General features: G+C 66.1%; 49 protein-coding genes and 1 pseudogene (1 of these 50 running past the window's edge). 22 read left to right on the forward strand and 28 right to left on the reverse strand.

Translation table 11 applies throughout. The features are described 5' to 3' along the window. Window positions 1–463: 463 nt before the first annotated feature. The gene (locus tag BLT68_RS03525; RefSeq protein ID WP_074632856.1) at window positions 464–1,156 is read left to right on the forward strand and encodes a type 1 glutamine amidotransferase; all 693 of its coding nucleotides are present in this window, start codon (window positions 464–466) and stop codon (window positions 1,154–1,156) included. A gap of 208 nt (window positions 1,157–1,364) precedes the next feature. On the opposite strand, the gene manA is transcribed toward BLT68_RS03525, so the two are convergent. The 4 genes and pseudogenes from manA to BLT68_RS03545 form a co-directional block, all read right to left on the reverse strand. After that, window positions 1,365–2,582: a mannose-6-phosphate isomerase, class I gene (gene manA, locus BLT68_RS03530; protein ID WP_074632857.1), complete on the reverse strand. Its 1,218-nt coding sequence runs from the start codon at window positions 2,580–2,582 to the stop codon at window positions 1,365–1,367. A 68-nt stretch (window positions 2,583–2,650) separates the two neighbouring features. Further along, window positions 2,651–4,414 carry a thiol reductant ABC exporter subunit CydC gene (cydC, locus tag BLT68_RS03535; protein WP_074632859.1) on the reverse strand — a complete coding sequence of 588 codons (1,764 nt, stop codon included), beginning with the start codon at window positions 4,412–4,414 and terminating at the stop codon, window positions 2,651–2,653. Further along, window positions 4,411–6,011: pseudogene (locus BLT68_RS09515) on the reverse strand (ABC transporter ATP-binding protein/permease). The gene cydC and the pseudogene BLT68_RS09515 overlap by 4 nt, the downstream one beginning before the upstream one ends. A gap of 159 nt (window positions 6,012–6,170) precedes the next feature. Then, window positions 6,171–7,319 (reverse strand): branched-chain amino acid aminotransferase, encoded by a 1,149-nt coding sequence (locus tag BLT68_RS03545; protein WP_074632860.1) that lies wholly within the window; start codon window positions 7,317–7,319, stop codon window positions 6,171–6,173. A 318-nt stretch (window positions 7,320–7,637) separates the two neighbouring features. Here BLT68_RS03545 and BLT68_RS03550 point away from each other — a divergent pair, with 318 nt between their 5' ends. Further along, window positions 7,638–8,153, forward strand: coding sequence for a hypothetical protein (locus tag BLT68_RS03550; protein ID WP_074632964.1), 516 nt, complete (start codon window positions 7,638–7,640; stop codon window positions 8,151–8,153). Window positions 8,154–8,219: 66 nt separating this feature from the next. Here BLT68_RS03550 and BLT68_RS03555 read toward each other — a convergent pair whose 3' ends face one another. From BLT68_RS03555 to BLT68_RS03570, 4 genes are all read right to left on the reverse strand, one after another. Beyond that, window positions 8,220–9,008 (reverse strand): TraX family protein, encoded by a 789-nt coding sequence (locus tag BLT68_RS03555; RefSeq protein ID WP_074632862.1) that lies wholly within the window; start codon window positions 9,006–9,008, stop codon window positions 8,220–8,222. Window positions 9,009–9,146: 138 nt separating this feature from the next. Beyond that, a complete protein-coding gene (locus BLT68_RS03560) occupies window positions 9,147–9,626 on the reverse strand; it encodes an S-ribosylhomocysteine lyase (protein ID WP_050695000.1) in 480 nt (159 codons plus the stop codon). 3 nt (window positions 9,627–9,629) lie between these two features. Continuing rightward, complete coding sequence (dnaG, locus tag BLT68_RS03565) at window positions 9,630–11,600, reverse strand: DNA primase (protein WP_050695001.1); 1,971 nt, start codon at window positions 11,598–11,600, stop codon at window positions 9,630–9,632. A 47-nt stretch (window positions 11,601–11,647) separates the two neighbouring features. Beyond that, on the reverse strand, window positions 11,648–12,952 hold the full coding sequence (locus BLT68_RS03570; protein ID WP_050695002.1) for a deoxyguanosinetriphosphate triphosphohydrolase: 1,305 nt from the start codon (window positions 12,950–12,952) through the stop codon (window positions 11,648–11,650). 167 nt (window positions 12,953–13,119) lie between these two features. Between BLT68_RS03570 and BLT68_RS03575 the strand changes: the two genes are divergently transcribed. Beyond that, a complete protein-coding gene (locus tag BLT68_RS03575; protein ID WP_070778173.1) occupies window positions 13,120–15,168 on the forward strand; it encodes a glucose PTS transporter subunit IIA in 2,049 nt (682 codons plus the stop codon). 219 nt (window positions 15,169–15,387) lie between these two features. Here BLT68_RS03575 and BLT68_RS03580 read toward each other — a convergent pair whose 3' ends face one another. From BLT68_RS03580 to BLT68_RS03620, 9 genes are all read right to left on the reverse strand, one after another. Further along, on the reverse strand, window positions 15,388–16,218 hold the full coding sequence (locus BLT68_RS03580; protein WP_074632863.1) for a type I 3-dehydroquinate dehydratase: 831 nt from the start codon (window positions 16,216–16,218) through the stop codon (window positions 15,388–15,390). A 12-nt stretch (window positions 16,219–16,230) separates the two neighbouring features. Next, entirely contained in the window at window positions 16,231–17,460 is a 1,230-nt protein-coding gene (gene dusB, locus BLT68_RS03585) for a tRNA dihydrouridine synthase DusB (protein ID WP_074632966.1), read from the reverse strand. A gap of 82 nt (window positions 17,461–17,542) precedes the next feature. Continuing rightward, the gene (locus BLT68_RS03590) at window positions 17,543–18,931 is read right to left on the reverse strand and encodes a glycine--tRNA ligase (RefSeq protein ID WP_074632865.1); all 1,389 of its coding nucleotides are present in this window, start codon (window positions 18,929–18,931) and stop codon (window positions 17,543–17,545) included. A gap of 218 nt (window positions 18,932–19,149) precedes the next feature. After that, window positions 19,150–19,872 carry a hypothetical protein gene (locus BLT68_RS03595; RefSeq protein ID WP_074632866.1) on the reverse strand — a complete coding sequence of 241 codons (723 nt, stop codon included), beginning with the start codon at window positions 19,870–19,872 and terminating at the stop codon, window positions 19,150–19,152. After that, on the reverse strand, window positions 19,869–20,765 hold the full coding sequence (locus tag BLT68_RS03600) for an ATP-binding cassette domain-containing protein (RefSeq protein WP_070778169.1): 897 nt from the start codon (window positions 20,763–20,765) through the stop codon (window positions 19,869–19,871). Before BLT68_RS03600 ends, BLT68_RS03595 begins: the two co-directional genes overlap by 4 nt. Then, on the reverse strand, window positions 20,762–21,151 hold the full coding sequence (locus tag BLT68_RS03605) for a GntR family transcriptional regulator (RefSeq protein WP_050695007.1): 390 nt from the start codon (window positions 21,149–21,151) through the stop codon (window positions 20,762–20,764). Before BLT68_RS03605 ends, BLT68_RS03600 begins: the two co-directional genes overlap by 4 nt. A 269-nt stretch (window positions 21,152–21,420) precedes the next feature. Further along, a complete protein-coding gene (locus BLT68_RS03610; RefSeq protein ID WP_074632868.1) occupies window positions 21,421–22,320 on the reverse strand; it encodes a sugar ABC transporter permease in 900 nt (299 codons plus the stop codon). After that, window positions 22,320–23,912: an ABC transporter permease subunit gene (locus tag BLT68_RS03615; RefSeq protein ID WP_050695009.1), complete on the reverse strand. Its 1,593-nt coding sequence runs from the start codon at window positions 23,910–23,912 to the stop codon at window positions 22,320–22,322. The genes BLT68_RS03610 and BLT68_RS03615 overlap by 1 nt, the downstream gene beginning before the upstream one ends. 211 nt (window positions 23,913–24,123) lie before the next feature. Beyond that, window positions 24,124–25,353, reverse strand: coding sequence for a sugar ABC transporter substrate-binding protein (locus BLT68_RS03620; protein ID WP_050695010.1), 1,230 nt, complete (start codon window positions 25,351–25,353; stop codon window positions 24,124–24,126). A gap of 166 nt (window positions 25,354–25,519) precedes the next feature. Between BLT68_RS03620 and BLT68_RS03625 the strand changes: the two genes are divergently transcribed. From BLT68_RS03625 to BLT68_RS03650, 6 genes are all read left to right on the forward strand, one after another. Next, window positions 25,520–26,536, forward strand: a complete 1,017-nt coding sequence (locus BLT68_RS03625; protein WP_050695011.1) for a LacI family DNA-binding transcriptional regulator — start codon at window positions 25,520–25,522, stop codon at window positions 26,534–26,536. 73 nt (window positions 26,537–26,609) lie between these two features. Then, window positions 26,610–27,626 (forward strand): metal ABC transporter substrate-binding protein, encoded by a 1,017-nt coding sequence (locus BLT68_RS03630; RefSeq protein ID WP_074632869.1) that lies wholly within the window; start codon window positions 26,610–26,612, stop codon window positions 27,624–27,626. Further along, on the forward strand, window positions 27,623–28,465 hold the full coding sequence (locus BLT68_RS03635) for a metal ABC transporter ATP-binding protein (protein WP_074632871.1): 843 nt from the start codon (window positions 27,623–27,625) through the stop codon (window positions 28,463–28,465). Before BLT68_RS03630 ends, BLT68_RS03635 begins: the two co-directional genes overlap by 4 nt. Further along, the gene (locus tag BLT68_RS03640) at window positions 28,458–29,375 is read left to right on the forward strand and encodes a metal ABC transporter permease (RefSeq protein WP_074632872.1); all 918 of its coding nucleotides are present in this window, start codon (window positions 28,458–28,460) and stop codon (window positions 29,373–29,375) included. Before BLT68_RS03635 ends, BLT68_RS03640 begins: the two co-directional genes overlap by 8 nt. A gap of 25 nt (window positions 29,376–29,400) precedes the next feature. Then, window positions 29,401–29,799, forward strand: a complete 399-nt coding sequence (locus BLT68_RS03645; protein ID WP_050695015.1) for a Fur family transcriptional regulator — start codon at window positions 29,401–29,403, stop codon at window positions 29,797–29,799. Between the two features lie 83 nt (window positions 29,800–29,882). Further along, the gene (locus BLT68_RS03650; protein ID WP_074632874.1) at window positions 29,883–30,425 is read left to right on the forward strand and encodes a DedA family protein; all 543 of its coding nucleotides are present in this window, start codon (window positions 29,883–29,885) and stop codon (window positions 30,423–30,425) included. Here the strand turns inward: BLT68_RS03650 and uppS are convergent. Together uppS and recO are read right to left on the reverse strand one after the other, a co-directional pair. Beyond that, on the reverse strand, window positions 30,422–31,246 hold the full coding sequence (gene uppS, locus BLT68_RS03655; protein WP_074632875.1) for a polyprenyl diphosphate synthase: 825 nt from the start codon (window positions 31,244–31,246) through the stop codon (window positions 30,422–30,424). The two genes, BLT68_RS03650 and uppS, sit on opposite strands and share 4 nt — an antisense overlap. Continuing rightward, window positions 31,243–31,980, reverse strand: coding sequence for a DNA repair protein RecO (recO, locus tag BLT68_RS03660; protein ID WP_070778165.1), 738 nt, complete (start codon window positions 31,978–31,980; stop codon window positions 31,243–31,245). The genes uppS and recO overlap by 4 nt, the downstream gene beginning before the upstream one ends. A 242-nt stretch (window positions 31,981–32,222) precedes the next feature. Here recO and BLT68_RS03665 point away from each other — a divergent pair, with 242 nt between their 5' ends. Together BLT68_RS03665 and BLT68_RS03670 are read left to right on the forward strand one after the other, a co-directional pair. Then, window positions 32,223–32,762 (forward strand): TetR family transcriptional regulator, encoded by a 540-nt coding sequence (locus BLT68_RS03665; RefSeq protein WP_050695019.1) that lies wholly within the window; start codon window positions 32,223–32,225, stop codon window positions 32,760–32,762. 320 nt (window positions 32,763–33,082) lie between these two features. Next, window positions 33,083–33,667, forward strand: coding sequence for a TetR/AcrR family transcriptional regulator (locus tag BLT68_RS03670; protein ID WP_050695020.1), 585 nt, complete (start codon window positions 33,083–33,085; stop codon window positions 33,665–33,667). Window positions 33,668–33,694: 27 nt separating this feature from the next. Here the strand turns inward: BLT68_RS03670 and leuA are convergent, their stop codons facing one another. Further along, a complete protein-coding gene (gene leuA, locus BLT68_RS03675) occupies window positions 33,695–35,449 on the reverse strand; it encodes a 2-isopropylmalate synthase (protein WP_074632877.1) in 1,755 nt (584 codons plus the stop codon). Between the two features lie 187 nt (window positions 35,450–35,636). On the opposite strand from leuA, the gene BLT68_RS03680 reads away from it, so the two are divergent. From BLT68_RS03680 to BLT68_RS03705, 6 genes are all read left to right on the forward strand, one after another. Further along, window positions 35,637–37,307, forward strand: a complete 1,671-nt coding sequence (locus BLT68_RS03680; RefSeq protein ID WP_074632879.1) for an L-lactate permease — start codon at window positions 35,637–35,639, stop codon at window positions 37,305–37,307. An 81-nt stretch (window positions 37,308–37,388) separates the two neighbouring features. Next, window positions 37,389–37,670 carry a hypothetical protein gene (locus BLT68_RS03685; protein WP_074632880.1) on the forward strand — a complete coding sequence of 94 codons (282 nt, stop codon included), beginning with the start codon at window positions 37,389–37,391 and terminating at the stop codon, window positions 37,668–37,670. An 8-nt stretch (window positions 37,671–37,678) separates the two neighbouring features. Then, the gene (locus BLT68_RS03690; RefSeq protein ID WP_131800064.1) at window positions 37,679–38,704 is read left to right on the forward strand and encodes a hypothetical protein; all 1,026 of its coding nucleotides are present in this window, start codon (window positions 37,679–37,681) and stop codon (window positions 38,702–38,704) included. An 89-nt stretch (window positions 38,705–38,793) separates the two neighbouring features. Continuing rightward, window positions 38,794–39,261 (forward strand): hypothetical protein, encoded by a 468-nt coding sequence (locus BLT68_RS03695; protein ID WP_232618773.1) that lies wholly within the window; start codon window positions 38,794–38,796, stop codon window positions 39,259–39,261. Between the two features lie 49 nt (window positions 39,262–39,310). After that, window positions 39,311–39,868, forward strand: a complete 558-nt coding sequence (locus BLT68_RS03700; RefSeq protein WP_050695025.1) for a hypothetical protein — start codon at window positions 39,311–39,313, stop codon at window positions 39,866–39,868. A 201-nt stretch (window positions 39,869–40,069) separates the two neighbouring features. Then, window positions 40,070–40,462 carry a hypothetical protein gene (locus tag BLT68_RS03705; protein WP_050695026.1) on the forward strand — a complete coding sequence of 131 codons (393 nt, stop codon included), beginning with the start codon at window positions 40,070–40,072 and terminating at the stop codon, window positions 40,460–40,462. A 4-nt stretch (window positions 40,463–40,466) separates the two neighbouring features. Here the strand turns inward: BLT68_RS03705 and BLT68_RS09080 are convergent, their stop codons facing one another. Continuing rightward, window positions 40,467–40,664, reverse strand: a complete 198-nt coding sequence (locus BLT68_RS09080; RefSeq protein WP_131800065.1) for a hypothetical protein — start codon at window positions 40,662–40,664, stop codon at window positions 40,467–40,469. Between the two features lie 96 nt (window positions 40,665–40,760). Here BLT68_RS09080 and BLT68_RS03710 point away from each other — a divergent pair, with 96 nt between their 5' ends. From BLT68_RS03710 to BLT68_RS03720, 3 genes are read left to right on the forward strand one after another with little or no spacing between them, the layout of a single operon-like run. After that, a complete protein-coding gene (locus tag BLT68_RS03710) occupies window positions 40,761–41,558 on the forward strand; it encodes a (Fe-S)-binding protein (protein WP_050695027.1) in 798 nt (265 codons plus the stop codon). Between the two features lies 1 nt (window position 41,559). Continuing rightward, the gene (locus BLT68_RS03715; RefSeq protein WP_074632883.1) at window positions 41,560–43,164 is read left to right on the forward strand and encodes a LutB/LldF family L-lactate oxidation iron-sulfur protein; all 1,605 of its coding nucleotides are present in this window, start codon (window positions 41,560–41,562) and stop codon (window positions 43,162–43,164) included. Between the two features lies 1 nt (window position 43,165). Beyond that, complete coding sequence (locus tag BLT68_RS03720; protein WP_050695029.1) at window positions 43,166–43,840, forward strand: LutC/YkgG family protein; 675 nt, start codon at window positions 43,166–43,168, stop codon at window positions 43,838–43,840. A gap of 159 nt (window positions 43,841–43,999) precedes the next feature. On the opposite strand, the gene BLT68_RS03725 is transcribed toward BLT68_RS03720, so the two are convergent. The 5 genes from BLT68_RS03725 to BLT68_RS03745 are packed head-to-tail and all read right to left on the reverse strand — an operon-like array spanning window position 44,000 to window position 50,605. After that, on the reverse strand, window positions 44,000–46,489 hold the full coding sequence (locus BLT68_RS03725; RefSeq protein WP_074632884.1) for an excinuclease ABC subunit UvrA: 2,490 nt from the start codon (window positions 46,487–46,489) through the stop codon (window positions 44,000–44,002). Window position 46,490: 1 nt separating this feature from the next. Then, window positions 46,491–47,747, reverse strand: a complete 1,257-nt coding sequence (era, locus tag BLT68_RS03730) for a GTPase Era (RefSeq protein WP_074632885.1) — start codon at window positions 47,745–47,747, stop codon at window positions 46,491–46,493. A 1-nt stretch (window position 47,748) separates the two neighbouring features. Next, window positions 47,749–49,110, reverse strand: coding sequence for a hemolysin family protein (locus BLT68_RS03735; protein WP_074632886.1), 1,362 nt, complete (start codon window positions 49,108–49,110; stop codon window positions 47,749–47,751). Next, the gene (gene ybeY, locus BLT68_RS03740) at window positions 49,107–49,556 is read right to left on the reverse strand and encodes an rRNA maturation RNase YbeY (RefSeq protein ID WP_074632890.1); all 450 of its coding nucleotides are present in this window, start codon (window positions 49,554–49,556) and stop codon (window positions 49,107–49,109) included. The genes BLT68_RS03735 and ybeY overlap by 4 nt, the downstream gene beginning before the upstream one ends. Continuing rightward, complete coding sequence (locus tag BLT68_RS03745; protein WP_074632892.1) at window positions 49,553–50,605, reverse strand: PhoH family protein; 1,053 nt, start codon at window positions 50,603–50,605, stop codon at window positions 49,553–49,555. Before BLT68_RS03745 ends, ybeY begins: the two co-directional genes overlap by 4 nt. Before the next feature lie 138 nt (window positions 50,606–50,743). Here BLT68_RS03745 and hrpB point away from each other — a divergent pair, with 138 nt between their 5' ends. Further along, window positions 50,744–53,362 carry an ATP-dependent helicase HrpB gene (gene hrpB, locus BLT68_RS03750; protein WP_074632893.1) on the forward strand — a complete coding sequence of 873 codons (2,619 nt, stop codon included), beginning with the start codon at window positions 50,744–50,746 and terminating at the stop codon, window positions 53,360–53,362. Window positions 53,363–53,395: 33 nt separating this feature from the next. Here hrpB and BLT68_RS03755 read toward each other — a convergent pair whose 3' ends face one another. Then, entirely contained in the window at window positions 53,396–53,650 is a 255-nt protein-coding gene (locus BLT68_RS03755) for a type II toxin-antitoxin system Phd/YefM family antitoxin (protein WP_050695036.1), read from the reverse strand. A 200-nt stretch (window positions 53,651–53,850) separates the two neighbouring features. Between BLT68_RS03755 and BLT68_RS03760 the strand changes: the two genes are divergently transcribed. Then, window positions 53,851–55,251 (forward strand): dihydrolipoyl dehydrogenase family protein, encoded by a 1,401-nt coding sequence (locus tag BLT68_RS03760; RefSeq protein WP_074632895.1) that lies wholly within the window; start codon window positions 53,851–53,853, stop codon window positions 55,249–55,251. A gap of 120 nt (window positions 55,252–55,371) precedes the next feature. Here BLT68_RS03760 and BLT68_RS03765 read toward each other — a convergent pair whose 3' ends face one another. After that, a protein-coding gene (locus BLT68_RS03765; RefSeq protein WP_074632970.1) for a S8 family serine peptidase crosses the window boundary here: on the reverse strand, window positions 55,372–57,671 show its 3' portion. The gene runs 70 nt beyond the window's last position; the window shows 2,300 of its 2,370 coding nt (coding positions 71–2,370); the start codon falls outside the window, past its right edge — the gene reads right to left on this strand; the stop codon is at window positions 55,372–55,374.

Below are 57,671 nucleotides of genomic sequence, written 5' to 3' on the forward strand. Positions count from 1 at the left end.
CGACGGGTGGCGTGCGCGTACCAGCGCGTGGACGCGCACGGCCGCAAAAAGCTGAAAACGCAAGGGCGGGTGCGTGAAATAGGGGTCGGCGGCCCATCGATCGACGGCTCGTGAATACGCCTGCCGGATTCGTTCTCGCCCCGGTGGTCTCCCGCGTGCATAGGTTCAGCGTGTCGACGCGTGTCCCCTGAAATTGGCGGCGCTGGCTGCCCGGCCGCTGCCATTCTCAGGGGTTTCTCAGGTGACCCCCGTTGATTTTTGAGCTTTGCTTTTCACAATGGGAGCGTGTTGCAGCCCCTCGTCTCGGGCTGGCCGAGCGCGGTGGGGATCGCACGCCGCGTCAGGTCCCGGGACCGGGGGCTGCGGTACGTCCGGATCCGGGTACGTCCAGTTTTGGTGCGCGACTGCCCCGTTCTCCGCCGAACTATCGGTGTGCGTACGTGAACACGCTTACAATTGACGCATGGGTATCCTCGTGATTCAGAACGACCCGATCGTCCCGGCGGGTCAACTATCCGCCTTCCTGGGCGGCCACGAGGTGGTGCGCGCCTGGGAGGATCCGGCGCACATCCGCGAACTGTCCCGCGCGCCCCTGCCCGGCGCGCTGGTCCTATTGGGCGGCCGCGCGAATTGCTACGACGACGCCGGCTGCCCCTGGTTGGAAGACGAGCGAAAGCTGATGCGCCGCTGCGTGTGCGCGGGCGTACGGGTCCTCGGCATCTGCCTGGGCGCTCAGCTGATCGCCCAGACCTTCGGCGGGCGCGTGAGCGTGGGGGATATGGCGGGACCGGAGTACGGAGCCTTGCCCCTGATGTGGGGCACGAACGACCAAGCGGGTGGCGGGGGCGCCGTCCCGCTGCGCATGGCCCTGGCCTCCACGCATGTCGTCTTCGCGGATCACGAGGACGCGATCGTCGCGCTCCCCCCGGGCGCGCGCGAGTGGGCCCGGTCGGACAAATACACGCAGATCTTTTCCTTCGGCACCGCGCTGGGCGTCCAGTTCCACCCCGAGGTCACGCGCGAGATCGCGATCGTCTGGGCGTCGAATAACGACGTCGTTGACACGGAGGATATCGTCGCCGGCTATGACGCCCACGAGGGTGAGCTGGCCTCGACGTGTAAGACGCTGGCTGAATGGGTGTCGGGGGTCTTCTAAACACTCAAGAATCGTGGTGCGGGCACCCCCACGCGGTACCCGCACCACGACCAACCATCGGGCCTCGTCGCAGCGATGGAGATGAGGTCCGACCCTCATTCTAGGGCATACGCCACGAATAACAAGACTTTTTCACCAACCACTCCCGTCGTGCGGGAGACCGTGACAGCCCTGGCATCCACGGCACCGTTGCACCGGAAAAGGGCGTTCAGGGGGCCGCGACCTGCACAAAGGATCCGGTGCCCTGCGCCCAGACGCGCCGCTCGGCCGCCGAGATAAACGCCGCCTGGCCGCGGGTCAACTCGATGCTGTCGCCCCCCTGTTCCTCGCTCACGTGCAGACACACCGCACCCGACGTTGCGATCACGATGCGCGGCCCCTCGCCCGGCACCACGACCTCGTCACCGCGGGAAGCGTGCGCGCCCGGGGCCAGCGTCGTCACGGACAGCTCGAACTCCTGGGCGGGAGCCAGGAAACGGTCCGTGGTCTGCGAGGGGTGCTCGGGGGCCACGCGCACGGGCGGCAGCGCCGAGAACTCGGTGATCTCCACGAGCTGCGCGGAATCCACGTACTTGCGGGTCAGACCCGCGCGCACCACGTTATCCGAGGAGGCCATGACTTCGATGCCCAGACCCGACTGGTAGGCGTGGATCTGGCGCGGAGGAATGTACACAGCCTCGCCGGGTCGCAGCGACACGGGGTTCATGAGGAAGGCGACGATGATGCCCGGGTCCCCCGGGTGCTTCTCCCACAGGACGCTCACCAGCTCGTCCGTGCGCGGTGACGGCGAGGCGCCCGACGCCAGGCGCACGCGGCAGGCTGCGACGAACTCCGCGACGCGCTCGGGGGTCGCCGGGGAATCCTCGTCGAAGAGCCAGGTGGCCAGCGACCGCAGGCCACCGCGCACGGTCGACAGCTTCAGGCGGTGGCGCAGCCGTTCCGCTAGGTCCCCGTCCAAACCCACCAGCAGCTGTCGGGCTTTGCGCGGCACGCGGAATCCGACCAGCGCATGAAATTCGGTGAGCGCGTAGATCATCTCCGGCTTGTGGTTCATGTCCCGGTAGACGCGGCGCGTGTCCGTGCGTTCGATACCCAGGACTTCCTCACGCAGGTATCCCTCGCGCGCGATTTCCTTCGTCGGGTGCACCTGCAGCGAGAGGGTCTGGGCGGGGGCGATAATCTTCGCCAGGTAGGGCAGAGTGGGCCCAAAGGCGTACAGCAGCCCCCCGCCGAGCGCGCGCTTCGGGTCACGCCCGATGTGCTCCGAGAGGGTCTGCCCGTCCGCCAGCAGCGTTGGCCCGTCGGGGTGGGCTCCAAACCACACCTCGGACACCGGGTTGTCCCCGGCGGCAGCGCCCAGAAACTCGGGGATAGCGTTCGTGGATCCCCACGCGTCAGCTTTCGTCCAGCCGATCAGTCTTTCCATAGGTGGAATCCTATCGGGTTAGCGGCGCGGGGGACCAGGCCGGTCCCCTTCCCCGCTTCGCGGCGGTCTCAGGCGCCGGGCCGGGTAATGTTCTCGCGCGCCTCAAGGGCCGCGAAAGCGCCCGGAATCGCGTGCAGCTCGACGTACGTGCCGGACTGGACAATGCGGCCGGAGTCCATGACGATAATCAGGTCCGCGTCGCGCACGGCGCTGATGCGATGCGCGATCTCCACGATGGTCCGCCCGGCGCACAGGCGCGCGATCCCCTCACGCACTCGTTTCTCCGTGTCGGGGTCTACCTGGCTGGTGGCCTCGTCGAACACGTAGATCGCCGCGTCGCGGGCGAGCGCGCGGGCCAGGGCCAGTCGCTGGCGCTGTCCGCCCGAGAGGCGTTCGCCCATGTCGCCGACCACCGTGTCCAGGCCGTCCTTTTCGGTGGCGATCCAGTCCGTGAGATCGACGGCGGCCAGGACGCGGTCCAGGTCCTCTCCGGACGCGTCCGGCGCCGCGAGGAGGAGGTTGGCGCGCAGCGTGTCGTTGAACAGGTAGGGGCGTTGGGAGGCGGAGGCGACGGTGGATCGCAGGTCGTGCAGCGCCACGTCGGCGACGCTGGTGCCCCCGATTTTTACCTTCCCGCCAGCGGGATCCCAGGTGCGCGTGATGAGCGCGGCGAGGGTCGATTTGCCGGATCCGGACGCGCCGACGATGGCTGTTCGCTTGCCCGCGGGGATGCGGATGTTAACGCCGTCCAGGGCGACGGGGCCCGCAGCGGCCCGGTCCCCCTCGGCCGGGTAGGAGAAACTGACGTCCTCGAAGAGGATGTCGCCGGGGGTGAGGGGCAGGGGACGCCTCGGCTCCGCAACGGCGGGAACGCGGTCGGTGATCGTAAAGACCCGGGCGGCCGAAGCGAAGGCCTGGTCGAGGTCGGCGGCGAACTCCTCGACGGCCAGAACCGGCCCGAACGAACCCATCGCGATGCCCAGGGCCACCCCGGCCTGGGGCAGGGTCAGGGACTCGGCGATGACGTCGGAGCCTGCGACCAGGGCCACGGTTACGACACCCAGGGCCACGGCGGCCTGGTTGAGGCCTCGGCGCAAGGCGATCCACCGGCCCTGCGTGCCCATCGCCTCGCTGACGCGCTCCTCGATGGCTCTCATCTCGGCCTCACGGTGCTCCTGCGCCCCAAAGCTGAGGACCTCACGCACGCCCTGCACGGAGTCGGTGACGTGGGCCGCGAGAGCCCCGCGTCCCTCGCGCACTTCGCGCGCGGCGCGGGCGGTCGAGGCCGACCCGAGGAAGGGGACGACGGCTCCGACGACGAGGAGGAAGGGTGCCAGCACCGCAGCGAGCGTCCAGGAGGTGGCGGCACCCATCCACGCGAGGGAGAGAATCGGAACGATCAGGGCGGTGGTGGCGGGGCCCAGCGTGTGAGCGAAGAAGACCTCTACTCGATCGATGTCCTTCGTCACCCGGTTCATGATGTCGCCCGAATCCAGGCGATCCGTGCCCGCGGGGGCCTGCGGTTCAAGCCGATCGTAGAAGTAGTTGCGCAGCATCGCCAGGGAGTGAAAGGCCACGAAATGCCCGGCGAACTGCTCCAGGTAGCGGGCCAGGCCTTTCAGGAGGCTAAGAGCCACGGCGCACGCGATGACCGGGTCGATGCGCCACGTCTGCTCCCCCGACGCCAGGCCTGCGACAGCCCAACCGCCCAGGGCAAACAGCGCGACGCCGAGCATGAGGAAGACGATGCGCGCCGCGATGGAGGCCGCCAGCGGGAGCAGGACGCGCCGCGTGATCGAAAGGAGACGGAGGGCAAGTTGCCTGCGGTTCATCGGATCTTTCCCTCCTGCAGTCGAACGGTGCGCTCGGCGCCCTTGATCGTCGCCTCCCTGTGAGAGATCGTCAGGGTGGTGCGACCGGCACACACGGTATCCAGGGATGCCAGGATCTCGCGTTCGGAGGCCAGGTCCACGTGCGCGGTCGGCTCGTCCAGGATCATGATCGACGCGTTCTTTAAAATCGCGCGGGCGATCGCGATGCGCTGGGCCTCCCCGCCGGATACGGCCAGGCCTCGCGCGCCCACGCGGGCGTTCAGCCCGCCGGGCAGGCGTTCAATGAACTCACCCAGGTGCGCGGCGCGCAGGGCGTTGATGAGCTGAGGATCGGTCGCCGTGGGGGAAGCCAGGAGGAGGTTGTCACGCAGGGTCCCGGAAAAGAGGTAGGTGCTCTGTTCGACGACCGCCACCTGGGCGCGCGCCCAGGACAGGGGCGCGTCGGCGAGGTCGACGCCGTTGAGGCTCACGCTTCCGCGCGCGGGCCGCAGGAATCCCTGCAACAGGGCCGAGATGGTGGACTTACCGGCGCCCGAGGGGCCGGCCAGTGCGACGTGTTCGCCAGGGGAGACGGTCAGGTCGGCGCCCCGCAGGACGGGGGTGTTGGACCGGTAGGCGAAGCACACGTCCCGCAGGCGGATCTGGCCGGGCGCGGGCGGGATCGCGGGAGCAGAGGCCCCCGGGGATCGCTGACGGGCGGGGGCTGCGACGTGAACTTCTTGATTTCCTTGGTCGCGGCGATGCCGCCCATGCCGATGTAAAAAAATTGTCCGATGCGGTCCAGGGGGTCCAGCATGATGGACGAGAGTAGGACCAGGGATACGCCCTGTCCGACGGTGATGGCGCCCTGTTCCTGGCGGATGAGCGCCAGCGACATGGCGCCGGTGATCATGCCGAGCGAGAAAACGGAGTCGATGACCAGCAGGATCAGCTGGTTTCCGGCCAGGTACCGCATGACTTTGGAGCGCACCTCTTCGGCGGCATCGGCGAGGCGGCTGCCCATCTCGCGCCCCGCGTTCATCAGGGCCAGGTCGCCCAGGCCCTGTATGGCGTCGAGTTCCTTCGCTGCCAGCTGGCGCGAGGCTCCGCGGTAGCGCGCGGAGACCGGCTTGAAGGCCTTGCGGAATCCCAAGACGGCGGCGGGGACCAGGGGGATGGCGACGGCCAGGAAGGCACCGGAGATGGGGTCGAGGGTGAGCGCGACGAAGACGACGACCAGGATGGGTGTGGTCAGCGAGGCGATCATGGGCATCAGGAAGATTCCCTTGTACGCGGCGGACCGTTCCACGCCGTCGGTCGCGGAATTGACGATGCGCCCGGCGCGCTCGCTGGTGCGTTGCGAGGGACCCAGGGCAAAGACCTGGCGGATCATCGAGTGGCGCAGGGTGGGTTCCAGTTGGGTCATCTGGGCGCCGCCCAGGGCGCTCACCGCCCAGGCGAAGAAGCCGGAGCAGGCGGCTCCGGCGAGGGCGAGCCACCACGACGACCAGGCATGGCCCCGGACCGCCTCGTCGATGCCCCAGCCGACTGACAGGTAGGCGAGGGCCAGGGCGAGGGCCGTAGCCCAGGAGCTCAGGACGACGATCACGGGTTTCATCGTTCTCCCATCATGAGGATGCACACGACCACACTGCGAAGGATACCCTTAGTTGCGTTCTGACACGCTGTCACCAACGTGTGATGTTACCTGTTTCCATACACAAAACGGGTGCCTGTGCCCCATGAACGAGGCACAGGCGCCCACGTGCGCATCCGCTCAGGCCAGGCGGTACGTCCACCCGTAGGGGTCGGCCGCGCGCCCCCACTGGATGTCAGTCAGCCGACGGTGAATCTGGCGGGTCTTGTCCCCCACGGGAAGCTCCACGTCGAAGTCATCGCTGCCCAGGCGCGTGATCGGCGTAACCATGGCGGCCGTGCCGCACGCGAAGACCTCGGCGACAGCGCCCGAGCAAATGCCCTCGATGACATCGGCGAGGACGATCTTTTCTTCGCGGACATCACCGCCCTCCTCACGAAGCATCCGCAAGATGGCACTGCGCGTGCAGCCTTCGAGGATGACGCCGGAAAGCTCGGGCGTGCGAACCGTGCCGTCAGCCATGACGACGAACATGTTCATGCCGCCCAGCTCCTCCAGGTACCTCCCCTCCCAGGTATCCAGGAAGCAAACCTGGGAAAATCCTCTCGCCTCTGCCCGGATCTGCGGGAGCAGGGACGCGGCGTAGTTGCCGCCCGTCTTGGCGCTGCCCGTGCCGCCGGGACCGGCGCGGTGGTACTCGTGTTCTACCCAGATCGCCACGCCCGACAGTCCGTTCTTAAAGTAGCGTCCGGAAGGAGACCCGATGACGTAGTAGTCGACGACGCCGGCGGGGTGAATGCCCACGAACTCCTCCGAGGCGAACATGAAGGGACGCAGGTACAGGGAGGCCCCCTCGGCCTCGGGCACCCACTTCAGGTCCGCGCGCACGTAATCCACCAGGGAGGCCACGAAATCCTCGCGGCGCATCTCGGGCAGGGCCAGGCGGCGCGCCGAGTGGTTGATGCGGGCCGCGTTGTAGCCGGGGCGAAAGGTCCACACGGAACCGTCCGCGCGCTTGTAGGCCTTGATGCCCTCAAAGACGGATTGGCTGTAGTGGAACACGGAGGCGCCGGGCACCAGGTTCAGCGGGCCGTAGGCGATGACGCCGTGATCGGTCCAGCCGACCTCGCGGGTCCAACGCATGTGGGCCATGTGGTCCGTGAACTTCCTACCAAAGGCCAGCGTCGACATGATGTCCTCGTAGGTTTCTGGCGAGGCGGGGGCCGGGTTGGGGGTCAGCGGGAAACGACCGGCCAGCTCGTCGGCTGCGGGCAGCGCCAGGTCCGCGGACGCCTCAAGCTCCGTGGGAATATGCTGGATTGATGCCATGAGACCTCCTGTGGTGGTGCGACGCACATGTGAGGACAGGATATGCCCGCGGTGAGCGTCGCGGCCGCCACATTTCGGCATGTGGCCGACGCGCGCTCGTGTGGAAGTTTTCACGCCCGATTTGGCTCACGAAAGCCGCCCATTTTCTGTGGTCCATTCCCGCCTTCGCGCGCCGCGTCCGCCACGCTCCCAGCGAGTTTGCATCCGAAGGACGCGCACGAAGTGGTCCTCTCCGAATGCCTCGTCGGGCGATACGTGCCGGGTGTTGATCCTGCGATCGCGCCCGTGCCTCCCACGGCAACCGGATACGATCGACGTATGACGACACTACCCGACTCCCTGATCACAGCCCTGCCCGCCCGCGAGCGCCGCTCCCCCGGCCTGGCTCTGGCCGACGGGCGCTGGCTCGCCGCCGCGCAGGCGGGACTCTACGTGTTCCCCTCCCCCGCGGCCGCCGAGGAGGGATCAGGCGGGAGTACAGGCAAGAACGAGCCCGCGCGTTTCCCGTGGTACGACGTGGCGCGGGCGCGCTGGGAGGCCGATGGGCAGCTCTTCGCACTGGAATGGGTGGATCCCTCCAGGCGGCCCCTGACGGGGAAAACCGAGGGAGACCCCGCTCAGTTCATGCGTCACGCGAGCGAGTACGTGAACCACTCGATCGTGCTGCACACCCAGGTGGAGGCCCCGGGCGGGACGACCATCACCGCGTGGGTGCGCCGCGGCGAGGAGGGGCTCTTCTCGGTCCTCACGGCCGACGGTTCGCTGGACGCCGCAGGCCGCCGAGCGGCGGACGCGCTCGAGACGAGCGTGCGCGAGGCGGTCGGCCTCGACTGAGCGAGGCGCCCCCGCAACCCGCTTGGTGCAGCGGGACGCGGGGGCGCCGGTTGGGGCACGGAAACTTCAGGCGGCCTGGAAATAGGCGATGAGTGCCAGCAGCCACAGGTGCGCGGGGTAGAACACGTAGAAGAAGTACTTCGAGAAGCGCGTGTGGGGGCCGTGCTCGCCGTTGTACAGGTGCAGGACCGGGATCACCAGGACCAGCATGAAGTCCGAATTCTCCGCGAGCATGGACACCGTGGCCTGCCACGTGTCGTAGGGCTGCCACACCAGGGCGAACATCCCCGCGGCGAGAGCCAGGTAGGCCAGGTCGCGCCACACGACACGGGAGTAGAGCGCGTAAGTGATGACCATGAAGGGCAGGATCGGCAGGCCGCCCTCAATGGGCAAAATGGACAGGACGATGGAGCCCAGCAGCGCGCCGACGGTGGCGGCCCTGTGCCGCTTCGTGCCGGCGGCCCGCTTCACGAGGGCAAGAAGCGCTGTGCCCACGGCCAAGGTGAGGAAGATGTTGTTGTCGTACATGTGCACGTCGCGGGTGGCCAGCAGCTGGCCGAGCGCCAGGTTACCGACGGCCATGATGGCCGCGGCACCCCACAGACGCGTTAAGTATTTGCGCATGTTCGAGGTGTAGAGCACCCCCTCGACCGCTCCGTAGGCGAACCAGACTCCCACGCACCTGGTGACGACGTGGAAGATATCCGCCCAGATGACCGGAACCAGGCCGGGTACGTGCGGGAGATGGTCGAGGACCATGAGCGCCGCCATCGCCAGCTTGATCCAGTACTGGTTGACGCCCAGTCGCGAACGGGGAGCGACGTGAGCGGGGGCGGACAGTGCGTGTGCGGACATTGGAGTGCTTTCTCGTTGCTCAATAAGGACACTCCCAGTGTCGCCGAACACGCCGGTCCGGTTCCATCGGGGGCCACCCTGGTGTATCCCCGTCCCTCCCCGGGGAAAGTACCGGGGGACTGCCCCCATGCCGGGGCGCTACTGCGGCAGCAGTCGACGGTCGAAGGGGTCGATAGAGACGCCCTGGTCGAGGATCGTCCGACTCCATTCGCGGGCGCTGAACAGAGAGTGGTCGCGGTAGTTGCCGCAGGAATACACGTCCGTTCCGGGCACGTCCTCCCACGTCACGTCCTCGGCGATTGCTCGCAGGGAGGAGACCAGCGCGGCGGCTACCTCCTCAACCGTGGGGGTGCCCCACATGATGAGGTGGAAGCCCGTGCGGCATCCGAAGGGCGAGCAGTCGATGACGCCGTCGATACGGTCGCGCAGCAAAGAGGCCAGCAGGTGCTCGATCGTGTGCAGGCCCGAGGTTGGGATCGTGCCGCTGTTTGGCTGGACCAGGCGCACGTCGAAATTTGAAATCTGGTCCCCCCGCGGGCCCATCTCCACGTTAATGAGGCGCACGTAGGGCGCCTTGACGGCGGTGTGATCCAGGGTGAAACTCTCCACTTCGGCCATCGGTCAGTGCCTTTCTGTGTAGTTTTGCCTGCGTTGCTCCAGGCGCATGAGCGACCGGAAGGTCTCGGAATATTGGGGATCTTCCTCGCTCATGCGAGCGAGGTTTGCGCGGGCTTCCCCCAGCTTGCGGGTCAGGTCCATGCGCACCATTGCGGCTACCACGCCGCGGCAGTAGGAGCGCAGGTCTGCTTCGCCCGCGACGGGCAGCGGCGCCACGGCGAGCTCCGTCACTTCCGGGGCGAGGAACTCGCCGGCGGTCTCCAGGATGACCTGCACGAAGTGGCGGGACGCGGCCCGGGTGGCGTCCTCGCCCGGGCCGAAGTGGGCCTCGGCCTGGCGCATCATCTGGGTGAACGCGTCCAGTCCTCCGGCCGCTCGAATCACGTCGTGGACCGCCCGGTGCGTGGGAACCGTGAACGATTGGCCGTCCAGTTCCTCAAACCCGGAGCCGACGACGGCGAGCGGGTTCTGGAGCACCGCCTCCAGCGCCTGCCGTTCCACACGGCTAACCGGGTCCTCGTTCCCCCTGCGCTCGGGGACGGGACCGGGGCGACCCGCGCCCGCCATCTCGACGGTGCCGGGGCGCGCCTCGCGTTCGCTCACCTGCGCGCGGGCAGCGGCGCGGATCGCCTGCTCGACCGTGCGCGTGTCCATGCCCAGCCACCCGGCGAGCGCCCGCGTGTACTCCGTGCGCAGCGCCCGGTCCTTGATGTGGGCGACGATTCCGGCGGAGGCGCGCAAGCCCGCCACTCGCCCCTCGGCGCTGCGCAGGTCCATCTGAGACAGGACGGAACGAATCGCGAACTCAAACAGCGGGATGCGCGAGTCCACCAGGTCGATAACCGCCTGGTCCCCCGCCGACAGGCGCAGCTCGCACGGGTCCTGCCCGCCCGGTGCGACCGCCACGAAGGTCTGCGCCGCGAAGTTCTGGTCCTCGCCGTAGGCGCGCAGCGCGGCCTTGCGCCCAGCGCTGTCACCGTCGAAGGTGAAGATCACCTCGGAGCCGTGCGCGCGACCACTGGACAAGACGACTCCTGCGGCGGGGTCCGCGTGATCGCCCAGGAGACGGCGAATCACCCTGACGTGCTCGGAACCGAACGCCGTGCCGCACGTGGCCACGGCGTTGGTCACGCCCGCGACGTGGGCGGCCATGACGTCGGTGTAGCCTTCGACGATGACCACCCTGTGATCCGTCGCGATCGATTTCTTCGCCAGGTCCAGGCCGTACAGGAGCTGCGACTTCTTATAGATGGGGGTCTCGGGGGTGTTCAGGTACTTCGGTGAATCCTTCTCCGTCTCGTCCAGCCTGCGCGCGCCGAAACCGACCGTCGCCCCCGTGATGTCTCGGATCGGCCACACCAGGCGGCCTCGGAAACGGTCATAGATACCGCGGCTGCCCTGCGACCCCAGGCCGGCGACCTGGATCTCCTGGTCCGTGAAGCCCTTGGACCGCAGGTGGCGTGTCAGCGCGTCCCACGAGGCCGGGGCATAGCCGACCCCGAAGTGCGCGCACATCGCCTGGGTGAAGCCTCGATCCGCGAGAAATTGGCGCCCTCTGTGTGCATCCGGGGTGGCCAGCTGCGCCTGATAGAACTCTTCAGCCACGCGGTGCGCGTCCAGCAGGCGCTGGCGTTTACCCGGCTCCTCGGTGCGCACCCGCGCGCCGCCCTCCTCGTAGTGCAGGGTGATCCCGGCTTTGGCGGCCAGTATCTCCACGGCCTCGGTAAAAGGCAGGTGGTCGATCTTTTGCACGAAGGAGATGACGTCGCCACTCTCTCCGCACCCGAAGCAATGGAACATGCCCAGGTGGGGGCGAACATTGAACGAGGGGGTTCGCTCGTCGTGGAAGGGACACAGGCCTTTGAGGGAACCGACGCCCGCGGGACGCAGCGTTACGTGTTCGCCGATGATCTCGTCGATCTTCAGCGCGTTACGTACCGCTTCGATGTCGTCCTTGCGAATCAGACCCGCCATGATCTTCAGTCTACCGACGCGTGCCTTCGGATGCGGAGCAACCGCACTCAGAGCTGCGAGGACAGCATGCCGCACCAGCGGGCGTGCCAGGTGGAGGCCGACACGTCGGTGAGCGAGGCAACCTGGTCGATAACCGCGCGCAGGCGCACACCGTCATCGGAGGCGGCCCGCCACTGCGCCGCGAACACGGGTTCCAGGGCGCGTTCCCCGGCCTCGTACAGGGCGTCAACCAGGTCGGCGAGAAGCGTGCGCTGCTGGTAGTACACCGGCTCGGTCTCTCGCGGGCTCATCACATAGTGAACGGCCATGCCTTTGAGGATCTGTATCTCGGCACGAATCCGTCGCGGCACCACCAGATCCGCGCGGTATCGGCCCACTGGTTCGGCGCCGAAGGCCTCGCGCGTGGCCAGAACCGTCGCCGAACTAAAACGCCCGATCAGCTCGCTTGTCGCGTCCTTGAGGTGCGCCAGTGACGAGTAGGAGCCGTCGAAGGAACGCAGCCACACCGGCATGGACACGATCCTCTCCAGGGCCTCCTCCAGGTCCGCACGCGCCACCGACGCGCCGTACCAGTCGAGCGTGGAGGCGATGACGGCCTCCGCGTGCGCGTCGTCGTACAGATCCGCGGGATCCAGCTTCCGCGTGGCCACCGCGTCCTCCACGTCGTGCACAGAGTAGGCGATGTCATCCGACAGGTCCATGATCTGGGCCTCCAGGCAGCGTCTGGAGGCGGGGGCTCCCAGACGCATCCACGCAAACACCGGGGCATCGTCGGGGTACACCGAGTACTTGCGCGCCGACTTCACCGGGTCTGGGCCGCCCGACTTCACCCACGGGTACTTGCAGATCGCGTCCAACGTCGCGCGCGTCAGGTTCAGTCCCGCGGGCACGCCGCCCGCGCCGATCACTTTCGGTTCCAGGCGCGTCACGACGCGCAGGGTCTGCGCATTGCCCTCGAATCCGCCAATCGCAGCCGCGGCCGCGTCCAGTGCGCGCTCGCCGTTGTGGCCAAACGGCGGGTGCCCCAGGTCGTGCGACAGGCACGCCGCGTCCACCACGTCCGGGTCCGCACCCAGCTCCTTTCCCAGTTCGCGCCCCACCTGCGCGACCTCGAGGGAGTGGGTCAGGCGCGTGCGGATGAAATCGTCCGAGATCGGCCCCAAGACCTGCGTCTTTTCGCCCAGCCTGCGCAGGGCGGAGGAGTGCAGGATGCGAGCGCGATCGCGCTCGAACTGCGTGCGTTCGGAGGACTTGTGGTCCTCCGGCACCCAGCGCTGTGAATCAGCTGCCGCGTAGGGCAGCCGCGCGTCGCCGCCGTCGACTCCCGGGATGGCCACAGAAAACTCATTCACGCGACCATCTTACGATGGGCGCGCCCCGGGCGGCCGCTCCCCGAGGGGCCTACGGCGACGGACGCCTCACTGTGAGATAGTGCGATGCCCCTTTAACGACCTATACGGACATGCTATTTCTCAAGTGTCGCATTCAGCGTTGAATCCCATCACGGAAGGAGTCTCCCGTGTCCGACACGGCACAGGCAATCCTCGATGCGGTCGGAGGACCCGACAACATCACCCACTTCACCCACTGCGCAACGCGTCTGCGCTTCGAACTGCGCGACGCCTCCGTCATCGACAAGGACACGGTCGAATCCATCGACGGCGTCCTCGGGGCCGTCCCGCAGTCGGGCGATCGCTACCAGATCGTCATCGGCGGAGCTGTCCAGTCCGTCTACAACGACATCATGAACCTGCCCTCCATGTCATCCGGCGCATCGGCGTCCAACGAGGACGTCAAGGCGGCGGCCCGCGCGAAGGCGCGCGGTAAGAACGCCATCGTCGATGCGTTCTTTGAATACCTCTCCGATTCCTTCCGCCCCCTGCTGCCCGTGCTGCTGGGTGCGTCCCTGATCCTGGCGTTCTTGGCGGTCCTGGACGCCCGCGGATTGGTCGACACGCGCGCGGAGACCATCCCCGCGTGGCTGGGCTACGTCAACTCCATGTGGCGCGCGGTCTTCTATTTCCTGCCGGCGATGGTCGCTTACAACGCCTCCAAGAAGCTGGACATTGACCCGTGGGTCGGCACGACCGTCATGCTGTCGCTGCTCACCCCCAACTTCCTGAGCCTGAATAACACCACCGCCTTCCCGGACACGACGTGCACCGAGACCGCGCTGGGTGCCAAACAGTGCGTCGCCCACGTGTGGGGCCTGCCTCTGCAGTTGAGCGACTACGGCGGCCAGGTGTTCGTGCCCCTGCTGATGGTGCCGATCCTGGCTCTCTTGTATAAGGCCTTGAAGAAGATCGTGCCCGCGAACGTGCAGATGGTGTTCGTCCCCTTCATTTCCTTCGTCGTCATCATGCCGCTGACGGCTTTCCTGATCGGCCCATTGAGCATCTGGATCGGTAACGGCCTGGGATCCGGCCTGGCGTGGCTCAACGGGCACGCACCCATCGTCTTCGCGATCATCATTCCGATCATCTACCCGTTCCTGGTTCCGCTGGGGCTGCACTGGCCGCTCAACGCCCTGCAGCTGGCGAACATCGCCGCGACCGGTTCCGACTTCATTCAGGGTCCGATGGGTACGTGGAACTTCGCGTGCTTCGGCGCCACGGCCGGCGTGCTCTTCCTGTCGCTGCGCGACCGCGACACCGAGATGCGTCAGACCGCTTTCGGCGCCCTGGCCGCGGGCCTGTTCGGCGGCATCTCCGAGCCATCCCTGTACGGCATCCACCTGCGTTTCAAGCGGATCTACCCGCTCATGCTGACCGGCTGCGTCGCGGGCGGCCTGGTCATCGGGATCGGTGGCGGCGCGATCACCCACACCTTCGTGTTCACGTCCCTGCTGTCGATCCCCGTGTTCTCCCCCACGGCCCTGTACAGCCTGGCGATCGCCGTCGCGTTCTTCACGGCGTTCCTGATGATCGTCTTCTTCGACTACCGCACGAAGGAGCAACGCAAGGAGGCTCGCGCCAAGAAGGCCCTCCTGAAGGAAGGCAAGGCACCCGTGGCGGCCGCGGAGGCTGCTCCCGCTCCGGAGGCTGCCGCGAAGGCCGCCCCCTCCCCCGCTCCGTCCTTCAGCGACGAGGCCGTGGCCGACCTGACGCTGACCTCTCCCCTGGAGGGCACGCTGGTCGCGCTGTCCGACGTGGCCGACGAGGCCTTCTCCGCAGGGGCTCTCGGCCCCGGTATCGCCGTGTCCCCCTCGGGCGGCACGGTCGTGGCTCCGTGCGACGGTAAGGTGTCGGTGGCGTTCCCTACGGGTCACGCCTACGGCATCAAGTCGGCGTCCGGCATTCAGGTCCTGATCCACATCGGCATGGACACAGTGAAGCTGGAGGGCCGCGGGTTTACGCCCCGCGTCGCAAAAGGTGACGTCGTGCGCCGCGGGGACGTGCTGGCCGAGGTCGACTGGCAGGTCATCCGTGACGCCGGTTACGACACGATCACCCCGATGGTCGTGACGAACAAGAAGAAGTTCGGCGAGGTGACGCCCGCACAGCCGGGTCCCGTCACCTTCGGCGACACCATCGTGACGGTGAGCCCGAAGGAAGCATCCGCTCAGTAGTTTCCTGATTCGAGGTGGGGGCGGGCCTCATGGATCTGGTCCCGCCCCCACCCGTATGGACGCATCGGGCCACCTCGACAAGGCCCATTCCCTTACCCCGAGCTGTTCTTACACCCCGGTCCACCTGGGCACGAGCCCGCGCTACCACTCCAAGTAGCGGCGCGCGTGACGAGGGGGAGGCGCCGGAGCACAGGCCCCTCCCCCTCGTCACGCGCGCCGCTACACCTCGACATGGGGTCCTTCCACCACGTCGAGGACCGCTCGCGCCTGGGGCACGGTAAATTGCCCGGGGGCAATCCCCTCCCAGCCTGGCAGGCTCGCGAAGGTCGCGGCGCTCCCCAGTGCGGAGCCGACAAGGCGCGTGGGTGTACCGCTGGATCCCATGGCGATGCCGATGACGGGGCGGTCATAGGCCTCGCGCGCCCATGCCTGCGCCGCCAGAACACGGGCGGCGTCGGTGGCACTGTGCGCCATGCAGGCGAACTTCAGGACGTCGGCACCAGCATAATTCATGGCCGCCAGCACCTCTGCGAGCTGCTCGTCGCCGGGAGTCCCCTCGAAATCGTGGAAGGAGGAGACGACCAGTGCACCGGCGTCGTGCGCATCGTCGATGAGTTCGCCAGCCCCGTCGCGCAAAATCTCGACGTCGACGCCGCCCGCCAGGGGTGCGATTCCCCGCACGAGCGCACAATACTGTTCGTCGTCCAGGTACGCCTCTCCCCCCTCCGCCCAGGTGCGGATGGTCGCCAACACGGGTACGGGCGAGGCGTCGGCGACGTAGCGGGCCATCCCCGCCAGGTCGGTTTCCACGTCCTCGGCCGCCACGAAGCGGGGGCCGACCAGCGACGACAGGAACGTATCGGCCCTCCACTCGGCGATGTCGGCGCGGCACGCGGCCAGCGCAGCTACCTGTTTCGCCAATACGTCGGCGCCCCCAATGATGGGAACGATCACCTGGGTGCGCCCGCCGAGCGTTGCCGTTTTTGCTGCTCGCCCGATGGTTGCGACTCCGGGCGCGTGATCGGGGCCGGGCATTGATGGGTGCGACATGATTCCTTCGCTCTAGTATCCGACTTCTGCCAGGTGCAGGCGAGAACGCTCGGCCTCGGTCAGGTGGGGGTGGTCCAGCCAGCCATCGGGCAGGTGGGGCGTCTTCTCGCCGCCCGCTCGCCCGCGCGGACCGCGCGCCGCGGGCGGAAACGGCTGGTCCGCGTCCAGCTCCCCCAGGCGTTCGTGCAGCTCCTGCAGGGTGGAGACCATGGACAGGGCGTGGCGCTGGGCGCCGCCGACGGCGAAACCCCTCAGGTACCAGCCAATGTGTTTGCGCATCTCTCGCAACGCGCGGGCCTCGTCACCCTGGTCGACGACACACCAGGCCGCGTGCCGCTCGATCACGCTGACCACCTGGGCCAGCGTGGGGCCGTCCGGAATGGGCGCGCCGTGGTAGGCGGCGACGATATCGCGAAAGAGCCACGGCCGCCCCTGCGCCCCGCGCCCCACGCTGACCCCGTCGCATCCGGTACGCTCCAGCATGGCCAGGGCATCCGCCGCCTCGAAGACGTCGCCGTTGCCAAAGACGGGAATGTCGAGCAGCTCCGTCAACCGCGCGATCTCCTCCCAGTGGGCTCTCCCCGCGTAGTGCTGGGTCTGGGTGCGCGCGTGCAGCGTCAGCGCTGCCGCGCCGAGCCGCTGGGCGGTCAACGCGGCGTCGGTGGCGGTCTCGTGCGCAGAGTCGATGCCGATGCGGATCTTCACGGTGACGGGGATCTGCCGACCGACTCGCTCGCCGACCCGCTCGCAGGCGCGGACGACCGCGCCCACGAGATCGGTGAAAAGGTCGCGCTTCCACGGCAGGGCAGCTCCCCCGCCCTTCTTCGTCACCTTGGGGACGGGGCACCCGAAGTTCAGGTCAACGTGGTCGGTGAGGTCGCGTTCAACGAGCACGGTGGCCGCGCGCGCCATGACGGCGGGGTCCACGCCGTACAGCTGCAGCGAGCGGACACGCTCGGCGGGATCGGGGCGCACCATGTCCAGGGTGCGTTCGTTGCCTTCGACCAGGGCGCGGCTGGTCACCATCTCGGTCACGTACAGGCCCGCGGGGGCGTCAACGCGCGGGATCGCCACGCGTCGCGGCTCCCCTCCCGCGGGGGTCTTGCGGGACGAAGCCTGGGCTCCCCTGCCGGATTCGGCGGCCCACCGGGGCACGCCGGTCGGCCGCAGGGCGTCGGGCAGGCCCGACTCTCCCATGATGCGGCACAACCGCCGGAAGGGAATGTCCGTCACCCCGGCCATGGGGGCCAGGACGACGGGCGTCCACAGGCGCAGCGGCCCCACTTCAAGCGGGGCCGCCACGGTCGAAGGGCCCTGGGTCAAGTCAGCAGCCCAGGCGTTCGACGAGGTAGGATTTGACGCCCTCAAGGGGGATGCGCACCTGCTCCATCGAATCGCGTTCGCGGATGGTCACCGCGTAGTCGTTGGTGGAATCGAAGTCGTAGGTGATGCAATACGGCGTACCGATCTCATCCTGGCGACGGTAGCGGCGTCCGACCGCCCCGGCATCGTCGTAGTCGACGTTCCACAGGTCGCGCAGCTGGTCGGCCAGCTGCGCGGCGGGGCCGGTCAGTTCGGGCTTGCGGGACAGGGGAAGGACGGCGGCCTTGACGGGGGCCAGTCGCGGGTCCAGCTTGAGGACGACGCGCTTGTCGACGCCGCCCTTGGCGTTGGGGGCCTCGTCCTCGTGGTAGGCCTCGATCAGGAAAGCCATGAGTGAGCGGGTCAGTCCGGCGCTGGGCTCGATGACGTAGGGGGTCCAGCGTTCCTTCGTGTTCGGGTCGAAGTAGTCGAGCTTGGCGCCGGAGGACTGCGCGTGAACGGACAGGTCGTAGTCGGTACGGTTGGCGATGCCCTCAAGCTCGCCCCACTGCCCGCCCTGGAAGCCGAAACGGTACTCCAGGTCGACCGTGCGCTTGGAGTAGTGGGAGAGCTTCTCGGTCGGGTGCTCGTACTCGCGCAGGTTCTCCGGGTCGATACCCAGGTCGACGTACCAGGCTTTGCGGTAGTCGATCCAGTACTGGTGCCATTCCTCGTCCGTGCCCGGCTCGCAGAAGAACTCCAGCTCCATCTGTTCGAACTCGCGGGTACGGAAGATGAAGTTGCCCGGCGTGATCTCGTTGCGGAAGGATTTGCCGATCTGGCCGATGCCAAACGGCGGCTTCTTACGCGCGGCCGTCATGACGTTCGCGTAGTTGACGAAGATGCCCTGCGCGGTTTCGGGGCGCAGGTAGTGCAGGCCGGCCTCGTCGTCGACGGGGCCCAGGTAGGTCTTGAGCAGGCCGGAGAACGCGCGGGGCTCGGTCCACTGGCCGCGCACGCCACAGGTCGGGCACGCCACGTCGGCCAGGGTCAGGGAGGTTTCCTCCACGCCCTTCTTCTCGGCCAGTTCTTCGATGAGCTGGTCCTCGCGGGAGCGCTTGTGGCAGTTGAGGCATTCAATGAGCGGGTCTGTAAAGGCTTTGACGTGACCGGAGGCGACCCACACTTCGCGCGGCAGGATGACGGAAGAGTCCAGGCCCACGACGTCCGCGCGGCGGCGCACCATGTAGTTCCACCAGGCGCGCTTGATGTTTTCCTTCAGCTCCACGCCCAGCGGCCCGTAATCCCAGGCGGAGCGGGTGCCGCCGTAGATTTCTCCGCAGGGGAAGACGAAGCCGCGACGCTTGGCCAGGCTGATGACGTTGTCGAGGCGGGAGGGTCCCTTAGCCACTTGTAACTCCTTGATACGAGGGGCACGACTGGCTGTCGTGTTGCGATCGATACTAGCCGAAACTACCCGCGCGCAGGGGGCCGAGACCCCGCGCGCCGATGAGGACCCCGCGCGGCTTGGCCAAAGGGGCACAAGAGCCCCGGCCCGCCCCGACGCGAATCGGGAACCTGGCCGGGGCCGGGTGTGTTCGGTGTCGTTCCCTCCCGGATCGCCTAGCGTCAGCCGACGCGACGGATGTGGCCCGCGGCCGTCAGGGGCCAACCCGCGGCCACGACCGCCAAGGGGATGAGGCCGAGCAGCCAGAAGGCGGGGTGCATCGGGGGCAGGTAACCACTCTTGTGAACGAGACTGAGGACCAGCCACGTGATCGGCGCGCCGATGCCGCAGATGCCTAGCGGGATCGCGACCATGAGCACGAATGCCCTCTTCCAGGTTGAGCCGATGCAGCGGGAGAGCCCTCCGATGAAACGTCCGGCTCCGTCGCTGGCGACCCAGGCGAGCACGACGAAGAGCCACGAGTCGACGCCGAGGGGGAAGGAATCGCGTCCCACGACGAAGAGCAGGGGATGGATGGCGATGAGAAGCCCCCAGATGAGGGATCCCAGACCGATGATGATGATGGAGTGCACGTAGCTCGCCGCAGTGAGTATGGGGCGCGAGCCGCCGCTCAGGGTGGAGGCACGCATGTCGATGGTCGAGCTGAGGACCCCGCAGATGAAGACGAAGATACCTGTGACGGCTGCCGAGTTGAGCGCAGCCCTGTTGTACTGCTGGCCAACGCTGGGGTCCCAGTAGTAGACGATGGAGTGTATACCAAAGTTGACCAGGAACTGGAAGGTCACGATCAGCAGGTAGAGCACCACCGTGTAGCGCGAGTCGACGAGCCCGACGCGCAGGGGCGAGGGGGAGGATTTGATGAGGTCGGGGGTTGTGGTGCTCATTGGTCGTTCTCCTGGATGAGGTAGGCGAAGGCGTCCTGGAAGGAACAGGGCGCGAGTGTGAGGCAGTGGGAGTCGATCTCGCGGTCGGTGACGCCGTGGTCGCGCAGGTCTACGACAATCTCGCGGGCGGATCCAAGCGTGCGCGAGGTGATGACGCCGATGGTGGGGTGGTCGGCCAGGAAGCGTTCCACGTCGGCGGCGTTGCCGGTGATGGAGCAAATGCGGGAGGTGAACGTCTCGACGCTCTCGTGGGCGAGAAGGCGTCCACCCTTGAGCGCAACGACATCTTCGGCAACGTTTTCGAGTTCGGAGACCATGTGTGAGGAGATGAGGAAGGTGCGCCGGGGACGGCGCCCCTCCATGGCGTCGGCGGCTAGGGTGAGCAGCTCCTCGTAGAAGGCGTAGCGGGTGGGCACGTCCAGGGGAGCCTGGATTTCGTCGAGGATAGTGATGGGGGCACCCGAGGCCAGCGCAACGGCGCCGGTGAGGATGGCGGCCTGACCCGAGGAGACCTTGCGCAGCTTCTTACGGCACCTCATCTGGAAGCCGAAGCGCTGGGCGTAGTGGTCGAAGAGCTTCTGATCCCAGGTCGAGCGCAGAGAGGCGTAGGCGACCAGTGCGGCCGCCGAGGAGTTGTCGAAGTCCCTGTCGGAGGAGGCCATGACCGAGTATCCGAGCAGGTCGTTGGGGCGCATGTCCGTTCCGTTGAGGGTCACACTTCCAGAGGTGGGTGGAAGCAGGCCTGCCAGAATCCGCATGAGGGTGGTCTTACCCGAACCGTTAGGGCCCACGAGCGCGGTGACGGTGGATTCACCACAATGAAGGGAGAGATTGGTGAGGGCTTGCTCCGCCTCTCCCGGATAGGCGTGGTTGATGGCGTTGAAGGTAATCATGAGTCTTCCTTGGTGCGAAGGTTGGCGGTGTAGGCGCGAACATGGTCGGCGATGGAGTCGATGTCGAGGCCGAGGGCGAGGCCAGCCTCGACGGCCGGGTAGAGGGTGTCGTCAACGTAGGTCGTGAGCCCCTTCTCGACCAGTGAGGCGTGGGCTCCTTGCGCGACGAACATTCCAATGCCGCGACGCTTTTCGACCAATCCCTCGTCAACGAGGATGGCGAATGCCTTCCCGGCCGTGGCTGGGTTGATGCGGTAGGTCGTGGCGTATTCCGTGGTCGACGTGAGCTGGTCTCCGTCACGAAGTGCACCCCGGAGGATCTGGGAGCGGATGTCGTTGGCGATCTGCACGTAGATCGGTATCCCCGAAACGAACATTGGAGGCATCTGCACTCCCCCTTTCCGTTCAGCGGTTCATTACATGACTAATTAACCACTGAACCAACACACTCGTCAAGCATCTCTACATTATTGAGTCACAGATCGCACTCATGGCGGCTTGAGACACCCACCCACAAGCACAAAAGCGCCAGGGACACCATCGCCTGCGCCAAGCCACCGGGCACCCCGCGCCCGCGCACACAAAAAGCCCCGGCCTCGTCCCACGGGGATACGGGACGAGGCCGGGGCTGGTCTAACGAGCGAGCCCGGTCAGCTCACTCCTTGACCGCGCCGGAGGTCAGTCCGGACACGATGTACTTTTGCAGGTACTGGAACAGCAGGATCACGGGAATCGCGGCGATCACGGAGCCGGCCGCGAAGATGCCCCACGGCGCGGTACGCGAATCCGACGCCCACATGTACATGCCGACCGCCAGCGTGAACTGGCTCTGGTCCTGCAGGACCACCTTCGCGATGACGAAGTCACCGAGCGAGGAGATGAAGCTCAGCAGGCCAACGACCGCCAGCACGGGGCGCACCAGGGGCATGATGATGGTCCAGAACGTCTGCGCGTGGGTTGCACCGTCGATCATGGCTGCCTCGTCCAGCGAGCGCGGGATCGAGTTAAAGAACCCGTACAGCAGGAAGGTGTTCGACCCAAGCGCACCGCCCAGGTAGACGCAGATGAGGCCCAGCTTCGAGTTCAGACCCAGCACCGGGAAGATGTCCTGGATGCCCAGGAGCAGCAGGAACAGGGCGACGAAGGCCAGCATCTGGGGGAACATCTGCACCAGCAGCAGGCCGGTAAGGGTACCGCGGCGGCCCTTGAAGCGGAATCGGCTGAAGGCGTAGGCGGCCGCAGCTCCCATCAGCACGGTGCCGATCGCGGTGGCCGCGGAGACGATCAGGGAGTTGAGGACCCACGACCAGTACATCGCGTACTTACCGGTGCCCAGGGATGTGAAATTCTCGAAGGAGATCTTTGAGAACAGCGAGTTCGAGCCAGTCAGCGTCGCCCCCGGGTTCAGGGACACGGACAGGACGTACAGCAGCGGGATCAGGCAGTAGATGATGGTCAGGATGGCGACGATGTGACGCCAGCCGACCTCTTTCCACCACCGCGTCCCTTTGAGGGTGGTTCCGCTCTTTTTCTTCGTCACGGTTGCAGCGCTCATCACAGCTCCTCAAGGGTCTTCGTCTGGCGGAAGCCAAGCCACGCGATCACGCCCACGACGATGAAAATGACGATGGACATGGCCGAGGCCAGGCCGTAGTTCGGGGCACCGGAGTCGATGGCGATCTTGTACACCATCGAGATCAGGATGTCCGACTCACCCACGGGGACGGACAGGCCCGGGTAGTTGGGGCCGCCGCCGGTCAGCATGTAGATGAGCGAGAAGTTGTTGAAGTTGAAGGCGAAGGACGCGATCAAAAGCGGGACCGTTGCCTGCAAAACGAGAGGCAGCTTGATAGACATCACCGTGCGCAACCCGGAGGCGCCGTCGATCTTTGCGGCCTCCTCGATGTCGCCCGGCAGGGATTGCAGGGCGCCCAGGCAGACGAGGAACATGTAGGGGAAGCCCAGCCACAGGTTGACGCCCAGGATCGAGACCTTGGCCAGCAGACCGTTCGTCAGCCACGGGATGTTTGCCCCGCCCAGGAAGACGTTGTTAATGAAGCCGAAGTCCGTGTTCAACATGCCCCGCCAGACCAGGGTGGCCAGGAACGCGGGGAAGGCGTAGGGCAGGATCATCAGCGACTGGTAGATCTTGCGTCCCTTGATGCGCTTGTCGGAGAAAACCAAGGCCAGGATGAGACCGAAGGCGAAGGTCGACAGGACCGAGAGAACCGCGAAGATGAAGGACCAGACGAGCGCCTTGAAGAAGGGGCCGGCCAGGTCGGAACTGGTGACCATGTTGCGGTAGTTATCAAAGCCGATGAAGACTCGCCAACCCGGGTTCAGCTGGTTACCGGCCGAATCGACGAACACGCCCGTCTTGTTGTCGGCGGTGTAGACCGTCCCGGTCGCGGAGTCGGTCAGCGTATCAGCCGCCGAGTCGTAGCTGTAGGTCGACTTCGCCAGGTAGGCGGTGGAGCCGTCGTCGCTCTTGTAGTACCCGTCGTTGGGGTCGGAGGAGACGGGAACGGTCAGCTTCGCGACCTCGCTCTGACGATTGAGGATCTCGTTGAGTTTCAGGATCGTGTAGCCGTCGACCTCGGAGATCATGCCGCCGGACACGGTGCCCTTCACCTCGCGCAGGGGCGTGTCGGCGTTGCCTTCCTTGAGGGTTCCCGTCGCAGGGTCGGCGACGACCAGCCCCAGCCCGGAACCCTCCTGGACGATCGCGGCCGGGACGTTCACGGCACCGGGCGCGCGTTGTTCGGATGCCTTCAGGATGGACGCGATCGCGTCATCCTTCGTTGAGTTGTGGCCCTGCCCGTAGTTGGTGAAGGACACGTAGCCCGTGTACCCCATGACAAAAACCTGGTAGATGAGCAGGAAAACCATGCCGGGAACCAGGTACTTGGCGGGAATCATCCGCTTGGAGAAGTACACCCAGTTCACCGCGAGGAGCAGCAGGGCCATAATGACCAGCACCGCCCACGACTTGACCATGTACGCCGTAAAGATGCCATACAGCCCCAGGGCATCAATGGCCATCATCAGGGCCAGTTTGATGAAAAAACCTGGCCTCATCACTTCACGAGCGTGCGAGGGTGCGTAGCCCTCTTTTTTCTTTTCCGCAGCCTTTGCGGGTTCAGACATTGTGTCCTCCACACGTGCGCGTTTGCGCGTCATTGCGACAGATCCCGCCGGGCGACGGGTCAGGGGGCACCGTCGGTGCCGATGCGCCGAGCCTCGGCGCTCTCTATCAGTATGCCCCACACCCGCCCGCCGCGCGGGAAGGCGGGTGTGGGGCTACTCGTTCGTACGGACAAGGCGCCACGCGCGGGCTGCTATCGCCCGGCGAGGCAGCTCACTTGGAGCCGATTGAGTTCTCGATGTTGGTGATCATCGTGGTCCAACCGGTGTCGGGCGCCTCGGCGCCCGTGACGATGTTGGCCTCGGTCTGGCCCCAGAACTTCCACACGGAACCCATCGCGGGGATCGCGGGGGTCAGAGCGCCGGACTGAGCGACCTTCGAGAAGTCCTTGATGTCCTGCTTGCTTGAGGCCTCGGCGACGGATGGCATCGCGGAGGCACGTCCGCCCAGGTCCTGCATCTTGGTCTGCGCCTCGGGGGTGGCCAGGAAGGAGAAGAACTGCTTGGCGACGATCGGGTTGGCGGCCTTGGAGCTCTGGTAGAACATCTGGACGCCGACGAAGGGCTGCGCGGCCTCGGAGCCGGCGGCGGGGACAGGCAGGACGGAGACGTCCATGCCGGCCTCACGGAAGGCCGCGACGTTCCACGGGCCGGTCACCGTGTAGGCGGCCTTGCCGTCAAGGAATGCCTGCTTGGCGATATCGGAGGTGATCGACGGGGAAACGATGCCCGCGTCGCCCTGAGCCTTCAGCCACTTGGCGAAGTCGGTGCCGCCGCTGCCGCCCATGGCCAGTTCGGAGGTGTACTCGCCGTCAGAGTTGGTCTTGAAGACGGGCGCACCGAAGGAGTTCTGGAACGCATAGAAGTGGTAGGCGTCACCCTTCTCGCCCATCTGGACGAGGAAGGGGTATTCGGCGCCCGTGCCCTTGCCGGAGGAGATCATGTCGTCGTAGTTCGAGGGGCTGTCCTTCGTCAGCGCGTTGTTACGCACCAGGGCGACGGACTCGATGGCGTAGGGAACACCGTAGGTCTGGCCGTTGTAGGTCACGCCCTTGACGGCCACGTCGGAGAACTGGGACTTGGCCTCGCCCAGGTCGACCGGCGCAATGACGCCGTTAGAAACCAGCGCACCCAGCTTGTCGTGTGCCATGACGATCAGGTCGGGACCATTGCCGGTGGGAACCTGGGTGGTGAACTCGGTGTCCATGTCGGATTGGGACTTTTGTACAACGGAAACCTCCACCCCGGAGGACGCGGTGAAGCTCTTGGAGAGCTCCTGCACCTGGGAGAAGCGGGTGTCGTCCGCCCAGATCGTCAGGGTCGCCCCGGAGCCCTCGCGCGAGCCGTCAGAGGACGATGAGGAAGAGGGGGTCGTACCGTTGTTGCAGGCGGCCAGGGCGGTAGCCGCCACGAAGACGCCGAGTGCTGCGATGCCACGTCGCATTGTTACTCCTGTGTTGATCGGGCCGGTCGCCTCCATCAGCGACCCGCTACATGAGCCACTGTAAACGCCTCATTTTGTTTCTGCAACAATTTTCCGAATTGTGTGCAAGCTGTTACATTTGTCGTGGAATCGGTCGCGCGCGAGCATCCAAAGGAGAGCTGAGTCGATGACGAAGAATCGCACGAGCATGGCAGACATTGCATCTCACGCCGGCGTATCGACCGCAACAGTTTCACGCGTTTTCAACGGGGTCGGCCAGGTGTCCGCCGACACGCGCCGCAGGGTCCTCACCGCCATCGACGAGCTGGGCTACGACCGCCCGACTCCCGAGCACACGAGCGACACGCCGACGATCGGCATCATCGTTCCCGAGCTGACAAACCCAATCTTCGCCACCTTTACGCACCATCTTCAGGAGGAGGTGTCGCGAGCCGGGGGCATCTCGCTGATTTGTTCCCAGACCCCGGGTGCCACCTCCGAGGTCGACCACCTCATCTCCCTCATCGAGCGCCGGATCAGCGGCCTCATTTTCGTCTCGGGCAGACACGCTGACCTCCTGGCGGACCTGAGCCCGTATAAGGATATCGCCCAGCGCGCCATCCCCTTCGCAACGATCAACGGCGCGCGCTCCGAGGTCCCCGCGCCCGATTTTTCCACGGGGGACGCTCTGGGCATCCGCGCAGCCATTACCCACCTGCACGAGCTCGGTCATTCGCGCATCGCGCTGCTGACGGGCCGCACGCACATCGTCCCAGCGCTGCGCAAGGCCGAGGCCTTTACTCAGGTGATGAGCGAGCTTGTCGGGGATCCCTCCCCCATCATCGAGGAAACCTTCTACACCTACGAGGCCGCGGCGGCCCGCACGCACGCGCTCATCGAGCGGGGCGCCACCGCGATTATCGCCGGATCGGACTTGCAGGCATTGGGCGCGGTCCGCACGATCTCCTCGATGGGGCTGTCCGTGCCCGACGATATCTCCGTGATCGGTTTCGACGATTCGTTCCTGATCAGCCACCTCGATCCGGCGCTGACGACGATCCATCAGCCCGTGCAGGCAATCGTCACGTCGGCGGTGCGCGGCCTCTTCGAGGCGTTGGCCACACCGGGCGTTCCCCCGGTGCACGCTGACTACGTCTTTTCCCCTGATTTAATCGTGAGAGGATCGACCGCGCGCGCCCGGTAGCGCCCGCTGGCGCGTGGGACGCCCACTCAGAATGACTTGACAAATATTCTCAGCCGCAATGAGAAAGATTCTCATGTTAAAGAAAGTCCTTGCCGCCGCCTGCGCGGCCACCACAGCGCTCGCCCTGTCCGCATGCTCCTCCACGGCCTCGTCTACAGGCAGCTCTGGCACCGGCACGGACGGCACCCTGGCCGTCATGGCTTCCTTCTATCCCCTGAAGTACCTGACCGAGCAGATCGGTGGCGAGCACGTCACCGTCACCTCGCTGACCCCCGACGGCGCGGAGCCGCACGACCTCGAGCTCTCCCCCAAGATGGTTGGCGCCCTGTCCTCCTCCGACGCAGTCGTCTACCTCGCGGGGTTCCAGAGCGCGGTTGACGAAGCCATCGAGCAGCAGGGCCCCAAGACCGTCATTGACGTCTCTTCCGCCGCCAAGCTGGTCGAAGCCGGCGCCGACGCCAACCACCCCGCCGAGGCAGAAAACGAGGAGGGACAGTCCGGCGATACCCACGACCACGAGGGACATGACCACGACCACGAGGGGCACGACCATGCGGGTCACGATCACGACATGACGACGGACCCTCACTTCTGGTTGGACCCGGTGCGCATGGCAAGCGCCGCGACCCTGGTGGGCGACAAGCTCGCCGAAGCCGATGCCGCCCACGCCGATGCCTATAAGGCAAACGCGAAGGCCCTCGCCCAACAGATGACCGCCCTCGGGGATACACTCGTGTCCAAGACCTCCTCCTGCCAGGTGAAGACCTTCGTCACCGCCCACACCGCATTCGGCTACCTGGCCGACCGAGCGGGCCTGACCCAGGTCGGAATCTCCGGCCTAGATCCCGACTCTTCCCCCTCCCAGGCGCGCCTGGCGCAGATCGCCCAGATCGCCAAGGAACGAGGCGTGACGACCATCTTCACCGAGGCCCTCATTGACCCGAAGGTTGCCCAGACCCTTGCCGACGACCTAGGAATCACGACTGCCGTCCTGGATCCCATCGAGTCTCAGACCGACGCATCCAAGGATTACGCAGCGACCATGAACGATAACATTGACGCACTGACGAAAGCGCTCAAGTGTCAGTGACGACGGCGAAGGTCGATTCGACGGCGGGAGTCTCCATCGCGGAGGCGACCGCCGTCGTGCGTCTCAATAACCTGCACGTGGCGTGGGACACGGACCTGATCCTGCACGGAATCACGCTCGATATCACCGCCGGCCAAACCGTCGCCATCACCGGCTCCAACGGTTCGGGCAAATCCACCACGTTACAGGCGCTCCTGGGCAACGCCCCCATCACGAGCGGAGACGCCCAGCTCTTCGGACGCTCCATCGCCTCTCGGCGGCACGTCCCGTGGAAGAAGATCGGCTACGTTCCCCAGCGTGTCTCCTCGGGCGGCGCGGTCAGTTCCAGCGCGATCGAGGTCGTACGATCCGGCTTGCTCGGGCCGACGCGCCTGTGGGCGCTGCCCGGAGACACCGCTCGCGCCATGGAGGCGCTCGAGCGCGTGGGCATGGCCCACCGCGCCCGCACCCCCATGAGCATCCTCTCGGGCGGGCAGGCCCAACGCGTCCTCATCGCTCGCGCTCTCGTACGCTCCCCCGAACTGCTCATCATGGACGAACCGATGGCGGGCATCGACGCCGCATCACGCGCCAGGCTGTCCTCCATCGTCGCCGACGCGCGGGAAGCCGGAACCACGATCATCATCGTGCTGCACGAGCTGGGCCAGCTGGGCCCCCTCCTCGACCGAGAACTGCACCTCAGCGCCGGACACGTCTCTTACGATGGGCCACCGCACATCACCGAGGATCGCCAGCAACACCACGCGGGCGGCGATCACTGCCACCCCACCGGGCAATCTCCGGCAGCGCGGGCAGACCGCGGCCTCGTCGGTGGGATCTGGACGGAGAACCATGATTGACGCGCTGAGCCCCCTCCTGTCCTCTCCCCTGATGCAGCGTTCCCTGCTCGCCGCTCTGATCGTCGGCCTGACGGCTCCGATCATCGGCACCTACCTGGTGCACCGCAGGCTCGCGATGCTCGGCGACGGAATCGGACACATCTCGCTGACCGGTGTCGCCCTGGGCTGGCTGCTCGGCGCCGTTGCGAACGTCTCTCCCGCCAACTCGTGGGCGGTTCCCGGAGCGATCGTCGTCTCACTCCTCGGCGCCGTCGCAATCGAGCTGGTTCGCCAAAGCGGCCGCACCTCCGGGGACACGGCACTGGCCATGCTCTTTTACGGGGGCATCGCCGGAGGCGTCCTGCTCATCGGCCTGGCGGGCGGCACATCCGCACAGCTGAACTCCTACCTGTTCGGGTCAATCTCGACCGTGCGGTGGAGCGACATCACCCTCATCACGATCCTCGGGATCGCTATCGTGGCGCTCGGCCTCGGGCTGGCACCCGCGCTCTTTTCAGTGACGAACGACGAGGACTTTGCCCGCTCGACCGGCCTGCCGGTGCGTACGCTGTCGCTGCTCATTGCCGCCCTGTCAGCCCTCACCGTCGCGGTCGCGATGCGCGTCGTCGGCTCGCTTTTGGTGAGCGCGCTGATGGTGATTCCCGTGGCGATCGCACAGCTGGCAGCGCGATCATTCCGTTCCACGATGGGCATCGCGATGGCAATCGGCGTCATAATCTGCACATGTGGACTATCCCTGACGTACTTCGTCGACCTGTCGCCTGGCGCAACCATCGTCGTCGGGGCGATCGGCCTGTACGCGATCGGGTTCGTCATCAGGGCGGTCATCGACCGTGTCCGCAGGTGTCGCAGGGTTCGCCAAGCCCGCGCCCACAACCAGCACCCCGAGCACCAACACACCCCTCACTGAGGGCACCACGGGAGAGGGAAAATACATGCAACGGATGACTAAGCAGCGCCAGGCCGTCCTGGATGAGCTGACGCGCATCAGCGATTTCCGCAGCGCCCAACAGATATTCGAGGACCTGCACGTCCGAGGACACCGGGTGGGGCTGGCGACCGTGTACCGTTCGCTACAGGGCCTCGCGGAGGACGGCAGGGTTGATACGCTGCGTTCCTCCGACGGCGAGACCCTCTATCGATCCTGCACGACCCGCCACCATCACCACCACCTGGTGTGCCGAGAGTGCGGATTCGCGGAAGAGATCGAACCGTCACAGATCGAATCCTGGGTGGACAGCATCGCGGCTGCCACCGGATTCAGCGACGTCGAACACTCCTTCGAGCTGTTCGGAGTGTGCTCGTCGTGCCAGGGCAGGCACGCAACCCGCTGACGGCTGAGACAAACGAAACTTCACCGCCGACCACAATCGTATTAGGATAGGCTTCGTTTCGTTTGTCATCCTCTGGGGGTTACGTGCACACTGCGGGTATCGATTCCTTGGTCCCGGCCTTCGCCCGGGACGGCATCTGGCTTTTCGTCTTCCTCTTCTTCGTCGTCTTCTCACGCGCGCAGCTGACTTATTGGCTCGCGCGCGGCGCGGCATCCGGGGCACTGCGAGCCTCGGGACGCGGGGGCCTCCTGGGGGGCATCGCCAACTGGTTCGACGGCCCGATCCCCCGCAAGGGCGCGAAGATGCTCGACCGGTGGGGCCTGATCATCATTCCCCTGTGTTTCCTGACGGTCGGCGTGCAAACGGCGGTCAATGCGGGCGCCGGGCTGGTGCGCATGCGCTGGAGCACCTACACGGTCGCCATGGTGCCGGGGTGCGTCATCTGGGCACTCCTGTACGGCCTCGGCATGCTGGCGGTATTTGCGGCCGCGGTCCGCGCGGTGGCCGGTTCTCCGTGGGGCTGGGCGGGGCTGGCGCTGATCGCCGGGATGATCGCCGCCAAGATCGCCTACAGTCGTCGCAGGCGCCACTCATCCGAACCGGCGCTGCAAACAGAAAACGCCTAGGCCCTGGACGCGCGCTCGACTGCCCCGCCGAAGCGCCGCTCGCGTCCGGTAAACTCCTCCAGGCACCCCCACAGTTCCTCGCGGTCAAACGCGGGCCAGGGGGTGTCGACGAACATCATCTCGGCGTACGCCATCTGCCACAGCAGGTAGTTGGAGATCCTTAGCTCGCCCGAGGTCCGAATCATGAGGTCTACGTTGGGCACATCGGGCAGGTAGAGGTGACGCGCCAGCGTCTTCTCGGTGACACCGCGGGGGCTGAGTCGGCCGGAAGCCACCTCCCCGGCGATCGAGCGCGCAGCATCGACCAGCTCGGCCCTGCCTCCATAGTTGACGCACATGACGAGGTCCAGAGTGGAGCAGTGCGACGTGGCTCGGTCCGCCTTCTCCAGGGCGTTGATGACGCTCTTCCAGAGCCTCGGGCGTCGCCCGCTCCACCGGACGTGGACCCCCCACTCGGCGAGCTGGTCGGTCCGCCTCGCGAGCACGTCGGAAGCGTAGTTCATGATGAAAGAGACCTCGGCGGGCGAACGCTTCCAGTTTTCGGTCGAGAAGGTGTAGACGCTCAGGTACCGCACGCCGACGTCGATTGCCCCGGCAATCGTGTCCATGAGGGCGTACTCCCCCGCCCGATGGCCTTCGGTTCGGGCCAGGCCGCGGCCGTTAGCCCACCGGCCGTTTCCATCCATGATGAGGGCGACGTGGTCGGGGATCTCGCCGCGCCCAAAGTCGGGCGCGCTGCGATGCCATTGACCGGGTCCCAGCAGCGGCGCCGAGGGGTCGGTGGGGGCGCGGTCCATGGGGGTGGGGCGCGCGTGGGTCATGGGTGGCTCCTGTCGATGAGGGTCAGTGAGCGGAGGCGACGTTCGAGGTGCCATTGAGTGTACGACGAGATGAGGCCCGTGGCCTCATCTCGCGCGTAGGATTCGCACCGGTCCGCGAATTCCCAGTCTCCGCTGAGAAGGTGGCCGAGCAGGGCGAGCGTATCGGGCGCCGGGGAGGAAGCGCCGGGGGGACGGCACGCGTCGCAGACGGTACCGCCTTCCGGGATCGAGAAAGACGCGTGCGGCCCCGCCTTCCCGCAGACGGCGCAGTCGAAGCACGAGGGCGCCCACCCCGCCAGGGCGAGCGCACGCAGGGTGTAGGAGGTTCGGATCAGGGTCGGATCGTGCCTGCGGCGCGCCATGGCGTTGAGGGCACCCAGGAGCAGGAGGTACTGCGAGTGGGTGCCGTCGGTGGCGTCAGCCGTGAGACGTTCGGCGGTTTCAACGATGACGGTGGCTGCCAGATAGAGGTCGTAGTTCGCCGCGATCGCGTCGCCGTATTGGGCGATGGAGACAACCTGCGTCAGGGTGTCGAGGGTGCGCCCGCGATGAAGTTGCGCGTCGATGACGCAGAAGGGTTCGACGCGCGCACCGAACTTGGAGGTCGTTCTCCGTACGCCCTTGGCCACGACTCGGATCTGACCGTGTTCAGCGGTGAGCAGCGTGATGATGCGATCCGCTTCACCCAGCTTGTGGGTGCGCAGGACGATCGCCTCGTCTCGGTAGGACTTCATCACGGCATCATTGTGTCACGGGGACCGGGCCGGGGCGTTGGCCGACGCCTCGCATCGCGCCGCGCGAAACCGTCTGTGAAGTGCGCTGTCACGCCCACCGACAAATATCGTCGCGCGCGACGTCAACATAGTATGAGAAACTGACAGCGTGGTCGATTGCACACGCGACAGATAGTTTTCAAATAGATAGTTTTCTCGTAACTGATTATAGTTTATCCGCAACCATTGAAGGAAGGATACAGATGGCACCCCCGATCGATGCCCGAGAAAAGCTTGGCACTGCACTGCGTCAGGCCCTCACCCAGACGTCCCTGTCAAAGATCTCTGTCAGCGCACTGACACGCTCCGCAGGGGTCACCCGTCAAGCGTTCTACTACCACTTCAACTCCCTCAGCGACCTCAACGCATGGATTTTCCGCGAGGAAATCACATCACGACTGACCGACAGTTCGGAGGAATGGCTGGACGCCATTGAGGCGACGATGATGTGGATGCATGACCATCGCGACGAGACCTCATCCGCCATGAAGACCATCGAAGCAAACGACCTGTGGGCCTTCCTGGCCTCGAACATCCAGGAGCTCATCGAATCCCGCCTGCCCGCCTCGGCCTCGGCCACGGCGCGCGACGCCGTCGCCCAGCACTTCGCCCTGGCCACCACCGCCCACATGGCGCAGTGGATGCTCTCCGGCCTCGAAGTCAACCCCTCGCGTGCGATCGCACGCATGAGGATCCTCATGACCGCCCAGACCACCCCCGCCCTGGCCCGTCTGGCCAAGTAACGCACACTCCCACCAACCGCGTTCAGACAGACGCGCCACCGCCCCCGGCCTCGCGAACGTTAACGAGGCCGGGGTTACGCTATCTCCGCCCGCATTCAGGCATTCTCCCGAACCGGTTCGCAAGAAAATCAGCGGACACCGCGCCCTCCGGGCGGCGCGCTACGTCGGGCGCGCGCGATCCTCACGACCGGCAGAACGCGACCGCGAGGCTCGCCACGTTATACAATTATTTGACCATGCCTAGAGGTGGGATTTAACAGTTCCACACTCAGACATGTACAGTTCGCACGCCCCCCTTTTGCTGTCGACGAGGATCCCCCATGGCCCATACCGATGCGAAAACAACGCTCGCCCACGCCCTGCGCGAGGCGCTCACGACCGTGCCCCTGTCAAAGGTGACGGTCTCCGGGCTCACGCGCGCCGCCGGCGTCACCCGCCAGGCCTTCTACTACCACTTCTCCGGCATCCGCGACCTGACCGTGTGGGTCTTCAAGCGCGAGGTTGCCAACCAGATCGCCGCCCAATCAACCCACGAAAACTGGCCAGACGGCCTGCTGTCGATGTTCGTGTGGATGCAGACGCACCCGGAGGAAACCCGCTCCGCCGTCTCTACCCTCACCATGGAGGAACTCCAGATCTTCCTCCACAAGCAGCTGCGCACCGTCATGGAACCCATCGTTGACCACTTCAGCGATGGCCTGAACGTCACCGAAGACGACCGGCTCTTCGTGACCGATCACTTCACGCTCTCCGTGCTGGGGCACGTGTCCCAATGGCTCGCGACCGGCATGAGCACCGACCCCCACATCCTGACCGAAAGAATCTCTCGGATCCTGCACGGGCAGATCCGGCGCGCGCTCACCGTCTTTTCGGATAACCCAACCGACTCCTTGACGCGCACGTAACGAGGCGCGCGTGAGCGAGGGGACAAATCAGCGCAGAGCTCGATTCACCGCCGAAATAACGGCCTTGTACGAGGCGCGCGTAATTGACGGGTCGATGCCCACGCCCCACACGATCTGGCCGTCCACCGCGGCCTCCACGTAGGCGGCGGCGCGGGCATCGCGCCCCTGGCTCATCGCATGCTCCGAGTAATCCAGGATGCGCACGTCCAGGTCGAAGCGGTGCAGCGCCGACACGAAAGCGTCAACAGGGCCGCTGCCCGAAGCTCGAACGTTCGTCGGCACACCGCTATCGACCAAGACCGCCGTGAGCTCGACCAGCTCATCGTCGGCCGTGCGCACCTGCGAGGAGCGCAGCTCGAAACGCCCCCACGACTCCAAGCCCGGCGCCGCGCTGGTCGGCAGGTACTCGTCCGCAAAGGTTTGCCACAGCGTGGTGGGGTTGACTTCGCCGCTGTAGGTGTCCGTGTGACGCTGCACGATGCGGGAAAACTCCACCTGCAGACGGCGGGGCAGCTCCAGGGAGTGTGCCGTCGACATCAGATAAGCGACCCCTCCCTTGCCGGACTGCGAATTCACTCGCACCACGGCCTCGTAGGAGCGGCCCACGTCATGCGGGTCGATCGGCAGATACGGAAGCTCCCAGATGACCGCTTCCTCATCGCCACCCGCGGCGTCGACCGCACTCTTTCTGGCCGCAAATCCCTTTTTGATCGCGTCCTGGTGAGAACCCGAGAAGCTCGTGTACACCAGGTCGCCCACGTAGGGCGCGCGCGGGGACGTATCCATCTGCGTGCAGTGCTCCACCGTGCGGCGTATCGCGTCCACGTCCGAAAAATCGATACCCGGATCGATGCCCTGGCTGAACAGGTTTAGGCCCAACGTCACCAGATCCGCGTTTCCTGTGCGCTCGCCATGCCCCAGCAGGCAGCCCTCGATACGATCCGCACCGGCCAGGAGCGCCAGCTCAGCCGTGGCGACGCCGGTACCGCGATCATTGTGCGGGTGGACGCTGAGCGCCACATACTGGCGACGCGACAGGTTCCGGCTCATCCACTCAATCTGATCCGCGAACACGTTCGGCGTCGAACGCTCCACCGTGGCGGGCAGGTTCAAAACGATCTCGCGACCACGTCCGGGTTCCCACACGTCCATGACCGACTCGCACACCTCGAGCGCGAAATCCAGCTCGGTATCGACGAAAATCTCGGGCGAATACTCCAATCCAAAGATCGTCTCGTCCCCCAGACGCTTTTCCGCCTGAGCGATCACCTCGCGTGCACCCGACTGGGCCAGCTCGATTGTTTGCGCCTTATCCGCGTGGAAGACCACCTCCCGAAACACGGGCGCCGTCGCGTTGTACAGGTGGACCGTTGCGCGCGGGAAGCCCACCATGGCCTCGACCGTGCGCTCGATCAACTCCGGGCGCGACTGGGTGAGCACCGAAATCGTCACGTCCTCGGGCACCGCGTCGTCCTCGATCAGCGCGCGCACGAAATCGTAGTCGGCCTGCGATGCCGCGGGGAAACCAATCTCAATTTCCTTGTACCCCAGCGTAATCAGCAGATCGAACATACGACGTTTGCGTGCCGGGTCCATTGGCTCGATCAGCGCCTGGTTACCGTCGCGCAGGTCGGTTGACATCCAACGCGGAGCCTTCGTGATGCGCTTAGAAGGCCACTGGCGATCCGGCAGCTCGATAGGGTTTTTGTCCAGGAACGCCCGGTACTTACGGATCGGCATGCGCACCCCCGAGGGGATGGGGACGCGGGATGTAGTCTTCACATTGTGTAGTCTATCGGCGCTCCCGATGCTTCGAGACGCTTCGAGCGGGGCGCGCAGTGGAAGCGGGGGCAGTGCGGGCAGGGGCGGACCTTCGCACACTTAAATATGCTCAAAATATGTGCATATGCCCACTCGTATGTCATGATAATTAGGTCCAATGTCCCACACACCGACGCGCGGAGCATCAATGACCCCCCTATTCGTAGCCCAAACCTTTACCCCGTCGACGACGGCCGTGGCAGGAAATGTCTTCCTGACCGCTGTCGTGGGCCTCCTCCCCCTCGCTGTCTTCTTCGTCCTCATGGGCGTGTTCAAGGTCGCGACCCACTGGTGTTCGATCATCGCGCTCGTACTCTCCCTCGTCATCGCGATCTTCGCCTTCCAGATGCCGATAGGCATGGCACTCCTGGCGGGCACGCAGGGGGCGGCAATGGGCTTCATGCCGATCATCTACATCATCATCGCGGCCGTGTGGCTGTACAACCTGACCGAGAAATCGGGCCGCAGCGCCGACCTGAAGGCCGTGTTTAACACGATCGGGCGTGGCGACCAGCGCGCTCAGGCCCTGATCGTCGCCTTCTGCTTCTGCGGCCTTCTCGAGGGACTGGCTGGCTTCGGCGCTCCCGTTGCCATCACCTGCGCGATGCTCGTCACCCTGGGGGTGCCGAAGATCAAGGCCGCCGTCGTCACCGTCGTCGGCAACGCGATCAACGTCGGCTTCGGTGCCATGGCGATCCCCACGACGACAGCCGGTCGCCTGGGTGGCGCCGACGCAACGGCCGTGGCCGCCAACATGGGTCACCTGACCTGGATCTTCTGCCTCTTCATCCCCCTCCTCCTGCTCTTCATCCTGGACGGCGGCCGCGGCGTTCGTCAGCTCTGGCCCCTCGCCCTCGTCGCCGGTGCCGCCGCCGGCGTGGGCCACTTCGTGACCCCCTCCGTTTCCTACGAGCTGACCGCCGTCGTCGCCTCCCTCCTGGGATTTGCGGCCTGCTACGTGTTCCTGCTCGTGTGGAGCCCCACGACCCCCCAGGACTGTGCGACCAGCGCGGACGAGTCGGATAAGCCCTCCGGATCCCGCATCGCGCTGGCTCTCATGCCCTACGTCCTGGTCGTCGTGATCATCGCGATCACCAAGCTGTGGAGGATCGGCGTAAGCCTGCCTGATCTGCTGAAATCAACAGACCGCGACATCCCCTGGCCCGGCATTTACGGCTCCCTGCTGGGCGCCGACGGGCAGCCCTCAACCGCTGCGATCTACACGTTGCAGATCCTGTCCAACCCCGGCACGTGGATCTTCGTCACCGGCATCATCGTGGCGATCGTGTACGGATCGAACTCCTCGGGCGGACGCTTCGCTACCTCCATTCCCCAGATGTTCGCGGTCCTGCCGCGCACCATCTACTCGCTGCGCATGGCGATCCTGACGATCGCCTCCGTCATGGCCCTGGCCTTCGTTATGAACCTGTCCGGGCAGACCACCTCCATCGGTGCCGCGCTGGCCACGACGGGGGCGGCATTCGCCTTCCTTTCCCCGATCCTGGGATGGATCGGCACGGCAGTCGCCGGTTCCGCGACCTCAGCGGGCGCGCTCTTCGCGAACCTCCAGTCCACCGCGGCCACCGGGGCGGGCCTGGATCCGCGCATCCTTTTGGCCGCCAACACCATCGGCGGCGGCATCGGCAAGATCGTTTCCCCCCAGAACCTGGCGATCGCGGCGACTTCCGTGGACTCCGAGGGCTCGGACGCGGAGATCCTCAAGAAGGCCGCTCCCTACTCAATCGGCCTGCTCCTGGTCCTGTGCATCCTCGTGTTCGTCTCCTCGCAGGGCTGGCTCGGCGCGTACATGCCGGCCTGATCCCCGCGCTCTCGGGGGGATTTGCTTCCGAGGGCACCCCCGAGTAGTCTCGCTGCATACATCCCAACGAAGGAGATTAGCGTGGCAAACTTGCGTTTCTCGAGCGAAGAAATCAGGGCGGCGATTGACTGTCTGGGTCGCGGTGCAAGCATCGGATTTGGTCTATCCGATCCCCCAGCACAGCCCTGCTGCAACACGTACATCGGCAGGCTTCACCGCCCTCTTGAAGAGCTCAACAAAGAGGAAGACCATGTGAGAAGCAACATCAGTGATGCTCGCCAGAACCTACGGACAACCATCGAGATTTTCGAGGCCACCGAAGCCCAGATTTCTCAATCCCTCAGCAGTCTGCAGAAAAGCTAAAGTACATCATGATCACCAGATCCCAACTCGAAGGGTTGGACGTCCTCGCGTTCGACCCACTGCTCCAACAGATCCGGATGTCCATCCAATCCAACAAAGACAAAATCTCCGATATCGAAAAAGCAACGTCACACATCGTATCCGGGTGGGAAGGTGAGAGCAGCAATGCCGCACAGAGCAGGCTCTCTCACATCCAGGAGCAGACCCAGAAGCACATCGATGATCTCGAGGCGATGAAAAAGACCGTCACGACCTACGTCGAGGCAAAGAAATTACGGCAAGCCCACATCCTGGCGTTCATTGCGGAGCTTAAGACACTCCAGATGACTGTCACCGATGACTGGCAGGTTCGTCCAAATATTGCGCTGATGGCTGCCGCATCTGTCGGCGGGGCATTCATCCTAGCTGCACAGGTAACGAAACGTCTGCATGCCCTCGTCAGGATGTTTGAGCAATACGAATACGAGGCACCCATCGCAGGAGTCAGCACCGCTCCCTCGTTCGTGTCCTCGTCAGGCTACTCAACCAGCCAACCCGACAGAACGATCAATTTCGACGACGATTTTCCATACGGCTCCAAGAAGGGAAAAGAGACGTTGGAGGACCGCGCTAACTGGGCAAAATGGGGGCTCAAGCTCGAGGGGGCGGAAGCAATCGGAGGCATGCCCGACGCATGCAAAATGTATCGTCATTTCCGAGAAGGAAAAGGAACCCCCATGCGTTTCGACTACGACAAGGCGTACCGGGAAGATGCTGGCATTCGCAACTTTGTCAATGACGAACTGAATGGGTCTCTGCAGGCAGCCAACGAGGCCGTGAAATCGGGGAACACAAACGTCACCCTTCACTCGCCGATGCGCACGAACAGCGGCTACTACCCCGAGACGGAAAACTGGCAGAAGACTGTCGGCGGCTACAGCAGCTACACCGAAACGAATGTCCAGGTCTCGGGAGACACAGTCACCGCCACGGTCACGGTTCACGCCAAAGACAAGTGGAACTTCAACTACGTCTCCATGTGCATTGGAGCGTGACCTTGAAACTTTCCCTCCGCATTCTTGCCCCGTTGGTCGTCGTCGTGGCGCTCACCGCATGCAGCCCCTTTGCACCTAGGAACCCTCGGGTGCAGCTCCCCCACGACCCGCGCTTCACAAAATTCACGTCAAAGACCGAGGGCGACCCAAAGCTCGGCGACCAGCTGGATTCCTTCAATGAACGTATGCCCGCTCTCGGGGCAACCGAGGGCCATTTCGCAGCAGGTTTGATTCCCACCGGTTGGAGTCTCTTGCCCACCCCGGATCGGCAGCACTGGTACACCGGGGTTGCCACAGTCCCCGACGAGACGATCAAGAGACTCCAGGCCGGTGCGAGCGGTGACGCGAAGACACTGCCCGGAATTTACCCTGAGCTCTACCAGTACGTGCCTCAGGACTGTCATTTCCCAACCATTCCATCGGACCATGCGAACAAGGTCCTTGAAACCAACAAGACAAGCATGAACAGCAAGTATGGTTCCCTCACAATCAAGGAGTTCGCCGCCTCGATGGACTGTCACCTGGTCCTGGTAGTCGGCGAGATCAGGCGCGGCTAGGAGGGCTTGTTTCTGTCCATCAGCGATGGTTCTCTTACGTAAGGTAGGCATGAAACTCTTATTTCGCACTCTCGTACCGTTGGTCATCGTCGCGGCGCTGAGCGCGGCTTGCTACCCTTTTGTGCCAAGAAAACCCAAGGTGCATCTCCCCCACGACCCGCGCTTCGCCGAGTTCACGTATGAGACCGATGACGAGCTGAAGGTACAGGAGCGCATCGATTCATTTAACGAGCGTATGCCCGAACTGGGAGCGACCGAAGGACACGTCGTCGTAGCCCATTTCCGGGATGGCGCATCCTGGCAGCCGACGCCCGACCGCCAATTCTGGCTGACCGGCGTCGCCACAGTCCCCGATACGACGATCGCTATGCTCGTCGACGACAACATCGGCGAATCCTCGTTGCTGCCCGGCATCCACCCCGACCTCTACCAGTACGTGCCCGAGGAATGCTCTTTCACGACCGTTGACCCCGACGTCGCCAACAAGGTCCTCGATACCGCTCGTAACGAGTTTTATTCGGAATGGGGCTCGTTCGAGATCCGCGAGTTCGTGTTCTCTGCCGACTGTAACCTCATCCTTGTCACCGGCGATGGCCTCCAGGGCTAGCACACCGACCTTAACGACACATATTAAGCTCCCACTCAAGATTCTCGCTCCAACTCTCGCAGTTATCGCTCTGGTCTCCGCGTGCCTCCCGTCCTCCTCCGGGCGTTCGTCCAGCCACAACACCAAACCCGCTGCATCGAAGATAGATCCCCGATTCGCTGAGTTTCAACACACCTTCAAGAAAAACCGGAGATTCAAGAAATGGTTGACATTCTCAACGAGCATTGGTCAGACCTGGAGGCGACGGAGACTCACCTCACCCTCGCGTACTCTCGCACTGGCTTCTGTGACGTCAACATCGAACCCGAATTTTGGATGACTGGCGTCCCGACCATTTCCGATGAAGCAATCGAGATGCTCAGCGTCAAGACAGACAATACGAATACCCTCCAGCCCGGCATCTATCCGGGCCTCTACCAATACGTGCCCCAGGACTGCCACTTCTCCATGATCCCCGCCGACCACGCCAATGAGACCCTCGAGACGAAGACGACCAAGTCTTCCTCTCCCTTCGGCTCGTTCAAGGTCCAGGAGCTCGCCGTTTCCGCGGACTGCCACCTCGTCGTCGTGACGGGAGAGGGAGTGATGGGATAGCAACTCACCCACAATCCCCGGCCCGGGCCTCGTCCATTGTCGAGGCCGAGGTGCCAGTGCGCTCACTCGCGACCATCGCAAAAATGAAAAACGAAAACTCACCCTGAGCTAAGTCGCCTTCCATGCGCCTCATTTCTTTCGGATACAAGGGATTTTTCGACGATGATTTTTCTTTAGTTTTCCGCGAGAATTCGCCGCTCACGCGCCATCCTCCACACAGCGGACACGAGAATACACCCCGGGACCTCCGACCTAGTCATAACCTGAGACTGACAGCACCTACGAGGAAGGATCCCCCGTGCGCATCGCTCTCTTTTCCACCTGCCTAGCAGACGTCATGTTCCCCCAGGCGGCCCAGGCGACAGTGACCCTGCTCGAACGCCTCGGCCATGAGGTCGTCTTCCCCGAAGGCCAGGTCTGCTGCGGCCAGATGCACGCCAACACCGGCTATTTTGAAGACGCAGCGAAGATCACCCGTAACCACGTCAAGGCCTTCGAGCCCGTCCTGGACGGACTATGGGACGCCATCGTCGTTCCCTCCGGCTCCTGCACCGGCGCAGCACGCCACGAACAGAAGGTCGTCGCCGAACACGTTGGAGACACAGAGCTGGCCAAGCAGTCCCAGCGCATCGCCCAGCACACCTACGACCTCACCGAACTCCTCACCGACGTCCTGGGCCTGGAAGACGTGGGCGCATACTTCCCCCACACCGTCACCTACCACCCGACCTGCCACTCCCTGCGCATCGCCAGGGTCGGCGACCGCCCCTACCGCCTGCTGCGCCAGGTCGAAGGACTGACCCTCATCGACCTGCCGGACGCCGAGGTCTGCTGCGGATTCGGCGGCACCTTCTCCATGAAGAACTCCGAAACTTCCACGTCGATGCTGGCCGACAAAGTCGCCAACGTCATGTCCACGCGCGCAGAGGTCCTGGTCATGGGCGACTACTCCTGCCTCCTGCACGTCGGCGGCGGCCTCTCCCGCCTCAACTCCGGTATCCGCCCCATACACCTCGCCGAAATCCTGGCATCCACCAAGGACCAGCCCTTCCAGGGCAACATCTCCTTCGCACCCGAAAGCGCACAGGTGATCTGACATGACCGCAACGTTCATCGGAATGCCCTCCACCCCCGAATCCCACACCGGCGGCTGGCGCACCACCGTCACCATCCCCGAAGACACCCTCCGCTGGGGCCACACCTTCCCCGAGGGCGCACACAAGACACTGGCCAACACCCAGATGCGCCGTAACCTCGGCCACGCCACCCGCACCATCCGCACCAAGCGCGGGCAGCGCGTCGCCGAAATGCCGGACTGGGAGGACCTGCGCAGCGCCGCCGAGGCCGTCAAATTCGAAGTCGAATCGCGCATGCCCGAGCTGCTCGAAGAGTTCGAGCGCAACGTCACCGCTCGCGGCGGCATCGTCCACTGGGCGCGCGACAAGCACGAGGCCAACCGCATCGTCGCGGACATCATCAAGTCCAAGGGCGTCGACGAGGTCGTCAAGATCAAGTCCATGGCCACCCAGGAAACCAACCTCAACGAGTACCTGAAGGGTCAGGGGATCTCCGCGCTGGAAACCGACCTGGCCGAGATGATCGTCCAGCTGGCCGACGACATGCCCAGCCACATCGTGGTCCCCGCGATCCACCGCAACCGCTCCGAAGTGCGCGGCATCTTCCTGGATCGCATGGAGGACGCGCCGCGCGATCTCTCGGATGACCCGACCGAGCTCACGGGCGCCGCCCGCGCCCACCTGCGCAAAAAGTTCCTGCACGCCAAGGTCGCCGTCTCCGGCACCAACATGGGCATCGCGGAAACCGGCACCGTCTCCGTCTACGAATCCGAGGGCAACGGTCGCATGTGCCTGACCCTGCCGGACACGCTCATCACCCTGATGGGCATCGAGAAGCTGGTGCCCCGCTTCCAGGACATCGAGATCTTTTCCCAGCTGCTGCCCCGTTCCGCGACCGGCGAGCGCATGAACCCCTACACTTCCCTGTGGACGGGCGTCACCCCCGGCGATGGCCCCCAGGAGTTCCACCTGATCCTCATGGACAACGGGCGCACCAAGGTACTCGCGGACCCCATCGGACGACAGGCCCTCGCCTGTATTCGCTGCGGCTCCTGCATGAACATCTGCCCCGTCTACCAGCACACATCCGGTCACGCCTACGGCTCTGTCTACCCCGGGCCCATCGGTGCGATCCTCACCCCGCAGCTCACCCAGGGCCTGGGCGAGAAGGATCCTGTGCACACCCTCCCCTTCGCCTCCTCTCTGTGCGGTGCGTGCGGCGAGGTTTGCCCCGTCAAGATCGACATCCCCACGATCCTCATCCATATGCGCGCGCGCACGGTGGACATCAAGCGCAACATCGTGCCCGATGTGTGGGACCTGGCGATGGGCGTTGCCACCCCCGTCATGTCGAACGCGACGCTGTGGAAGGCCGCAGGCATGTCCACCAAGACCACCCGCCTGTTCGCCAAGAAGGGGGCGATCGGCGCGCTGCCGTTCCCGGCTTCGCTGTGGACCCGCGCGCGCGACCTGCCGGTGGTGCCCAAGGAAACATTCCGGCAGTGGTGGAAGCGCACCCACGCGGACTCCGACGCAAACGCGCCCCGCACGGACACCCCCGCCACGGGGCTCCCGCTCGCATCCGAGCATGGCATGACCACCCGCACGACCCCCGAGGAGGCGTGACATGAGCAAGACCACGATGGACGCAAAGACCGCGATCCTGGCGCGCGCACGCGACGCCATCTCCCATTCACAGCAGGGACGCCCCGTGCGACCGATCCCTCGCGACTACATCCGCTCCACCGAGCACGCGCCCGGTTCGGACGCCGTCGTTGAGGAAATGATCGAGAAACTCGAGGACTACTCCGCGCAGGTTGTCGTCGTTTCGGGAGAGGATGCCGTCGCCGACGCCGTCGCCACGTTCCTGGCCGATCAGAAGGCCACCTCGGTCGTCGTTCCCACCGGCCTGGACGAGGCCTTCAAGAAGGCGGCCGCCCGCGACGGGCGCAAGGTGAGCGAAGACAGCCGCGAGAAGGCCATCTCCACCCTGGAGCTGGACGAGATCGACGCGGTCGTCACCCGCAGCCGCGTCGCCATCTCCATCTCGGGAACCATCGTCCTGGACGGCGAACCCGACCAGGGGCGTCGCGCAATCTCCCTCGTGCCCGACACGCACGTCGTCGTCCTAAACCGCGCGGACATCGTTCCCACGGTCCCCCAGGCGGTCGACATCCTCGGCAAGAACCCGACCCGTCCCATGACGTGGATCGCCGGCGGTTCGGCGACCTCCGACATTGAGCTCGTGCGAGTCAACGGCGTGCACGGCCCCCGCAACCTGCGGGTCGTCATCGCCTCCTGAGCGACGCGGCTGCAACGCGCAACGCTGTGCCCGACTGCCACTGCGGCAGTCGGGCACAGCGTTTATGTGTCGGCAGCATTGGCGAGGACGCACGGCAGACAAGCAGCTACATTCCGACGATCGCGAGGAAGAATACAATCCCCTGAGCAAACGGCGGCATCAGCGCAGGTATCGTCCCGTCACCGAATCAGCTTCGGCGGCGATATCGCGGGCAGTTCCGCAGGCGACGACGCGCCCGCCCAGGGCACCGCCGCCCGGCCCCATGTCGATCACCCAGTCGGAGTTGGCGATGACATCCAGGTCGTGCTCGATGACGACGACGGTGGCACCGCGGTCGATGAGACGCTGGAGGACGTCGAGGAGGACCTGCACGTCCTCCGGGTGCAGGCCGATCGTCGGTTCGTCGAACACGAAGAGCGCACCCTCCTGGCGCCTGCCCATCTCCGAGGCGAGCTTGAGCCGCTGGGCCTCGCCTCCCGACAGGGCGGGCGTGGCCTCGCCGAGCGTCAGGTAGCCCAGTCCCAAGCCCGAGAGGGTGTCGAGCAGCGCCCCAGCCTTCCTCAGGCCTCGCACCGCGCCCCGCGCGTCGTCCACGCTCATCGCCATGATGTCGGGCAGGCTGAGTCCATCGCGACGAATCTGCCCCGCATCCTGGCTGTACCTGCTGCCCCGGCAGTGCGCGCACTCGACATCAACGTCAGGCAGGAACTGCACGTCCAAGGTGATCTGGCCGGTCCCCTCGCACGTGGGGCATCGCAGCGACCCCGTGTTGTAGGAGAAGGCCCCGGCCTTCAGCCCAGCCGCCCGCGCCGCCTCCGTGCGTGCGAAGGCCCGGCGCAGCTCGTCCAGGACCCCGCAGTACGTGGCCACGGTGGAGCGCACGTTCACGCCGATCGGCGTCGCGTCGATCAAGTGGACGCGCGAGATGCCCGCCGCGTCCACGTCCCGCACGTGACCGGGCAGCGCCTCCCCCGCCAGGGCGGCCCGCAGGGCGGGCACCAGGGACTCCAGGACCATCGTCGTCTTACCCGATCCGCTGACCCCCGTCACCGCCGTGAGTGCCCCCACCGGGATATCAACGTTCAGGGGGTGGACGGTGTGGATCCGCTCAGTCTCCAGGTGGATGGCGCCGCGCCCGTCCGCGCCCGACGCACCGTGTCCCTGCGCCTTTAAGGCTCGCCGCCCCGACCCCGCCGGCCGCTCCACACGGCGACTCCCGGCCAGGTACGGGCCGATGCGAGAAGCGGGTGCTCGGCATGCCTCGTCGATCGGTCCCTGGAAGATGACGCGGCCGCCGTCAGCGCCCGCGCCCGGTCCGATCTCGATCAGATGGTCGGCGGCAGCCAGCACGCGGGTGTCGTGGTCAACCACGACGGCCGAGTTCCCGTCCGCGATGAGATCGCGGACGATGCCCAGGACCCCGTCGACGTTGGAGGGGTGCAGGCCGATGGTCGGCTCGTCCAGGACGTAGAGGACGCCGGTCGTACGGTTGCGGACCGCCCGAGCCAACTGCACACGCTGGCGCTCGCCGTTGGACAGCGTGGAGGAGGCCCGGTCCAGCGACAGGTAGGACAGGCCCAGGTCCGCCAGGCGCTTCATCGGCTCTGCCATCTCATCGACGATGACGCGGGCCATGGGCGCGACCTCGCCGGGGACGAGGCCGGGCACGCGCGCCACCCACTCGCGCAGCTCGGCCAGGGACAGGCGCGAGGCCTGGCCCAGGTCGATGCCGTCGATCAGGGTCGAGCGCACCCGCTCCCCCAGGCGCGTGCCCTCGCAGGCGGGGCAGGTGCGCGTGATGAGGTACTTGCCGACGCGGGCGAGGGCCTTCTCATCCTTGGCCTTGGCGAGCGCGTTCTCCACGGTCGCGACCGCGTTGAAATACGTGAAGTCCAGCTCCGCGCCACCCGTCTTCGTGGCAACGACAATGTGGTGTTTCTCGGCGGGTCCCTCGTAGACGATGGCCTTCTCCGCCTCGCTCAGATCACGGAAGGGCACGTCGGTGCGCACGCCCATCTCTCTGGCGACGTCCTTCATGAGCTTCCACATGAGGGAACCCCACGGGGACACTGCCCCCTCGTCGATCGATCGGGACTCGTCTGGCACGAGCGCGGCGCGGTCGACGACACGCTGGATCCCGGTCCCCTCGCACACGGGGCACGCGCCGGCGGAATTGAAGGCCATCTCCTCGGCGCCCAGCCCGTAGAAGGACTCGGAGCACTGCGGGCACACGAGCGGCACTTCCAGAGCCACGTTGCGCGACGGGGGCACGCGGTGCCCGCTGGGGCACAGGTAGGAGCCCACGCGCGAGAACAGCAGGCGCAGGTGGTTCGCCAGCTCCGTAGCCGTACCGAATGTGGAGCGCACGCCGGGCGCGCCCGGGCGCTGGCGCAGAGCGAGGGCAGCGGGGACGTGGATGACCTCGTCGACCGAGGCCTTGGCCGCCTGGGAGATGCGCCTGCGCGTGTAGGTCGCCAGGGACTCCAGGTAGCGGCGAGAGCCTTCCGCGTAGAGCGTGCCCAGGGCCAGGGAGGACTTGCCCGACCCAGACACGCCCGCGATGGCGACAAACCGGTTCAGGGGAACATCGACGTCTACGTTCTTCAGGTTGTGGACGCGGGCGCCGCGCACGCGTATGACGCTGGGCACGTCAGAACCCCAGGCGCCCCAGCATCTTCGGGTCGGACTGCCAGTCCTTCGCCGTACGCACGTGCAGGTCCAGGTAGACGCGCCGCCCCAGCAGCTCCTCGATGTGGGCGCGAGAGCGCGTGCCGATCTGCTTCAGGCGCGAACCCTTGCGGCCGATGATGATGGCCTTCTGGGAGTCGCGCTCCACGTAGACGTTGACGTGGATGTCCAGCATGGGCGCTCGCTCGTCGCCCTCGCGCCGGGGGCGCTCGATAATCTCCTCGACCTGGACGGCCAGGGAGTGGGGCAGCTCGTCGCGCACGCCCTCGAGGGCGGCCTCGCGGATGAACTCGGCGATCAGGGTGTCCCGTGATTCGTCCGTAACATCCCCTTCGGGATACAGCGGGGGCGAGAGCGGCACCGTCTGGGCGAGCACGTCGCGCAGGTGGTCGATGCCTTTGCCTTCCACGGAGGAAACGGGAACGATGGCCGCCCAATTCCCCAGCGCCTCAATCGAGAGCAGGTGCTTCATGACGCGCTCACGCGGAACGGCGTCGCACTTGGTGGCCACAGCGACGATCGGACGTTTCACGGCGCGCAGTTCGCGGGCGATGAACTGGTCGCCGGGGCCGATGCGCTGGTTCGCGGGCAGGCAAAAGAGGACGACGTCCACCTCGGAGAGGGCCTCGCGCACCATGTCGTTGAGCCGTTTGCCCAGCAGGGTGCGGGGGCGGTGGTATCCGGGCGTGTCCACGAGGACCAGCTGATACCCCTCGCCGTGGACGATGCCTCGGATGTTGTGGCGCGTGGTCTCGGGGCGCCCCGACGTGATCGCGATCTTGCGCCCGACCAGGGCGTTCGTCAGGGTGGATTTGCCGACGTTGGGGCGCCCGACGACGGAGATAAAGCCCGCGCGAAAGTCCTCAGGAAAATCGGGGATATCGATCGTGGCCACCGCGTCCCGCCGCAGCGATGCCACTGAAGTCATCGCCTCGAAGGCACCCAGGTCCGCGTCCTCCTCGCCCGCCAGGCCGTCCTCGGCGTCACAGTCGCCGATGTCATCACCGGCCTCGGTGTCACCGAAATCGGCGTCGGACCCATCCTCGGAGTCATCGCCGAGCTCATCCCCAGCCCCATCCCGGTTAACGTCACCGACGCCTCGGCCTATCTGCGCGCGCGCGTCGGCTTCCGGGTCGGCGGCGTCGGGGGCCACCTCGATGCGCGCGTCGTCCAGGGCGTTGGGGCCGGCCATGAGTTCGTGGTCGGAGGGGAATCGCATGTCAGTTGTCCTTGTCGTCGGCGGGGTTTTGGTCGGGGGTCAGGGCGGGATAGTCGGGGTCGAGGCGGCAGACGATGGTGGAGACCTGGCGGCGGCGCCCGCGCGCCTCTTCGGCGGTCATGGTGACGCCCGCGAGCGTGCCCGTAGCACCGGGCAGGGGAACCTTGCCGATGGCCTTGGCCAGCAGTCCACCGACGGAGTCCACGTCCGTGTCCTCGATGTCCCGGCCCAGCAGCTCGCCCAGTTCAGAGATCGGATAGCGCGCGGGAACACGCCACGTGCCGGGCTCCGTTTCTTCGGGTTCCACGCTGTGGCGGTCGTGTTCGTCGGTGAGCTCTCCGACGACCTCCTCAATGATATCTTCGAGGGTGACCAGTCCGGCGACGCCCCCGTACTCGTCGATGACGATGGCCATGTGAAAGCGCTGGGCCTGCATCTGGCGGAGCATGTCGTCGGCCGGCTTCATTTCGACGGCGTATTCGGCGGGGCGCATCATCTGTTCGGCGCGCATGTCCAGCTGGCCGCCGTGCGCTTCCCAGCGGGAAACGACGTCCTTGAAATAGAGGATGCCGCGGATGTCGTCCACGTCGTCTCCGACGACGGGCACGCGCGAGAAGCCCGAGCGCACGAAGAGGCGCAGCGCGGAGGGCGCGGGCGTGTCCGCGTCAATCGTCACCATGTCGGTGCGCGGCACCATGACCTCGCGCACCAGGGTGTGTCCCAGGTCCAGGACGGATCGCACCATGTCCCGGTCCTCTTCCTCGAAACTCTCGGGTTCGCCGACCTCGTCGACGATCTCGCGCAGGTCTAAGATCACCTCGGCGCGCACCTGCGCCTCCGTGGGGGCCGGGGCTGGCCGTAAGGAGCGCAGGCGCCGCAGCGCGGGGTCGGCCAGGTGGCTGAGGCGCGACAGATAGGAGGCGAAGCCCGTTCCCGCCAGCGCGATGCCTTCGGGGTTGGCTGCCCCCCACCGGGCGGGGATGTATGAGACGAACAGGAGCTGGAGTGCGGAGATGCCCAGGACCGCGATCAGGGCGACCGCCCACCAGGGCAGTCCCGTGCTCACCAGGACGATCGTGACCATGACGGCGTAAACGACCTGCCAGAAGGTGCGGAAGGCCCGCAGGGACAGCAGCGTGCGCCGACGACGGTCGACCAGCGCGTACAGGAGCTGCGCGTTCTTACGTTTTGCCTCGATGAGGTCCTCTACCCCGGCCAGGGTCAGGCGCTGGACGGATTGTTCGACGCACTGGGCCAGGGAGGCGGCGGCCAGCGCGATGAGGGCGAGGACCAGCAGCGCCAGGGAGGGCACGCCCGGAAGCGACGAGGCCGGGGCCGCCTCCAGGGGCAAAACAGGGGTCATCGGGTGGCCAGGAAGGTGAGCAGCAGCTTGCGTTGGAGCGCAAACATAACCTCGCGCTCGGCGTCCTGCGCGTGATCGTAGCCCAGGAGATGGAGCATGCCGTGTGTGGCCAGGAGCAGCATTTCCTCGGCCGCACTGTGGCCGGATTCGGCCGCCTGGCGGGCGGCGACCTGCGGGCAGATGCAGATGTCGCCGAGCATGCCGGGGGGCGTGGGGTGGTCGGCCGTGCCCGGCTTGAGTTCGTCCATGGGGAAGCTCATCACGTCCGTCGGTCCGGGCAGGTTGAGCCAGCGCACGTGCAGCTCTTCCATGGGTTTTGGTTCGATGAAGATGATGTTGACCTCGGCGTCCGAGCTGACGTGCATCTGGTCGAGCACGTAGTCGGCCAGCGCGGAAAACTCGGCGACGTTGATCTCGTAGTCGGTCTCATTAATGACCTCGGTCATGACACGTACTCCCTGCGTGCTGTGTTGTGGCGGCGCGATCGCGCGCGGCGTGCGGCTGTCCGATCGTCGAAGCGCTGGTAGGCGTCAATGATGGTCCCCACCAGCTCGTGACGCACGACGTCCGCGCTGGTCAAATGGCAAAAATCGATGTCGTCGATGCCGCCCAGGATGGATTCGCTGAGAGCCAGTCCGCTGGTCTGGCTGCCTGGCAGATCCACCTGCGAGGCGTCGCCGGTGACGACGACCTTCGACCCGAAGCCCAGGCGCGTGAGAAACATCTTCATTTGGCCGAGCGTCGTGTTTTGTGCCTCGTCCAAGATGATGAAAGAGTCGTTGAGGGTGCGCCCTCGCATGTACGCCAGCGGAGCCACCTCGATGGTGCCCGCGGCCATGAGCTTGGGCAGGGCCTCGGGGTCCAGCATGTCGCCCAGCGCGTCGTAGAGGGGACGCAGGTAGGGGTCGATTTTATCCGTCAGGGAGCCCGGCAAAAACCCCAGGCTTTCGCCCGCCTCAACGGCCGGACGCGTAAGCACGATGCGTCGCACCTCGCCGGACAGCAGGCGACGCACGGCCTGGGCCATGGCCAGGTAGGTTTTGCCCGTGCCCGCGGGCCCGATGCCAAATACGACGGTCGCGCGGTCGATTGCGTCCGCGTAGGCCTTTTGTCCGGGCGTCTTGGGGCGGATGGATCGCCCGCGCGCCGACAGGATTTCCTCGGTGGGGGCTTCGCCCGAGGCCAAGCGTCCGAGCAGGCGGATCGCCTGTTCGACGGCGGCCGCGTCCAGGGCGGTGCCGCGCCGGGCCATGCCGATAAGTTCCTTGAGCAGCCCGGCCGCCACGTCTATGTCGACCTGGGTGCCGACCAGAGAGATCTCCCGGCCAGTGACGAGAAAGCGTACGTGGGGAAAGCCCCTCTCGAGGGCACGCAGTACTTGGTCGGCGACGCCGAGGACTGTAATGGGATCCGTGTCTGCGGGGATAGTGACGCGCCCCGTGGTGTGTGCGAGGGTGGCCGCCGCAAGCGTCGGCGCTGTGTTCTCCGTAGTCATATCGGTCCTCAGTTTACTCTCACCTCCCCGGGGTCACTGCGGCGTGGGGATGCCCGCCGCAGTGACCCCGGCCGCATTGGCGCCGGGGCGCTCCGTCCCGGGATGCGGCCGCGCCCTGGGAGCACGCACAATGAAGCCATGCCTGCCCTTGAGGATCTGCTCTCCTGCCCGCCCGACCTGCCAGTCACGCGCGCGCTGGGCGATATCGCGGCGGCTGTTTGCCCCGGCGGCTGCGCGGTCGTCACGGCTCCCCCGGGCACAGGCAAGACGACGCTGCTGCCTCCCGCCGTCGCGGTGGCGCTGGCGGGACCTGGTGCGGGGGGCGCGGGGAGTAAATCGGGTGGCTCGCCGATGAGGGTGATCGTTACCCAGCCGCGCCGCGTCGCCGCCCGGGCCGCAGCCCGCAGGATTGCTCGCCTCCTCGGGGAGGACGTGGGCGGGCAGGTCGGTTACTCGGTGCGCGCTGACTCGCGCGTGAGTGAGCGGACACGGGTGGAGATGGTGACCCCGGGCGTTGCACTACGCCGCCTCCAGCGCGACCCGGAGTTGCCCGGCGTGGCCGCGCTGATCATTGACGAGTTCCACGAACGCGATCTGGACACCGACCTGGCGCTGGCGTTCGCGCTGGATGTGCGCGCGGCGCTGCGCGAGGATCTGTTCATCGCGCTCACGTCAGCCACTCTGGAGGCGTCTTCCGCGGTGCGGCTGCTGCGGGGCGCGACGGGACAAGAGCCCGCGTTGGTTGATATCCCGGGGGAGATTTATCCGCTCGACGTGCGTTACGCTCCCCCGCCTCGCGGTGTGGACGCAGTGGGCGCGATCAGCCGCGACCGCGTGGGCGTGCGCCGGGAGTACCTGGCGCACGTGGCGCGCACGATCGAGGACACGGTAACGGGAACGTCGGGCTCCGTCCTGGTGTTCCTGCCGGGGGTCACAGAGATCGAGGCGGTGCGCCGCAGCCTGCGTCTGCCGGGCCTGCCCATCCTTGCCCTGCACGGTCAGCTGAGCGCCACCGACCAGGACCGAGCCCTATCCCCCGCGACCGGGCGCCGCGTCATCTTGTCCACGTCCATCGCCGAATCATCGCTGACTGTTCCCGGCGTGTCCGTCGTGGTCGATGCGGGCCTGGCCAGGGAGCCGCGTTTCGATGCCGGTCGGTGCCTGTCGTCCCTGGTGACCGTGCCGGCGTCGTTGGCCCGCATGGATCAGAGGGCGGGGCGCGCTGCTCGCACCGGGCCGGGCATGGCCGTACGCGTCATGGACCCCGTGGACGTCGCGCGCAGGCCCGCCCAGTCCGCGCCGGGTATCGCCACGCAGGACCTTGCTAACGCGCGCCTGCAGGTGGCCTCGTGGGGCACTCCCGTGACGGACCTGGCCCTGTTGGACGCTCCCCCGACCGGCACGTGGGAGGCGGCGGGGCAGCGCCTCGCGTCCCTGGGCGCAATTGACCGGGACGGGGCGGTCACCGCCCTCGGCCGCACGTTGGCGGCGCTGCCCCTGGATCCGCCGCTGGGCAGGGCGCTCCTGGCGGCCAGCGGAGTCCTGGGGGTGCCCCGGGCGGCGCGCTGCGTGGCTCTGCTGTCGGAGGATGTTCGCGCTCCCGGCGCGGATCTGGGTGGCGTGGAGCGCAGGGGTGGCCGCGAGGGCGGCGATCGGGCGCAGGCCGCGCGGGTGCGCGAGACGGAAGCGCGATTGAAGCGCCTGGCGTCGCGCCTGCCGAGCGTGAAGGCGTGGGAGGGAAGGGAGGCCGTGCCCGGCGGCGACCCGCGTCCCGGGCGGGGGCGTTCGCGCGAGGATGAGCTGGCGCTGACGTGCGCGCTGGCCCACCCGCAGTGGATCGCCCGTAAACGCCCGGGCTCGGCCGCGTACATCCTCGCAGGCGGCGTCGGTGCCGAACTGCCGAACGGTTCCCCGCTCGAGGGGCAGGAGTGGCTGGCGGTGTCGTCGATCGACCGCGCACCCGCGTCTCGACACGCGCGCATCCTGGCCGCCGTTCCCCTGCCGGAGGAGGACGCGCTGGCGGCCGGAGCGGCGATGATCGCCGAGCGCACCCAGGCATCGATAGACAAAGGGAGATTACGTGCCACGCGCACGCGAACCCTCGGCACAATCCCGCTGTCTACCGCTCCGGCGCGCACCCTGCGCGGCGAGGAAGCCACCGCCCTGGCGGCGGATCACGTGGCATCCCGCGGACTGGGCGAACTGGGCTGGGGGAAGGAGGCCTCATCCCTGAGGGAGAGGATGCGCGCCCTGCACCGGGCTTTCGGCGCCCCCTGGCCCGACGTGTCGGACGAGGGGCTCGCCGCAAACGCGCGAACGTGGCTGGCCCCGTGGGGGCAGCGTCTGGCATCGGGCACTCCCCTGGCGTCCGTTCCCATGGTGGAGGTCCTGCGCTCTCTGCTGCCCTGGCCACACGCGGCACGCCTGGACGAGCTGGCTCCCGACAAGCTGCCGATTCCGTCCGGCGGAACCCGGCCGATCGATTGGAGCGGGGAGCACCCGGTACTCACCCTGCGTGTCCAGCAGGCCTTCGGTTGGACGCGCACGCCCCGCCTGCTGGACGGGCGTATGCCCCTGGTGCTGCACCTGACCGATCCGGCCGGGCGCCCGGCGGCGGTCACCTCGGATTTGACGTCGTTTTGGCAGGGCCCGTACCGGGACGTGCGCGCGCAGCTGCGCGGGCGCTACCCGAAGCACCCGTGGCCCGAGGATCCGCTGCGCGCGGAGCCGACGAACAGGGCGAAGAGGCGGAGCTAACGCGCCGGGGATTGCGGCGCAATAAAAGCCGCGTCAGTCCCTCAGCTTGCTGATCACTCGCCGCCCGTCAGGCAGGTTTTTTGATGGCATGTGGTAGGCGTCGATGTCCGAGATCGCGGGACGTTCGAGACCCATTTCACGCAGCCGCGCGTAAGTCGACATGCGCACCGGACCCAGCTCGGCGACGGGCTGACCCCCCTGTGTGAGCGTGACGACTTCCCCGGAAGAGGCTCGCGCGAGCGCGGCACCCACATCCTGTTTGAAATCACCAATATCTAGAGCCCTCATACCCCTATCTAAGCATGCCGGAGGCACTTTCAACGAACCGCGCGGTCACCATATGACACACGGCACCGGCACACCGGCCAAACGAGCGTCATACCACAGCTATCGCGTGAGAATCCGCACTGGAAAAGCACTCACCCGGTGGAATAGACGCCGTCGCTGCGCGTTGAGAGAGGAGAACTTTCCCGATATGAAGGAGCAACATGTCCACGAACGTAATCGAAGAGGTTGACCTGCTGGTCGTCGGCGGCGGCAAGGCCGGTAAATCCCTGGCGATGGAGCGCGCGAAGGCGGGCTGGCGCGTCGCGATGGTTGAGCGCCGCTTCGTCGGCGGCACCTGCATCAACGTCGCGTGCATCCCCACGAAGTCGCTGGTCAATTCCGCCCGTCGCCTTATCGACGCGCGCACCGACGACGTGTTCGGCGTCGTCGGCACGGATCGCGCGCGCGTGGACCTGGCGAAGCTGCGCGCCCACAAGGAGGGCATCGTGGGGGCCATGGTGGACGCACACGAGCAGATGTTTACGGCCCCCGGCCTGGATTTCGTGCGCGGCGAGGCCCGTTTCACGGGCGAGCGCACGGTGACGGTGGCGCTCGGGAACGGGGGCGAGCGAACGATTCGCGGCGAGCGCGTCCTCATCAACCTCGGTTCGCGCCCCGCGCGCCCCCAGATCCCGGGCCTGTGGGAATCGGGAGCATGGACCAGCGAGGACATTCTGCGCCTTGAGGAGCTGCCCTCTTCCCTGGCGATCATTGGGGCCAGCTACATCGGCGTGGAGTTCGCGTCGATGATGGCGACCTTTGGCGTCGACGTGACCCTCATTGCCTCGGACGAGCACGTGCTACCGCGGGAGGATGCGGACGCCGCGCGCGTCGTCGAGGCGGGCCTGGAGGGCGCAGGCGTGACCATCCTGCGTGGGGTTCGTGCGTCGGCGGCGTCGCGGTCTGGCCTTGTTACGACGCTGACCTTGTCGGATGGTTCCACGGTGGCCGCCCAGGCCGTCCTGGTTGCGGCCGGCCGGGTGCCGAACACGGATGGGATCGGATTGGACCAGGCCGGGGTGGCCCTGGACCAGCGCGGCTTCGTTGCGGTGGATGAGCATTTGCGTACGAGCGCTCAGGGCGTGTGGGCGGCCGGCGACTGCGCCGGAACACTCATGTTCACGCACGCGTCCTGGTCGGACTTCCGCATTATCCGCGCCCAGCTGACAGGTGTTTCCCTGGACGATCCGATCACCTCCACGCGCGGCCGCACGATCCCCTACGCCGTCTTCGCCACCCCCGAGCTGGCCCGCATCGGCCTTTCCGAGGAGGAGGCCCGTGGCCTGGGTCTGGACGTGCTGATCGCTCAGGTTCCGACATCGGCCATTCCCCGCGCGAAGACGCTGCGCCACGCGGGAGAGGGCTTCTGGAAGGCGGTCGTGGATGGTCGCACCCACGAGATCCTGGGTGCGACGTTGATCGGTCCGAACGTCTCCGAGGTCATCACCGCCGTGCAGGTGGCGATGGCCGGGGGCCTCACCTACGAGCAGCTGCGTTTCCTGCCCGTGGCGCACCCGACCATGGCGGAGGGCCTGCAGGTCCTCTTCGACTCGCTGGGCTGACCTCGGCCCCTCCACAGACGCGGGTGGGCCAGAACGATTGTTCTGGCCCACCCGCGTGTTGTTGCCTCAGCGCGGCGCCCTACTGGGGACGTGGGGGTGCCACGGCCTGGTCAGTGGCGCTCATCCGAGCCACGCGCCCGAGGGACTGAAGTGGAACCAGGATCCGTTGATGCGGACCCATCCGGTGGCCATCTTGCCGGTCGCGGTGTCCAGGTAGTACCAGGTGTCGCCGTCCTTCAGCCAGCCGGTGGCCATCTTGCCAGAGCCGTCCAGGTAGTACCAGGAACCGTCCAGGTTGGTCCATCCGGTGGCCATCTTGCCGGAGGCATCCAAGTAGTACCAGGAGTCGCCGTCTTTCAGCCAGCCGGTGGCCATCTTGCTGGAGGCATCCATGTAGTACCAGGAGCCGCGGTCGTTGACCCAGCCGGTCGTGGCGCGGCCGGAGGCGTTCATCCAGTGCCACGCGCCGTCGTAGTAAGCCCAGCCGGTGACCATGATGCCGTCCTCGTCGAAGTAGTAGTCACCGTCGCCGATCCTCAGGTGCTCGCTCTTCGCGCAGGAGCCGTCGTCGTAGCAGTAGCTCCAACCGTTAGCGCCGTTGGACCAGGCCCCGCCCTCGCGCACGTATTTGTCGACGTGGAAGTGGGCGGGTTCCGTCACGTCATCGTCGGCACGAATATCCTTGTTCCGACCTTCGGCGGCGACGGTGGCGTGTGCGGAGGTGCCCACGAGGGGGGACAGGTCGATGGGGCCGGCGGTGACGGTGACCTCGTTGCCGGTGAAAGAGCCGTCACCGGCGCCTCGTGCGAAGGCGAGGCCCGCGACGTTGAGGGTCACGGCGGTGACCGGACCGGAGGCGGTCACGCGCACGTGGATCGTGCCGGACACGCGCGCGCCGGCCAGCGGCTTCCAGTCGGTGAGGCCGTCTCGCGAGTACTCCACCACGCCGATGGTCGGCTTGGGCTGATCTTCCAGGACGGCCGCCAGCGCGTTCGCCAGGCCCGCACCGCGATATTCCTTGCCGTCCTCGGGGGCGGCCAGTCGATTATAGGTGTAGCCGGCCTGCTTCTTGAGCAAGTTGATCGTCTGATCGGCAGTGTAGTCCGGGTGGATCTCCTTGATCAGCGCGGCGACTCCAGCCACGTGCGGGGAGGCCATGGAGGTGCCGGACAGGTAGGCAAAGGGAGGGTTCTGCTTCCACGTGGGAACCGTCGACCAGATGCGGCTGCCCGGGGCTGCCACGTCAACGGAGTTCTTGCCGTAGTTCGAGAACTTCGAGCGATTGAGGGTGGCGGTCGCGGGATCGGCGCCACCGGGCAGGGCCAGAGCGGCCACGGACACGACCGAATCGTTCAGCATGGAGGGAACGTCGATGCCGCCTCGAACGTCACGCTCGCGCGCGGCTCCCTCGACGTCATTCGGGGAGTCGCTGTCCTTCGTCGGATTGTCGTGGTCGTCGTTGCTGTTGCCCTCGGCGGCGATGTTCACCACGCCCTGGGCCTTCGAGTATCGGACCGCGCGGGACGCGGCCTCGAGACCCGCAGCCTGGGAGCTCTCGCCCGGCATCCAGAAGGCGTAGGGGTCCATGTAGTAGCTGGAGTTTGTCACGTCGATGCCGTGGTCGGCTGCCCAGTCAAAGGCGCAGGCCACGTACTCGGGGTAAAAGGAACCGGCCAGGTTCGAGGTCTTGATGGCGACGAGCGTCGCATCGGGGGCCACGCCATCCACGCCGTAGGCGTTGTGTGCGGCGGCAATCGTGCCGGCGACGTGCGTGCCGTGGTAGTGGTCGTCCTTCCACGCTGAGGGATCCTGGTTCGGGATGCCATTCACCTGGCAACCGACGGACAGGGAGGTGTCGATCCTGTCCTTGAGGTCCTTGTGGTCGGGGTCGATGCCGGTGTCCATGACGGCGACGGTCACCTTTTCGCGGGGCACGTCAACCTTCTGGGCTTCGATCGATCCGATCGCGGTCAGACCCCACGCGTTGGCGTCTCCCACGTCGGGGGTGAAGTCGTTGAGCTGGGAGTCGGCGGACAGGCCGGTCACGTGGGTGCCGGCGGCCTCGGAGACGGCGGCCGCTTCAGCGGGGGTGGCCTGCGGCTGCTCGGTACGGACCTCTTCACCGGTGACGGTCTTGTAGCGGGTGGGGCCGATCGAGTGATAGGAGATTCCCGCGTCGACCAGGCTCTTGCCGAGCGCCGGAGCGAAGGACGCCTTCACCGACTGGACGAAGAAGGCGTTGAATTCGGGGTACTGGGCCAGGAGCACGCCGCTTTCCGAGGCCTTGGAGACGGCCGCGTTGAATTCGTAGCGCGAGGCGTCGGCAGGCAGGTTGACGGCGTAGTTCATGACCTCGTCTTGGGCGCGCGCCTCGGAGGTGATCCCAGGGACACCGGCCGCGTGGGCGGGCGCACCGAATG

The organism is Schaalia meyeri, from assembly GCF_900105015.1.
In the GTDB taxonomy this organism is placed as follows: Bacteria; Actinomycetota; Actinomycetes; order Actinomycetales; family Actinomycetaceae; genus Pauljensenia; species Pauljensenia meyeri.

Bases quoted from the DNA above. Each gene is read 5' to 3' on its own strand.
- BLT68_RS03525 (WP_074632856.1), top strand. From the start codon at position 464: ATGGGTATCCTCGTGATTCAGAACGACCCGATCGTCCCGGCGGGTCAA.
- manA (WP_074632857.1), bottom strand. From the start codon at position 2,582: ATGGAAAGACTGATCGGCTGGACGAAAGCTGACGCGTGGGGATCCACG.
- cydC (WP_074632859.1), bottom strand. From the start codon at position 4,414: ATGAACCGCAGGCAACTTGCCCTCCGTCTCCTTTCGATCACGCGGCGC.
- BLT68_RS03545 (WP_074632860.1), bottom strand. From the start codon at position 7,319: ATGGCATCAATCCAGCATATTCCCACGGAGCTTGAGGCGTCCGCGGAC.
- BLT68_RS03550 (WP_074632964.1), top strand. From the start codon at position 7,638: ATGACGACACTACCCGACTCCCTGATCACAGCCCTGCCCGCCCGCGAG.
- BLT68_RS03555 (WP_074632862.1), bottom strand. From the start codon at position 9,008: ATGTCCGCACACGCACTGTCCGCCCCCGCTCACGTCGCTCCCCGTTCG.
- BLT68_RS03560 (WP_050695000.1), bottom strand. From the start codon at position 9,626: ATGGCCGAAGTGGAGAGTTTCACCCTGGATCACACCGCCGTCAAGGCG.
- dnaG (WP_050695001.1), bottom strand. From the start codon at position 11,600: ATGGCGGGTCTGATTCGCAAGGACGACATCGAAGCGGTACGTAACGCG.
- BLT68_RS03580 (WP_074632863.1), bottom strand. From the start codon at position 16,218: ATGTCGCACCCATCAATGCCCGGCCCCGATCACGCGCCCGGAGTCGCA.
- dusB (WP_074632966.1), bottom strand. From the start codon at position 17,460: ATGGCCGGGGTGACGGACATTCCCTTCCGGCGGTTGTGCCGCATCATG.
- BLT68_RS03595 (WP_074632866.1), bottom strand. From the start codon at position 19,872: ATGAGCACCACAACCCCCGACCTCATCAAATCCTCCCCCTCGCCCCTG.
- BLT68_RS03600 (WP_070778169.1), bottom strand. From the start codon at position 20,765: ATGATTACCTTCAACGCCATCAACCACGCCTATCCGGGAGAGGCGGAG.
- BLT68_RS03605 (WP_050695007.1), bottom strand. From the start codon at position 21,151: ATGCCTCCAATGTTCGTTTCGGGGATACCGATCTACGTGCAGATCGCC.
- BLT68_RS03610 (WP_074632868.1), bottom strand. From the start codon at position 22,320: ATGAGCGCTGCAACCGTGACGAAGAAAAAGAGCGGAACCACCCTCAAA.
- BLT68_RS03615 (WP_050695009.1), bottom strand. From the start codon at position 23,912: ATGTCTGAACCCGCAAAGGCTGCGGAAAAGAAAAAAGAGGGCTACGCA.
- BLT68_RS03620 (WP_050695010.1), bottom strand. From the start codon at position 25,353: ATGCGACGTGGCATCGCAGCACTCGGCGTCTTCGTGGCGGCTACCGCC.
- BLT68_RS03625 (WP_050695011.1), top strand. From the start codon at position 25,520: ATGACGAAGAATCGCACGAGCATGGCAGACATTGCATCTCACGCCGGC.
- BLT68_RS03630 (WP_074632869.1), top strand. From the start codon at position 26,610: ATGTTAAAGAAAGTCCTTGCCGCCGCCTGCGCGGCCACCACAGCGCTC.
- BLT68_RS03640 (WP_074632872.1), top strand. From the start codon at position 28,458: ATGATTGACGCGCTGAGCCCCCTCCTGTCCTCTCCCCTGATGCAGCGT.
- BLT68_RS03645 (WP_050695015.1), top strand. From the start codon at position 29,401: ATGCAACGGATGACTAAGCAGCGCCAGGCCGTCCTGGATGAGCTGACG.
- uppS (WP_074632875.1), bottom strand. From the start codon at position 31,246: ATGACCCACGCGCGCCCCACCCCCATGGACCGCGCCCCCACCGACCCC.
- recO (WP_070778165.1), bottom strand. From the start codon at position 31,980: ATGAAGTCCTACCGAGACGAGGCGATCGTCCTGCGCACCCACAAGCTG.
- BLT68_RS03665 (WP_050695019.1), top strand. From the start codon at position 32,223: ATGGCACCCCCGATCGATGCCCGAGAAAAGCTTGGCACTGCACTGCGT.
- BLT68_RS03670 (WP_050695020.1), top strand. From the start codon at position 33,083: ATGGCCCATACCGATGCGAAAACAACGCTCGCCCACGCCCTGCGCGAG.
- BLT68_RS03680 (WP_074632879.1), top strand. From the start codon at position 35,637: ATGACCCCCCTATTCGTAGCCCAAACCTTTACCCCGTCGACGACGGCC.
- BLT68_RS03690 (WP_131800064.1), top strand. From the start codon at position 37,679: ATGATCACCAGATCCCAACTCGAAGGGTTGGACGTCCTCGCGTTCGAC.
- BLT68_RS03700 (WP_050695025.1), top strand. From the start codon at position 39,311: ATGAAACTCTTATTTCGCACTCTCGTACCGTTGGTCATCGTCGCGGCG.
- BLT68_RS03705 (WP_050695026.1), top strand. From the start codon at position 40,070: ATGGTTGACATTCTCAACGAGCATTGGTCAGACCTGGAGGCGACGGAG.
- BLT68_RS03715 (WP_074632883.1), top strand. From the start codon at position 41,560: ATGACCGCAACGTTCATCGGAATGCCCTCCACCCCCGAATCCCACACC.
- BLT68_RS03720 (WP_050695029.1), top strand. From the start codon at position 43,166: ATGAGCAAGACCACGATGGACGCAAAGACCGCGATCCTGGCGCGCGCA.
- era (WP_074632885.1), bottom strand. From the start codon at position 47,747: ATGCGATTCCCCTCCGACCACGAACTCATGGCCGGCCCCAACGCCCTG.
- BLT68_RS03735 (WP_074632886.1), bottom strand. From the start codon at position 49,110: ATGACCCCTGTTTTGCCCCTGGAGGCGGCCCCGGCCTCGTCGCTTCCG.
- ybeY (WP_074632890.1), bottom strand. From the start codon at position 49,556: ATGACCGAGGTCATTAATGAGACCGACTACGAGATCAACGTCGCCGAG.
- BLT68_RS03745 (WP_074632892.1), bottom strand. From the start codon at position 50,605: ATGACTACGGAGAACACAGCGCCGACGCTTGCGGCGGCCACCCTCGCA.
- hrpB (WP_074632893.1), top strand. From the start codon at position 50,744: ATGCCTGCCCTTGAGGATCTGCTCTCCTGCCCGCCCGACCTGCCAGTC.
- BLT68_RS03755 (WP_050695036.1), bottom strand. From the start codon at position 53,650: ATGAGGGCTCTAGATATTGGTGATTTCAAACAGGATGTGGGTGCCGCG.
- BLT68_RS03760 (WP_074632895.1), top strand. From the start codon at position 53,851: ATGTCCACGAACGTAATCGAAGAGGTTGACCTGCTGGTCGTCGGCGGC.